The sequence below is a fragment of the Haladaptatus rarus genome (assembly GCF_054177585.1).
In genome coordinates, this window is the sequence record NZ_JBPEHG010000013.1 from 52,517 (window position 1) to 107,141 (window position 54,625).

Annotated in this window: 59 protein-coding genes and 1 pseudogene (2 of these 60 cut by a window edge); 32 read left to right on the forward strand and 28 right to left on the reverse strand. The window is 61.8% G+C overall.

What is annotated here, in order from left to right; genetic code table 11:
- Together ACR3FE_RS21265 and ACR3FE_RS21270 are read right to left on the reverse strand one after the other, a co-directional pair.
- On the reverse strand, positions 1–1,377 hold the 5' portion of the coding sequence (locus tag ACR3FE_RS21265) for a CTP synthase (protein WP_458209645.1). Its footprint begins 270 nt before the window's first position; the window shows 1,377 of its 1,647 coding nt (coding positions 1–1,377); the start codon lies at positions 1,375–1,377; the stop codon falls past the left edge of the window.
- Positions 1,378–1,454: 77 nt separating this feature from the next.
- Positions 1,455–2,054, reverse strand: coding sequence for an alpha/beta hydrolase (locus ACR3FE_RS21270; protein WP_458209646.1), 600 nt, complete (start codon positions 2,052–2,054; stop codon positions 1,455–1,457).
- A gap of 54 nt (positions 2,055–2,108) precedes the next feature.
- Here ACR3FE_RS21270 and ACR3FE_RS21275 point away from each other — a divergent pair, with 54 nt between their 5' ends.
- From ACR3FE_RS21275 to ACR3FE_RS21295, 5 genes are all read left to right on the forward strand, one after another.
- On the forward strand, positions 2,109–2,945 hold the full coding sequence (locus tag ACR3FE_RS21275) for a PspA/IM30 family protein (RefSeq protein WP_458209647.1): 837 nt from the start codon (positions 2,109–2,111) through the stop codon (positions 2,943–2,945).
- 45 nt (positions 2,946–2,990) lie between these two features.
- Positions 2,991–4,028, forward strand: coding sequence for a DUF7972 family membrane protein (locus tag ACR3FE_RS21280; protein WP_458209648.1), 1,038 nt, complete (start codon positions 2,991–2,993; stop codon positions 4,026–4,028).
- A 318-nt stretch (positions 4,029–4,346) separates the two neighbouring features.
- Entirely contained in the window at positions 4,347–5,411 is a 1,065-nt protein-coding gene (gene cofG, locus ACR3FE_RS21285; RefSeq protein WP_458209649.1) for a 7,8-didemethyl-8-hydroxy-5-deazariboflavin synthase subunit CofG, read from the forward strand.
- Positions 5,412–5,643: 232 nt separating this feature from the next.
- Entirely contained in the window at positions 5,644–6,495 is an 852-nt protein-coding gene (locus tag ACR3FE_RS21290; RefSeq protein WP_458209650.1) for a hypothetical protein, read from the forward strand.
- On the forward strand, positions 6,492–7,436 hold the full coding sequence (locus tag ACR3FE_RS21295) for a sensor histidine kinase (RefSeq protein ID WP_458209651.1): 945 nt from the start codon (positions 6,492–6,494) through the stop codon (positions 7,434–7,436). Before ACR3FE_RS21290 ends, ACR3FE_RS21295 begins: the two co-directional genes overlap by 4 nt.
- Positions 7,437–7,474: 38 nt before the next feature.
- Here the strand turns inward: ACR3FE_RS21295 and cofH are convergent, their stop codons facing one another.
- On the reverse strand, positions 7,475–8,824 hold the full coding sequence (gene cofH, locus ACR3FE_RS21300; protein WP_458209653.1) for a 7,8-didemethyl-8-hydroxy-5-deazariboflavin synthase subunit CofH: 1,350 nt from the start codon (positions 8,822–8,824) through the stop codon (positions 7,475–7,477).
- A 147-nt stretch (positions 8,825–8,971) separates the two neighbouring features.
- On the opposite strand from cofH, the gene ACR3FE_RS21305 reads away from it, so the two are divergent.
- The gene (locus tag ACR3FE_RS21305) at positions 8,972–9,991 is read left to right on the forward strand and encodes a phosphoribosylaminoimidazolesuccinocarboxamide synthase (protein WP_458209654.1); all 1,020 of its coding nucleotides are present in this window, start codon (positions 8,972–8,974) and stop codon (positions 9,989–9,991) included.
- Positions 9,992–10,414: 423 nt separating this feature from the next.
- Positions 10,415–13,594, forward strand: coding sequence for a carbamoyl-phosphate synthase large subunit (gene carB / locus ACR3FE_RS21310; RefSeq protein WP_458209655.1), 3,180 nt, complete (start codon positions 10,415–10,417; stop codon positions 13,592–13,594).
- A gap of 128 nt (positions 13,595–13,722) precedes the next feature.
- On the opposite strand, the gene ACR3FE_RS21315 is transcribed toward carB, so the two are convergent.
- The gene (locus tag ACR3FE_RS21315; RefSeq protein WP_458209656.1) at positions 13,723–13,869 is read right to left on the reverse strand and encodes a hypothetical protein; all 147 of its coding nucleotides are present in this window, start codon (positions 13,867–13,869) and stop codon (positions 13,723–13,725) included.
- Between ACR3FE_RS21315 and ACR3FE_RS21320 the strand changes: the two genes are divergently transcribed.
- A complete protein-coding gene (locus ACR3FE_RS21320) occupies positions 13,856–14,584 on the forward strand; it encodes an SDR family oxidoreductase (protein ID WP_458209658.1) in 729 nt (242 codons plus the stop codon). The two genes, ACR3FE_RS21315 and ACR3FE_RS21320, sit on opposite strands and share 14 nt — an antisense overlap.
- A gap of 32 nt (positions 14,585–14,616) precedes the next feature.
- Here ACR3FE_RS21320 and carA read toward each other — a convergent pair whose 3' ends face one another.
- Positions 14,617–15,681: a glutamine-hydrolyzing carbamoyl-phosphate synthase small subunit gene (gene carA / locus ACR3FE_RS21325; protein ID WP_458209660.1), complete on the reverse strand. Its 1,065-nt coding sequence runs from the start codon at positions 15,679–15,681 to the stop codon at positions 14,617–14,619.
- A 102-nt stretch (positions 15,682–15,783) separates the two neighbouring features.
- On the opposite strand from carA, the gene ACR3FE_RS21330 reads away from it, so the two are divergent.
- Positions 15,784–16,197: an Lrp/AsnC family transcriptional regulator gene (locus ACR3FE_RS21330; RefSeq protein WP_458209661.1), complete on the forward strand. Its 414-nt coding sequence runs from the start codon at positions 15,784–15,786 to the stop codon at positions 16,195–16,197.
- Positions 16,198–16,268: 71 nt separating this feature from the next.
- Here the strand turns inward: ACR3FE_RS21330 and ACR3FE_RS21335 are convergent, their stop codons facing one another.
- A complete protein-coding gene (locus ACR3FE_RS21335; RefSeq protein ID WP_458209662.1) occupies positions 16,269–16,973 on the reverse strand; it encodes a CehA/McbA family metallohydrolase in 705 nt (234 codons plus the stop codon).
- A gap of 54 nt (positions 16,974–17,027) precedes the next feature.
- On the opposite strand from ACR3FE_RS21335, the gene ACR3FE_RS21340 reads away from it, so the two are divergent.
- The 3 genes from ACR3FE_RS21340 (at position 17,028) to ACR3FE_RS21350 (ending at position 20,104) form a co-directional block, all read left to right on the forward strand.
- Positions 17,028–17,987: a diacylglycerol/lipid kinase family protein gene (locus ACR3FE_RS21340; RefSeq protein WP_458209663.1), complete on the forward strand. Its 960-nt coding sequence runs from the start codon at positions 17,028–17,030 to the stop codon at positions 17,985–17,987.
- A 72-nt stretch (positions 17,988–18,059) separates the two neighbouring features.
- Complete coding sequence (locus ACR3FE_RS21345) at positions 18,060–19,073, forward strand: N-acetyltransferase DgcN family protein (protein ID WP_458209664.1); 1,014 nt, start codon at positions 18,060–18,062, stop codon at positions 19,071–19,073.
- Positions 19,070–20,104 (forward strand): dipeptide epimerase, encoded by a 1,035-nt coding sequence (locus tag ACR3FE_RS21350; RefSeq protein WP_458209665.1) that lies wholly within the window; start codon positions 19,070–19,072, stop codon positions 20,102–20,104. The genes ACR3FE_RS21345 and ACR3FE_RS21350 overlap by 4 nt, the downstream gene beginning before the upstream one ends.
- A 26-nt stretch (positions 20,105–20,130) precedes the next feature.
- On the opposite strand, the gene ACR3FE_RS21355 is transcribed toward ACR3FE_RS21350, so the two are convergent.
- A complete protein-coding gene (locus ACR3FE_RS21355; RefSeq protein ID WP_458209666.1) occupies positions 20,131–20,895 on the reverse strand; it encodes a M14 family metallopeptidase in 765 nt (254 codons plus the stop codon).
- A gap of 176 nt (positions 20,896–21,071) precedes the next feature.
- Here ACR3FE_RS21355 and ACR3FE_RS21360 point away from each other — a divergent pair, with 176 nt between their 5' ends.
- Positions 21,072–21,758 carry a S24/S26 family peptidase gene (locus ACR3FE_RS21360; RefSeq protein ID WP_458209667.1) on the forward strand — a complete coding sequence of 229 codons (687 nt, stop codon included), beginning with the start codon at positions 21,072–21,074 and terminating at the stop codon, positions 21,756–21,758.
- A gap of 39 nt (positions 21,759–21,797) precedes the next feature.
- Here the strand turns inward: ACR3FE_RS21360 and cofC are convergent, their stop codons facing one another.
- The 4 genes from cofC to ACR3FE_RS21380 form a co-directional block, all read right to left on the reverse strand.
- Positions 21,798–22,409: a 2-phospho-L-lactate guanylyltransferase gene (cofC, locus tag ACR3FE_RS21365; protein WP_458209669.1), complete on the reverse strand. Its 612-nt coding sequence runs from the start codon at positions 22,407–22,409 to the stop codon at positions 21,798–21,800.
- A gap of 70 nt (positions 22,410–22,479) precedes the next feature.
- Complete coding sequence (locus ACR3FE_RS21370; RefSeq protein ID WP_458209671.1) at positions 22,480–23,277, reverse strand: hypothetical protein; 798 nt, start codon at positions 23,275–23,277, stop codon at positions 22,480–22,482.
- Positions 23,255–24,430, reverse strand: a complete 1,176-nt coding sequence (locus ACR3FE_RS21375; protein ID WP_458209672.1) for a tubulin/FtsZ family protein — start codon at positions 24,428–24,430, stop codon at positions 23,255–23,257. The genes ACR3FE_RS21370 and ACR3FE_RS21375 overlap by 23 nt, the downstream gene beginning before the upstream one ends.
- 201 nt (positions 24,431–24,631) lie before the next feature.
- Positions 24,632–25,528, reverse strand: coding sequence for a complex I NDUFA9 subunit family protein (locus ACR3FE_RS21380; RefSeq protein WP_458209673.1), 897 nt, complete (start codon positions 25,526–25,528; stop codon positions 24,632–24,634).
- Between the two features lie 84 nt (positions 25,529–25,612).
- On the opposite strand from ACR3FE_RS21380, the gene tmk reads away from it, so the two are divergent.
- Entirely contained in the window at positions 25,613–26,227 is a 615-nt protein-coding gene (gene tmk / locus ACR3FE_RS21385) for a dTMP kinase (RefSeq protein WP_458209674.1), read from the forward strand.
- A gap of 417 nt (positions 26,228–26,644) precedes the next feature.
- Here tmk and ACR3FE_RS27805 read toward each other — a convergent pair whose 3' ends face one another.
- Positions 26,645–27,145 carry a DUF7991 family protein gene (locus tag ACR3FE_RS27805; protein ID WP_472850190.1) on the reverse strand — a complete coding sequence of 167 codons (501 nt, stop codon included), beginning with the start codon at positions 27,143–27,145 and terminating at the stop codon, positions 26,645–26,647.
- Between the two features lie 203 nt (positions 27,146–27,348).
- Entirely contained in the window at positions 27,349–27,945 is a 597-nt protein-coding gene (locus ACR3FE_RS21395; protein WP_458209677.1) for an NUDIX hydrolase, read from the reverse strand.
- A gap of 142 nt (positions 27,946–28,087) precedes the next feature.
- Between ACR3FE_RS21395 and ACR3FE_RS21400 the strand changes: the two genes are divergently transcribed.
- The 6 genes from ACR3FE_RS21400 to ACR3FE_RS21425 all read left to right on the forward strand — a co-directional run bounded on the left by ACR3FE_RS21400 (position 28,088) and on the right by ACR3FE_RS21425 (position 32,472).
- Positions 28,088–28,606, forward strand: coding sequence for a DUF8056 family protein (locus tag ACR3FE_RS21400; protein WP_458209679.1), 519 nt, complete (start codon positions 28,088–28,090; stop codon positions 28,604–28,606).
- A 115-nt stretch (positions 28,607–28,721) separates the two neighbouring features.
- The gene (locus ACR3FE_RS21405) at positions 28,722–29,186 is read left to right on the forward strand and encodes a DUF5812 family protein (RefSeq protein WP_458209680.1); all 465 of its coding nucleotides are present in this window, start codon (positions 28,722–28,724) and stop codon (positions 29,184–29,186) included.
- Between the two features lie 272 nt (positions 29,187–29,458).
- A complete protein-coding gene (locus ACR3FE_RS21410; RefSeq protein ID WP_458209681.1) occupies positions 29,459–30,193 on the forward strand; it encodes a nucleoside phosphorylase in 735 nt (244 codons plus the stop codon).
- Positions 30,194–30,230: 37 nt separating this feature from the next.
- Complete coding sequence (locus ACR3FE_RS21415; RefSeq protein ID WP_458209683.1) at positions 30,231–31,754, forward strand: HPP family protein; 1,524 nt, start codon at positions 30,231–30,233, stop codon at positions 31,752–31,754.
- Between the two features lie 174 nt (positions 31,755–31,928).
- The gene (locus ACR3FE_RS21420) at positions 31,929–32,204 is read left to right on the forward strand and encodes a ubiquitin-like small modifier protein 1 (protein WP_458209685.1); all 276 of its coding nucleotides are present in this window, start codon (positions 31,929–31,931) and stop codon (positions 32,202–32,204) included.
- Positions 32,205–32,343: 139 nt separating this feature from the next.
- A complete protein-coding gene (locus tag ACR3FE_RS21425) occupies positions 32,344–32,472 on the forward strand; it encodes a hypothetical protein (protein ID WP_458209687.1) in 129 nt (42 codons plus the stop codon).
- Here ACR3FE_RS21425 and ACR3FE_RS21430 read toward each other — a convergent pair.
- A complete protein-coding gene (locus ACR3FE_RS21430; protein WP_458209689.1) occupies positions 32,469–33,383 on the reverse strand; it encodes a GNAT family N-acetyltransferase in 915 nt (304 codons plus the stop codon). The two genes, ACR3FE_RS21425 and ACR3FE_RS21430, sit on opposite strands and share 4 nt — an antisense overlap.
- The gene (gatD, locus tag ACR3FE_RS21435) at positions 33,374–34,615 is read right to left on the reverse strand and encodes a Glu-tRNA(Gln) amidotransferase subunit GatD (RefSeq protein WP_458209690.1); all 1,242 of its coding nucleotides are present in this window, start codon (positions 34,613–34,615) and stop codon (positions 33,374–33,376) included. The genes ACR3FE_RS21430 and gatD overlap by 10 nt, the downstream gene beginning before the upstream one ends.
- 81 nt (positions 34,616–34,696) lie before the next feature.
- Between gatD and ACR3FE_RS21440 the strand changes: the two genes are divergently transcribed.
- Complete coding sequence (locus ACR3FE_RS21440; protein WP_458209692.1) at positions 34,697–35,164, forward strand: hypothetical protein; 468 nt, start codon at positions 34,697–34,699, stop codon at positions 35,162–35,164.
- A gap of 49 nt (positions 35,165–35,213) precedes the next feature.
- On the opposite strand, the gene ACR3FE_RS21445 is transcribed toward ACR3FE_RS21440, so the two are convergent.
- The 3 genes from ACR3FE_RS21445 to ACR3FE_RS21455 all read right to left on the reverse strand — a co-directional run bounded on the left by ACR3FE_RS21445 (position 35,214) and on the right by ACR3FE_RS21455 (position 37,669).
- Positions 35,214–35,942 (reverse strand): metalloregulator ArsR/SmtB family transcription factor, encoded by a 729-nt coding sequence (locus tag ACR3FE_RS21445; RefSeq protein WP_458209693.1) that lies wholly within the window; start codon positions 35,940–35,942, stop codon positions 35,214–35,216.
- 66 nt (positions 35,943–36,008) lie between these two features.
- Positions 36,009–36,911, reverse strand: a complete 903-nt coding sequence (locus ACR3FE_RS21450) for a DUF7096 domain-containing protein (RefSeq protein WP_458209695.1) — start codon at positions 36,909–36,911, stop codon at positions 36,009–36,011.
- A gap of 104 nt (positions 36,912–37,015) precedes the next feature.
- Positions 37,016–37,669, reverse strand: coding sequence for a DUF1405 domain-containing protein (locus tag ACR3FE_RS21455; protein WP_458209697.1), 654 nt, complete (start codon positions 37,667–37,669; stop codon positions 37,016–37,018).
- 152 nt (positions 37,670–37,821) lie between these two features.
- On the opposite strand from ACR3FE_RS21455, the gene ACR3FE_RS21460 reads away from it, so the two are divergent.
- Positions 37,822–38,190 carry a DUF5802 family protein gene (locus tag ACR3FE_RS21460; protein ID WP_458209699.1) on the forward strand — a complete coding sequence of 123 codons (369 nt, stop codon included), beginning with the start codon at positions 37,822–37,824 and terminating at the stop codon, positions 38,188–38,190.
- Between the two features lie 139 nt (positions 38,191–38,329).
- Here the strand turns inward: ACR3FE_RS21460 and pdxS are convergent, their stop codons facing one another.
- Positions 38,330–39,238, reverse strand: a complete 909-nt coding sequence (pdxS, locus tag ACR3FE_RS21465; RefSeq protein ID WP_458209701.1) for a pyridoxal 5'-phosphate synthase lyase subunit PdxS — start codon at positions 39,236–39,238, stop codon at positions 38,330–38,332.
- Positions 39,239–39,353: 115 nt separating this feature from the next.
- Between pdxS and ACR3FE_RS21470 the strand changes: the two genes are divergently transcribed.
- Entirely contained in the window at positions 39,354–40,061 is a 708-nt protein-coding gene (locus ACR3FE_RS21470; protein WP_458209702.1) for a DUF1405 domain-containing protein, read from the forward strand.
- A gap of 139 nt (positions 40,062–40,200) precedes the next feature.
- Complete coding sequence (locus ACR3FE_RS21475) at positions 40,201–40,509, forward strand: MarR family transcriptional regulator (RefSeq protein ID WP_458209703.1); 309 nt, start codon at positions 40,201–40,203, stop codon at positions 40,507–40,509.
- Between the two features lie 25 nt (positions 40,510–40,534).
- Here ACR3FE_RS21475 and ACR3FE_RS21480 read toward each other — a convergent pair whose 3' ends face one another.
- The 3 genes from ACR3FE_RS21480 to ACR3FE_RS21490 form a co-directional block, all read right to left on the reverse strand.
- A complete protein-coding gene (locus tag ACR3FE_RS21480; RefSeq protein WP_458209704.1) occupies positions 40,535–41,425 on the reverse strand; it encodes an HFX_2341 family transcriptional regulator in 891 nt (296 codons plus the stop codon).
- 166 nt (positions 41,426–41,591) lie between these two features.
- Positions 41,592–43,061 carry a sodium:solute symporter family protein gene (locus ACR3FE_RS21485; protein ID WP_458209705.1) on the reverse strand — a complete coding sequence of 490 codons (1,470 nt, stop codon included), beginning with the start codon at positions 43,059–43,061 and terminating at the stop codon, positions 41,592–41,594.
- On the reverse strand, positions 43,058–43,270 hold the full coding sequence (locus ACR3FE_RS21490) for a DUF3311 domain-containing protein (protein ID WP_458209707.1): 213 nt from the start codon (positions 43,268–43,270) through the stop codon (positions 43,058–43,060). The genes ACR3FE_RS21485 and ACR3FE_RS21490 overlap by 4 nt, the downstream gene beginning before the upstream one ends.
- Before the next feature lie 388 nt (positions 43,271–43,658).
- Here ACR3FE_RS21490 and dnaG point away from each other — a divergent pair, with 388 nt between their 5' ends.
- Entirely contained in the window at positions 43,659–45,083 is a 1,425-nt protein-coding gene (gene dnaG / locus ACR3FE_RS21495; protein WP_458209709.1) for a DNA primase DnaG, read from the forward strand.
- An 8-nt stretch (positions 45,084–45,091) separates the two neighbouring features.
- On the opposite strand, the gene ACR3FE_RS21500 is transcribed toward dnaG, so the two are convergent.
- Both ACR3FE_RS21500 and ACR3FE_RS21505 read right to left on the reverse strand, forming a co-directional pair.
- On the reverse strand, positions 45,092–45,508 hold the full coding sequence (locus tag ACR3FE_RS21500) for a GNAT family N-acetyltransferase (RefSeq protein WP_458209711.1): 417 nt from the start codon (positions 45,506–45,508) through the stop codon (positions 45,092–45,094).
- The gene (locus tag ACR3FE_RS21505; RefSeq protein ID WP_458209712.1) at positions 45,505–46,821 is read right to left on the reverse strand and encodes a DUF92 domain-containing protein; all 1,317 of its coding nucleotides are present in this window, start codon (positions 46,819–46,821) and stop codon (positions 45,505–45,507) included. Before ACR3FE_RS21505 ends, ACR3FE_RS21500 begins: the two co-directional genes overlap by 4 nt.
- Positions 46,822–46,908: 87 nt before the next feature.
- On the opposite strand from ACR3FE_RS21505, the gene ACR3FE_RS21510 reads away from it, so the two are divergent.
- The gene (locus tag ACR3FE_RS21510) at positions 46,909–47,517 is read left to right on the forward strand and encodes an undecaprenyl diphosphate synthase family protein (RefSeq protein ID WP_458209713.1); all 609 of its coding nucleotides are present in this window, start codon (positions 46,909–46,911) and stop codon (positions 47,515–47,517) included.
- Between the two features lie 56 nt (positions 47,518–47,573).
- Here ACR3FE_RS21510 and uppS read toward each other — a convergent pair whose 3' ends face one another.
- The gene (gene uppS, locus ACR3FE_RS21515; RefSeq protein ID WP_458209759.1) at positions 47,574–48,491 is read right to left on the reverse strand and encodes a polyprenyl diphosphate synthase; all 918 of its coding nucleotides are present in this window, start codon (positions 48,489–48,491) and stop codon (positions 47,574–47,576) included.
- A gap of 250 nt (positions 48,492–48,741) precedes the next feature.
- On the opposite strand from uppS, the gene ACR3FE_RS21520 reads away from it, so the two are divergent.
- The 5 genes from ACR3FE_RS21520 (at position 48,742) to ACR3FE_RS21535 (ending at position 52,113) form a co-directional block, all read left to right on the forward strand.
- The gene (locus tag ACR3FE_RS21520; protein WP_458185675.1) at positions 48,742–48,936 is read left to right on the forward strand and encodes a cold-shock protein; all 195 of its coding nucleotides are present in this window, start codon (positions 48,742–48,744) and stop codon (positions 48,934–48,936) included.
- Between the two features lie 115 nt (positions 48,937–49,051).
- Entirely contained in the window at positions 49,052–49,453 is a 402-nt protein-coding gene (locus ACR3FE_RS21525) for a DUF5778 family protein (RefSeq protein ID WP_458209714.1), read from the forward strand.
- Positions 49,454–49,553: 100 nt separating this feature from the next.
- Positions 49,554–50,852 carry a glutamyl-tRNA reductase gene (gene hemA / locus ACR3FE_RS21530; RefSeq protein ID WP_458209716.1) on the forward strand — a complete coding sequence of 433 codons (1,299 nt, stop codon included), beginning with the start codon at positions 49,554–49,556 and terminating at the stop codon, positions 50,850–50,852.
- Between the two features lie 537 nt (positions 50,853–51,389).
- On the forward strand, positions 51,390–51,638 hold the full coding sequence (locus ACR3FE_RS27810) for a DUF8156 family protein (RefSeq protein WP_472850191.1): 249 nt from the start codon (positions 51,390–51,392) through the stop codon (positions 51,636–51,638).
- Positions 51,639–51,642: 4 nt separating this feature from the next.
- On the forward strand, positions 51,643–52,113 hold the full coding sequence (locus ACR3FE_RS21535) for a hypothetical protein (RefSeq protein ID WP_458209718.1): 471 nt from the start codon (positions 51,643–51,645) through the stop codon (positions 52,111–52,113).
- Here ACR3FE_RS21535 and ACR3FE_RS21540 read toward each other — a convergent pair.
- Positions 52,110–53,177 carry a methyl-accepting chemotaxis protein gene (locus tag ACR3FE_RS21540; protein WP_458209719.1) on the reverse strand — a complete coding sequence of 356 codons (1,068 nt, stop codon included), beginning with the start codon at positions 53,175–53,177 and terminating at the stop codon, positions 52,110–52,112. The genes ACR3FE_RS21535 and ACR3FE_RS21540 overlap by 4 nt on opposite strands.
- 134 nt (positions 53,178–53,311) lie before the next feature.
- Positions 53,312–53,586 (reverse strand): annotated as a pseudogene (locus tag ACR3FE_RS21545) (DsrE/DsrF/DrsH-like family protein); the annotation flags it as partial.
- A gap of 487 nt (positions 53,587–54,073) precedes the next feature.
- Between ACR3FE_RS21545 and ACR3FE_RS21550 the strand changes: the two are divergent.
- A complete protein-coding gene (locus ACR3FE_RS21550) occupies positions 54,074–54,310 on the forward strand; it encodes a hypothetical protein (protein WP_458209720.1) in 237 nt (78 codons plus the stop codon).
- On the opposite strand, the gene ACR3FE_RS21555 is transcribed toward ACR3FE_RS21550, so the two are convergent.
- Positions 54,288–54,625, reverse strand: partial view of an IS6 family transposase gene (locus ACR3FE_RS21555; RefSeq protein ID WP_458209721.1) — the 3' portion only. It continues 343 nt past the right edge of the window; 338 of the gene's 681 nt are visible here — the last part of the coding sequence; its start codon lies off the right edge, out of view; its stop codon occupies positions 54,288–54,290. The two genes, ACR3FE_RS21550 and ACR3FE_RS21555, sit on opposite strands and share 23 nt — an antisense overlap.

Below are 54,625 nucleotides of genomic sequence, written 5' to 3' on the forward strand. Positions count from 1 at the left end.
CACCTCGTGTGCGAGGGTGTTCGATTCGATCTGCGTCTCGTGGGCACCGAGGCGCATGGTGCCGCCCATGTTCTCGACTTCGTACTGTTCGGGAAGGATGTCGATGACGGGGTGGGGCGTATCGGCGTCCACCTCGGCGGAATTCGCGCCCTCCAATCCGAGGACGTTACGGGCGAACTCCACGACGGCCATCTGGAAGCCGAGACACAGTCCGAGGAACGGAACGTCGTGTTCGCGGGCGTAGCGGATGGCTTCGATCTTGCCTTGCGTGCCGCGACTGCCGAACCCGCCGGGAACGACGATTCCGTCCGCCTCCTTCAGTCGCTCTTCGTGGTCGTCGTCCATCTCGTCGGAGTCGACCCAGAGGACGTTCACGTCGACGTTCTTCTCCAGTCCGGCGTGTTTCAGCGCCTCGTGGATGGACATGTAAGCGTCTTCGAGGGCGTACTTTCCGACCAGTGCGATGTCGACCTCGCCCTCCGTCTCCTGCGTGACGAGGTCGCGCCACCTGCTGTCTCGCTCCGCCTTCGGGATGGCATCGTCTGCCAGTTCGAGTCGTTTCATGACGTACTCGTCGAGGCCTTCTTCCTCGACGACCAGCGGCACGTGGTAGATGTCTTTGACGTCGGGATTCGAGAAGACGGCATCGGTCGGCACGTCGCAGAAGAGCGCGATCTTCTCTTTCGTCTCGGGGTCGAGTTCGTCGTCACAGCGTCCGACCAGCACGTCGGGTTGCAGGCCGATACTCCGCAGTTCCTTGACGCTGTGCTGGGTCGGCTTCGTCTTCTGCTCGCCGTTCTTCGAGTACGGGACGAGCGTGACGTGGGTCAGCAGGAAGTCTTCTTCGTCCTGTTCGGTGGCGAACTGACGGAGGGCTTCGAGGAAAGGCATGCTCTCGATGTCGCCCACCGTGCCACCGACTTCGACGATACACACGTCGTGGCCCTCGGCAGCCTCGCGGATTCGGCGCTTGATCTCGTCCGTGATGTGCGGGATGATCTGGACGGTCTTGCCGAGGTAGTCGCCCGCCCGCTCCTTCTCGATGACGTTCTTGTACGCTTTCCCGGTCGTGACGTTATGGTCGAACGTCATGTCGATGTCGAGGAAGCGTTCGTAATTACCAAGGTCTAGGTCCACTTCGCCGCCGTCTTTCAGCACGTATACCTCGCCGTGCTGGTAGGGATTCATCGTTCCCGCGTCTACGTTGAGGTAGGGATCGATCTTCACGGCAGTCACGTCGAACCCGGCATTTGCGAGCAGTCGGCCAGTGCTCGCGGCGGTGATGCCTTTGCCAAGTCCGGACATGACGCCCCCTGTGACGAAAATGAACTTCTCCCCCATCGTGGGGTCGTAGTCTGTCTCGGGGTTAGTCGGCATACTGAGTGTCAGCAATCGTTCGTCAAAACGATTTCGGAGGGAGATTGCTTCGGCAGGATGTAGCACGCCCGAACCGGTCAACCGAGGTGTTTGACCAGAAAATCGCCGACTCGCGTCGCCACCTTCTGTTCCTGTCCGACGAAGAAGTGGTCGGCGCTAAACGCCTCCGTCTCGAATCCCAACTCCTCCGCACGCTCCACGAGTGGCTCCCAGTTTGCCGTGTCGTCGCGCGTCGCGTAGAGAATGGTCAGTGGTACCTCGATCTCGTCCAGCACGGCCACCGCATCCAGATCCGTCGTGAGCCGGGAGGCGGGAGCCAACAGGCCGATCGCGTCCGCGCCCTCGTCTGCACCGGCGAGCGTTGCGATTCCGCCGCCGAAACTGAAGCCGAAGATGCCGACCGAATCGTAGCGTTCTCTCGCCCAGCGGAGCGCGTTGCGGGCGTCCTCGCGCTCGCCGTATCCCTCGTCCCACTCGCCGTAGTCGAAGCGGAGACAGGCGATCTCGTGCTCCGTGAGGTACTCGCCGAGCGCGACGAGTCGGTTGTCGTTTCGGTTCCCGCCGAACTGGGGGTGGGGCGGGCACGCAATCACGACCGCTTCCGCCTCGCCCTCAGGAAGGTCGATTATCCCGCGAACGTCCCGCACGCCGGGGACGACGACTTTGTTCGACTCCATGCTGGCGTGTTAGTGTGGTGAGGATTTTAAGGGTCGGGTTCTGAATGTAGAGGTATGGGAGTACTCTCACGCATGTCGTACGTCGTCCGGTCGAAGATAAACGCCCTCCTGAACCGGGCAGAAGACCCAACCGAGACGCTCGATTACTCGTACGAACAGATGCGCGACGAACTCCAGGACGTGAAACAGGGTATCGCAGACCTCACGACCCAGAAAAAGCGCCTGGAGATTCAAAAACGCAGGCTCGAAGAGAACGTCGACAAGCACAACTCACAGGCACGCGAGGCGATCAACCAGGGCCGTGAGGACTTGGCGCGGCAAGCACTGGAGAAGAAAAAGCAGAAGATGACCCAGATCGAGGACCTGGAGGGTCAGATCGCCCAACTCCAGAACACGCAGGACAACCTCGTCCAGAAGAAAGACGAACTCCAGAACCGCATCGAGGAGTTCCGCACCAAGAAAGAGAGCATGAAAGCTCGCTACGAGGCCGCCGAAGCGAACACCCGCGTCTCCGAGGCGATGACGGGCGTCGGCGACGAGATGGAGAACGTCGGCATGGCCATCGAGCGCGCAGAGGAGAAGACCGACGAGATGGAAGCGCGCGCCGAGGCGATGGACGAACTGCAGGAGACGGGCGCGTTCGACGACGTACTCTCGGACAAAGACCAACTCGACCGCGAACTCGAAGAGATGCGTTCCTCCGGCGAAGTGGATGCCGAGTTGGAGACGCTGAAAGCTGAGATGGGCGTCGAAGACGAATCCGAAGCAGAGACGGAGGTGGAGACGGAGACCGAATCGGACGAGGAGGAGGTCGACCTCGCCGACCTCGAAGCGGAGGTCGCCGCAGAGGATGCCGATACCGAACCGGCCACCGAGGACGAACAGTCCTAACTGTTTGGCAACGACTATTTTACTCTACCACCCATCGTGTTCGATATGGGTGAGTCAGACGGGAGTGCCCAGCCCGGCGACACGATGCGCGAGCGGGTCGACGAGAGTCGTGTGAAACTCTGGGTGTTGATGGAAGCGAATCGATGGGTCGTCGCTGGCGGTGTGCTGGTCGCGTTCTTTCTCACACTGCTCGTTCTCGGGATCGCAGACCCATCTCCTCTCGAACAGTATATCGGGCCGAGCGACCCCGTCGACACGCTCTTTCAGGGGTTCGTCGGCGCGATCATCACGGGTGTGACGCTCGTCGTGACGCTCAATCAACTCGTCCTCTCGCAGGAACTCGGGCCGGTCGGTGATCAGCGAAGTCGAATGGAGGGTGCGATGGAGTTCCGGCGAGACGTCGAAGACGTGCTCGACCTCCAGACCGCGCCCCCGGAACCGGCGTCGTTCATGCAGGCGCTCATCGAAGAGACCAAAGAACGAGGACACGACCTCGCCGACGCGGTCGAAGAGAGCAGGGACGAGGAACTTAAAGAACAGATTCGAAGCTACGTCGATGGGCTGACCGAGAACGCAGACGAGGTGAGCGGGACGCTCGAAAACACGCAGTTCGGGACGTTCGACGTTCTTTCAGCCATCCTCAACTTCAACTACTCGTGGAAGATATTCCTCGCGCGGAAGATCCGGAACGGACATCAGGACGCGCTGACCGACGAGGTGGACGAGGCGTTCGACGACATCATCGAATCGCTCAACTTCTTCGGGCCGTCGCGCGAGCATTTCAAGACGCTGTACTTCCAGTGGGAACTCGTCAACCTCTCGCGGGCGATGCTGTACACGTCGGTTCCGGCGCTCGTCGTCACCGTAGCGATGATACTCTACTTCGACGCAAAGGCGATTCCCGGCACGACCCTCGGCATCAGCAACGACGTGCTGGTCGTGAGTCTGGCAACGACCATCGCAGTCGTCCCCTTCGTCATCCTGCTCTCGTACATCCTCCGCATCGCTACCGTCGCAAAGCGAACGCTCTCCATCGGGCCGTTCATCCTGCGCGAGACGAAGCGGAGCGACGATCTGGATTAGGGTGGTGAGACGGTCTCCGAAACTCTCGTCGCACCGGCGCCGAAAGGGGAGTGACGGTGTATTCGAAAATTCCGAGGCGTTCGCCCCTCGAATCCCTCCGGGCCGCCGGAGTCATCGACAGATGTACTGAGTTGTACTGAAATGTACTGGCAAACGCCTCGGTAGCGACACCGAAAGTCAGCGACGAAAACGTCCGAGACTCGATCTACGGTGCCTCGCCACCGATTCGCGGCACTGCTTTTCGCCACCGATTCGCGCATCGGCCACCCAGTCCGAGTTCCAAACCGACTTTTACCTACGACCACCAACCATCAGCCAATGATTCCGGGGGCCGACGACTACGACATCGACATCGCTATCGACGACGCCGAGATTGACCGCCTCCTCGCAGTCACCCCCGAAGACGTGTCATCTGCCGACGCGCTCACTTACGCGAAGAACGTCTTCGTCCCGCTTACGACGGCCTGCCGATACACCTGCACCTACTGCACGTACTTCGACCCACCGGGGGAGGCATCGCTACTCTCTCCCGAGGAGGTCAGAGAGATCGTTCGTACGGGCGCAGACGCGGGCTGCACGGAGGCGCTGTTCACCTTCGGCGACGACCCTGACGACCGCTACACGCAGGTCAACGAGCAGTTGGCCGAGTGGGGCCACGACTCGATCCACTCCTACCTCCGCGAGGTGTGTAAACTCGCACTGGACGAAGGCCTGCTTCCCCACTCGAATCCGGGCGACCAGACGCCCGAGCAGATGGAACTCGTCGCGGACGTGAACGCCAGCATGGGCGTCATGCTGGAGACGACTGCGGACGTGGCGGCCCACGCTGGCCCGCGACGGAAGAATCCGGGGCAGCGACTCGCCACGATTCGAACCGCAGGCAAGTTGGGCGTTCCGTTCACGACGGGCATCCTCGTCGGTATCGGCGAGGACTGGCGCGACAGAGCCGAGAGCCTGCTCGCCATCCGCACACTGCACGAGCGATACGGCCACGTCCAGGAGGTCATCGTCCAGAACGTCGTCCCGAACGAACGGTCGGAGTTCGACCGCCCCTCGGTCGAGACGCTGCGTCGGGTGGTGGCGATGGCACGGGTCGCGCTTCCCGACGAGGTGTCGGTGCAGGTTCCGCCGAACCTCTCACCGACGCGCGAACTGCTGGATTGTGGCGTCGACGACCTCGGCGGCGTCTCGCCCGTGACAGACGATCACATCAATCCTGACTACGCGTGGCCAGCGTTGCGCGAACTGGAGGATATCGCCGAGGAGGCGGGCGTCCCACTCCACGAACGATTGCCGGTCTACGACCGGTTCGTCGATGACGAATGGCTCTCCAACCGAATGCGAACCGCTATCGAAGACGGCTTCGATAAACGACATCGATAGACGATTCCGACGAACCGGCCACGGCGAACCGGTTCCGCCCCGTGTTTAGTAGTTATTAATACAAGAACTAAAACCTATATTTATACTAATAATTTTACCTATTAGACAGTATTTTTTATGTTTTTTCTATCCTGGCTTTACTCGGGGTGACAGATGTCTGAACGATTCACGAGATGTACTGAAAACGACCGGTGCGGCAGTTGCGGGCGTGATCGGTGCGTCCGGTGTCGGTATGGGTGCGAGTCTGAACGGTTGGGAGACCGCAGAGGTACCCACGTCGAACACCCTCTACGGTGTTTCTCATACGGTAAATGGGCCATACGCCGTCGGCGGCGGTGGCGACGTGATAACCCGTGACGCGGTCGGCAACTGGACGTTCGCCCTCGAATACGGCCCCTCCGGCGAGAGCAATCCGCTCCGGGCGGTGGACGTGACGAGCGAAAGAGAGCGCATCTGGTTCGCTGGTGGCAGCGGTATCGTCGGCGAGTACGATGTGGTGACCGGAACGCTCACCGACTACTCCGCGCCGAAGGGCAAGACGAGCACGTGGGAAGACGTCGCTGTCGAAGGGAAGTCGGGATCAAACGAGCACGTCTATCTCGTCAACGGTTCTGGCGAGGAACTGTCGGACCAACGTGACAGTTCCGGGCAGATCGTCTGGGACGACGTGACCAAGCCCGGTGGCGGGTCGACCATCCCAGCGGTCGACTTCTACGAGCAGTCGCACGGCCACTGCTGTGACACGAGTGGCGGTGTCTACAAAGCGAAAAGCAGCGGAAACAAGTGGGAAAAGATAGGGATCGACGGTACCGAGGTCAACTTCTACGACATCGCCAGCGTCGAGAAAAAAGATGTGAACGTTGCGGGCGCGAGCGGAACCATCTACCGCTACGACGGATCGCGCTGGTCGCCGACCATCGTCGGCCAGAGTTCGGTGCGTGGTATCGACCGAGACCTCGAACTCGCGGAACTACTCGTCACGCATATCACACAAGCGCTGAAGCGAGTCCAGTTCGAAGAGGAGCTTCGAAACGAGATCGACCGGTTCGCAGCCCTCTTCGACAACGTTCCATCGCGACCGTGAGTTACGTCTTCGAGGACGGCGAACCCATCGTCCGCGACGTGAATCCCGCGTTCGAAGACATGTTCGGCTGGGACGCCGACACCATCGTCGACGAGGAACTGGACGATTTCCTCGTCCCGTCGGGCAAAGAAGACGAAGCTCGGTCGTTAAACGAGCGAGTGAAGCAGGGAATCCGGATCGAAGGCGAGGAGATCGGCAGGAAAACCGAGGACGGGGTTCGGGATTTCCTGCTCCACACTGCACCGGTTCGGGTAGACGAGAACAACGAAGGGTTCACCATCTACGCCGACATCACGGTGCAAAAACAGCGCGAACGCAAACTCGAACGACAGAACGAACAGCTGGACGAGTTCGCGAGCGTCATCTCACACGACCTTCGTAACCCACTGAACGTCGCCACCGGTCGCCTCAAACTGCTGGACGAGGAGTACGATAGCCCCCACATTCCGCCGATTCTACGGGCGCTCGACCGCATGGAATCGCTCATCGAAGACGTTCTCAAACTGGCCCAGCAGGGGAAAGTGGTGAGTGAGACGGGGCCGGTTTCGCTGGCGCAAGTCGTCCACGATGCGTGGTCGATGGTCTCGACCGAGACAGCCGATCTCGAAGCGGACGATTCACTGGCCGTCGTGGACGCCGACGAGGGGCGACTACGCGAGCTGCTGGAGAATATCTTCCGAAACGCTATCGAACACGCCGGCCAGGACGTGACCGTCAGGGTCGGCCCGCTGGAAGACGAGGACGGCTTCTTCGTGGAAGACGATGGGCCGGGGATTCCCGAAACAAAACGGAAAGCCGTGTTCGAACACGGCTACTCGACGAACGAGGGTGGAACCGGTTTCGGACTCGCTATCGTCCAGAGCATCACCGAAGCGCACGGTTGGGAGATCACGGCACTCGAGTCGGAAACCGGCGGCGCACGCTTCGAGATCCTCACTTGAGGAGGAGAATCACGCTCACCTGAAGCGGGACGTTACGTTCACTCGAGGAGAGGCGTCCCGTCGGCACACGGGCCGAGGGTCGGCCCGAACGGGGCGTCGTCGGGGTCGATCTCGCGAATCTGTCGGTAGTCGGTCGACCGCTCGGCGGGCGTCCGACCGATGGCACTCACCATCTCGACGTACTCTTCGAACGAGCGGAACTCGCCGAACTCGCCGCCCGCACGCTTCGTGATCTCTTCCGAGAGGATGGTTCCCATGAAGTCGTTCGCACCACAGGAGAGCATCTTCAGCCCCTGTTCGTCGCCGTATTTCACCCACGAGGATTGGACGTTCTCGACGTTGTCGAGGAAGAGCCGCGACACCGCGATCATCAGTTCGTCCTCGTGTGTGGTCGCGCCGCTATCGACCATGCCGCGTTCGTAGAGAGGCGTGTTCTGGTGGACGAACGAGAGGGGGACAAACTCGGTTATCGCGCCGGTTCGATCTTGAAGATCGCGGACACGCTCGAGGTGGAGCACACGGTGCATCTCGTTTTCGACGTGGCCGTACATGATGGTCGCGGTGGTGTCGAGTCCGACCGTCGCTGCGGCCTCCATCGATTCGAGCCACTCGTCCGTGCGGATCTTTCCAGGACAGATGACGCCGCGGACCTCGTCGACGAGGATCTCTGCGGCGGTGCCTGGCACACTGTCCAGTCCGGCGGCTTTGAGTCGGCTGAACACCTCCTCGTAGCTCCACTCCGTCCCACGGCGTGCGTGGTAGGCCTCCTCGGGCGTCATCGAGTGGACGTGGATTCCGGGGAGGCTCATGGCTCGAAGATGGTCGGTGTACGTGGCAGGGTCGGTCTCGTAGGCGTCGGGGGACTTGTAGTTCAAGTCCCCCCTGTCGCTCGCTTCAAGGAGTTCGCGGTGTTCGTCGTCCAGCGTGAGTCCGGGGTGGAGACCGCTGACCGACGTGACTTCGTAGATGCCACGTTCGCGGGCGTCGGCGACGATCTCGCGAGACTCCGCCGGCGTTTTCGTGAAGCCGTCGTGGTCGGCTCCTCCCTTCTCGAAGTTCTGTGCCGTGTTCTTGAAGTTGCAGAACAGACAGCCGGTGTTGCAGGCGGTCGTGACGTTGTTGTTCAGGTTGGCGACGAACGTCACGCGGTCGCCGACGACGGCCTCGCGTCTGCGGTCTGCGGCCTCCAGCACGCGCTCCTTTCGGACGAGGTCGATGCCGGGCCGGTCGGTGCCGGTCGTCAGCAGTTCGACGCCGTCGGCGACCCTCAATCGCTCCCCGTTTCGTGCCTTTTCGAGCGCGTTCTCGAACGACTGATCGGTTTCGGGGACGTGCTCGAACCCGAACTCCCCCCGAGGGACGTTGCTCTCCGTACGCACGGTGTTCATCACTCGCATCAACCAGACCGACCCTCAAAAAGCGGTTGGTCACGGCAGCCGAGTGTCGCACGAGCGTGCATACTTTTCGTCCTCCTGAGGGGTCAGTTCAGCACGGAGATGGAAACTTCTTAGTCCGGGCGCGGTAGACCCCACACCATGACGAGTGTGAAGGAGTTCCGGGTCGAACGAGAACCGACGCCGGGCTCACTCGGACGGGGGTCATTCGTCTTCACCGACGACTACTCCGTGTTCGACTGGGGCAAGATGCCCGACGAGATTCCTGACAAAGGTGCGAGCCTCTGTACGATGGGGGCGTTCAACTTCGAACTGCTGGAAGATGCCGGGATTCCGACGCATTACCGCGGCGTCGTCTCGGATGGCGAAGTCGTCTCGCTCTCCGACGCGACCCAACCACCGACGGAGATGGCGATCGACCTCACGCAGGTACCGAATCTGCCGCGAGAGGGCCGCAACTACGATTACGACCTCTTCCACAGCGGGGCCGACGACAACTACCTCGTTCCACTCGAAATCGTCTTCCGCAACAGCGTTCCGGTCGGGTCGAGTCTTCGGCGGCGAACCGACCCCGCCGACCACGGACTCGACTTTCCGGAGTGGCCCGACGGGGCGGTGCAACTCGAAGAACCCGTCGTCGAGTTCTCCACCAAGTTCGAGGAGAGCGACCGCTACCTCTCGCGGTCGGAAGCCAACGAGATCGCTGGCAAGGCCAGCATCGAGGAACTGGAACGAATCGCCCGCGAGGTGAACGACCTGCTCACCCAGCGTGCTGCCGAGGCCGACCTGATCCACGAGGACGGGAAGATCGAGTGTCTCTACTACGATGGCGAGATTCGCGTCGCCGACGTGGTCGGAACGTTCGACGAGAACCGCTTCACGTTCCACGGCCAGCAGGTGAGCAAGGAGGTGCTGCGCCAGTATCACAAGCGCGAACAGGTCGCGTGGGTCGATGCGGTTCAGGACGCGAAGGTCGAGGCGAAAGAGCGCGACATCGCGGAGTGGAAATCGCTGTGCGTCGTGGAACCGGAACCGCTTCCGGACGAGGTTCTCACCGTGGCCCGCGACCTCTACACCGCCGGAACGAACGCCTACGTCGACCGCGAGTTCTTCGACGCCCCCGCACTCGAAGACGCCATCATGGCGGTCAAGGATATCTGAAACGCGCTCCGGGAAACGATCGAGATTTTGTACTGGAATCCACTGATTTGTACTGAAATGTACTGTTTATAAGTTGGTTAACTGTGCGACGGCTGTAACTGCCTCGTGAAAGGTCGAACTGGTGATTCGGCAGCGTCGGAACGCCTGTGGAGTAGCGATCGAATGCCGTGGAGTCGAGTTCGTTAGGGATGCTCGAGCAGCAGGAACAACTCGACGCCACCATTCATCCCATTCGCTTGAGGTGAATCGAGCCATCGTCACCGAACTTCCGTTTCGACCCCCTCCTTCCGCTATTTCCGCCTCGACCGAACCCCTCGACTCACGATAACGACTCGCACTTCCGAAATTCGAAATTCGATTTCGTACCTCGTAATGATTCGTGGCGCTTATTACGATGTACGAACTTCACCATGATAACCAGCAATGAGTGAGGACACCGAGGACAGAACGATTTTGCTGATCGGAAGCGGCCCCATCCAGATCGGACAGGCCGCGGAGTTCGACTACTCCGGCGCACAGGCCTGCCGCGCGCTACAGGAGGAGGGGGCGCGAGTCGTCCTCGTCAACTCCAATCCAGCGACCATCATGACCGATCCGGAGATGGCCGACGAGGTGTACATCGAACCCATCAACACCGAAGCCATCGCCGAGATCATCCGGAAAGAGCGCCCGGACGGGGTCATCGCCGGACTCGGAGGACAGACGGGACTGAACGTCACCGCGGAACTCAGCGAACAGGGCGTCCTGGAGGAGTACGACGTCGAGATCATGGGCACGCCGCTCGATACCATCTACGCCACCGAAGACCGGGATCTGTTCCGCCAGCGGATGCGCGACCTCGGTCAGCCGGTGCCGCGCTCGACGACCATCTCTCTCGGCGAGGGCAAGTCGGTCGCCGAGATGGACGAACACGCCCTCGGGGAACGAGTCGAAGCCGCCGTCGAGGAAGTCGGTGGCCTGCCCGTCATCGCCCGCACGACCTACACCCTCGGCGGGTCGGGGTCGGGCGTCGTCCACGAGATGGACGAGTTGAAAGAGCGCGTTCGGAAGGGACTTCGCCTCTCGCGTAACGGCGAGGTGCTCATCACCGAATCCATCTCCGGTTGGGTCGAGTTGGAGTACGAGGTGATGCGCGACGCCGACGATTCGTGTCTCATCATCTGTAACATGGAGAACCTCGACCCGATGGGCATCCACACCGGAGAGTCCACCGTCGTCACGCCCTCGCAGGTCATCCCCGACGACGGCCATCAGGAGATGCGCGACGCCGCACTCGAAGTCATCCGCGACCTCGGTATCCAGGGCGGCTGTAACATCCAGTTCGCATGGCGCGACGACGGCACCCCCGGCGGCGAGTACCGCGTCGTGGAAGTGAACCCCCGCGTCTCGCGCTCCTCGGCGCTCGCTTCGAAAGCGACCGGCTACCCCATCGCCCGCGTCACGGCGAAGGTCGCACTCGGCAAGCGCCTTCACGAGATCGAAAACGAGATCACGGGCGAGACGACCGCCGCGTTCGAACCGGCCATCGACTACGTGGTGACGAAGGTGCCGCGCTGGCCCAAGGACAAGTTCTCCGACGTGGAGTTCGAACTCGGCACCGCGATGAAATCGACGGGCGAGGCGATGGCGATCGGCCGGACGTTCGAAGAGAGCCTGCTGAAAGCCCTCCGCAGTTCGGAGTACGAACCCGACGTGGACTGGGCGGACGTGGCCGATACGGAACTCGAAACCGAATACTTAGAAAAACCCACCCCGGACCGCCCCTACGCCATGTTCGAGGCGTTCGACCGTGGCTACACCGCTGAGCAGGTCGCTGACCTGACCGGCATCGAGAGCTGGTACGTCGAACGCTACGAGCGCATCGCCGACGCGGCGGAGGCCGCCGAGGAAGGCCAGTTCGACCGCGCCGCCGAGAAAGGCTTCACGAATCAGGAGGTCGCGGCGATGGCAGGTGCCGACGTCGGTGCAGTCGAAACCACTGCGCCAGATCGCGCGTTCAAGCAGGTCGACACCTGCGCGGGCGAGTTCGCCGCCTCGACGCCGTACTACTACTCCGCCCGCACCGCCCGCGAGACGAACGTCCCGAGCCGCGACGAACTGCAAGTGAACCACGACGTCGAGAGCGTCGTCGTGGTCGGTGGCGGCCCCATCCGTATCGGACAGGGTGTCGAGTTCGACTACTGCTCGGTGCACGCGGTGCGCGCCCTGCGCGAACTGGGCATCGAAGCCCACGTCGTTAACAACAACCCGGAGACCGTCTCGACCGACTACGACACCTCCGACGGCCTGTTCTTCGAACCCATCACCGCCGAGGAGGTCGCGGACGTCATCGAAGCGACGAACGCCGACGGCGTGATGGTGCAGTTCGGCGGGCAGACCTCTGTGGACATCGGCCACCCCCTCGAAGCGGAGATCGAGCGCCGCGGCCTCGACTGCACGGTGCTCGGGACGACGGTGGACGCGATGGATCTCGCCGAAGACCGCGACCGCTTCAACCGTCTGATGGACGACCTCGGCATCGCACAGCCGACCGGCGGAAGCGCGACGAGCGAGGAAGAGGCCCTCGAACTCGCACACGACATCGGCTACCCCGTGCTCGTGCGCCCCTCCTACGTCCTCGGTGGGCGCGCGATGGATATCGTCAACGACGACGACGAACTCATCGAGTACATCGAGGAAGCCGTGCGCGTCTCGCCGGACAAACCCATCCTCGTGGACGAGTTCCTCGAGGATGCCGTCGAACTCGACGTCGACGCCGTCTCGGACGGCGAGCGCATCGTCATCGGCGGCGTGATGGAACACGTCGAGACCGCAGGCGTCCACTCGGGCGACTCGGCCTGCATGATTCCTCCACGGTCGCTCGACGACGAGACGCTGGGCCGCGTGCGCGAAGTCACGGAGGACATCGCCCGCGCCCTCGATACGGTCGGACTGATGAACGTTCAGTTGGCAGTGCGCGAGGAAAGCGAGGCGCAAAGCGCCTCGGATGGGAGCGGTGAAACCGCGAGCGAAGTCTACGTCCTCGAAGCCAACCCGCGCTCGTCGCGCACGGTACCCTTCGTCTCGAAGGCGACGGGCGTGCCGATCGCCAAACTCGCCGCGCAGGTGATGGCCGGGAACACCCTGGACGAACTGGATGCGAAAGAACGGATTCCCGAGCAGACGAGCGTCAAGGAGGTCGTCCTTCCCTTCGACCGCCTGCCCGGTTCCGACCCCCGTCTCGGCCCGGAGATGAAATCGACGGGCGAGGTGATGGGCACCGCAGACTCGTTCGGCAAAGCCTACGAGAAAGCGCAGGCGGCGGCCTACAACGCACTTCCGAACGAGGGCACCGCAGTCGTGGAGCTTCCGGTCGACGGCTTCGGCGACTACTACGACCTCGCCGAGTTCGACAACACCGCCGACGCGATCCGTGCTGGCGAGGTCGACCTGCTCGTAACCGACGACCGCGCGGCACTGGAGATGGCCGTCGAAGAAGACATCCCCTACTTCACGACCGAGGCGAGTGCGAGAGCCGCGCTCGAAGCACTCGACGCGCGCGACGAGCCGATGTGCGTCCAGTCCGTCGGTGACAGGCCGAAACGCGAAGCGAACTGGGGATAGCGAGAAGAAGTCGGTGTGAAAGCCATCGGGACTCGATGTTCGAGAGGTTGTACGCTCTTTCCGTAGGACGGCTGTCTGGCGATTACGTCGTTAGATAGTTTTCGGACGCTCTCGATTTGATAAGTAAGCTACCGTAGCCACGGCGTCTTCGAAAGCCCCCGGTCGCTCGGTTGTGGTGCTTCCTTCGCCGAGCGAACGGCCCCTTTCGATCCCCACACGGCCATGAGATCTTTGCTCACGCCTGCCGATAGCTGTACCCCTATGTCGACCGACATCGACCGACTCCTCGTCGCAGGCGCGAGTGGCGGGACGGGAAACGAGATACTGGCACGACTGCGCGAAACCGACCACCACGTCAGGGCGATGACGCGCTCCGCCGAGATGGAACGCGAACTCGCCTCGCGTGGCGCAGACGAGGTGTTCGTCGGCGATCTTCTCGACCCTGCCGACGCCGCCCGAGCTGTCTCCGACTGCGACGCCGTTCTCTGTGCGGTCGGGTCGAAACCCGGACTGCGCGTCGTCCTCGGAGGTGACCTCGTGGACGGAGCCGGTGTCGAGAACCTCGTCAACGCCGCCGTCGCCGCCGACGTCGACCACTTCGTCCTGGAGAGTTCCATCGGTGTCGGTGACTCCCGCGAGAAGATACCCACACCTTTTCGCGTACTCATCTGGCCCATCTTGAACGCGAAGAACCACGCCGAAGCAGTGCTTCGCACGTCCGGGGTGACGTACACCATCTTCCGCCCCGGTGGGTTGACGAACGCACCCGCGACTGGCGACGTGCTAGTCGGCGAAGGTGGTGCGACCGTCGGGGGACGGATTCCACGCGCCGACGTCGCCCGGTTGATGGTCGCTGCGCCGTTCACACCCGAAGCGGAGAATCGAACATTCGAAGTCGTCAGTCGGGAGGGTCTGCGTGGGACTGCTCGGGGTGTGGTCGAACTCGACTGGCAGGTCCCGGGCGAAGAGGAGATAGCGCTGGAAGAATAGGTTACTGCGGGTAGCCGGAGTCGTGCGCGACGTCAGTCGGCGGCGACGAGTCGCTTTCGGGGTGCCATCGAAAGCACGTCGTCGAAGAAACCGAGGGTGTCGTTCGGGCCGGGGTTGGCTTCGGGATGGTACTGGCGGGTGATGACGTCCAGTTCGTCGCTTTCTAAGCCTTCTGGGGTGCCGTCGTTGACGTTGATCTGCGTGACTTCGAGATCGCCATGGTCGGCCACGGTGTAGCCGTGGTTCTGGGTGGTCATGACGACCTGTCCCGAACGGCAATCACGAACTGGCTGGTTGACGCCGCGGTGACCGAAGTCCATCTTCTTCGTCGTGCCACCGAGCGCGCGGGCGATGATCTGCTGGCCGAGGCAGATGCCCGCGAGCGGGAGTTCGCCGACGTAGGTTTCGACCAGTTCCTGTGCCGCTTCGAAGTTCGCAGGGTCGCCTGGGCCGTTCGAAACGAAGAGCACGTCGGGGTCGACGTGGTCGACGTCGCTGGGTGTCGCGTCGTAGGGGAGCACGTGAACGTCCGCCCCGCGCTCGACGAGCGCGTCGATGATGCTTCCCTTCGCGCCACAATCGACGAGTGCGACGGTCTTGTCGTCGCCTTCACCGAGGTGGATCTCACGCTCGTGAACGCTGACCTGTGCGCCGATGTCGTGGTGGTCGCTCATACCCGGACAGCGTTCGAGTTCGGCGAGCGCGTCTTCCGGCGTCACGTCGTCGCCGACGGCGATACCGCATTTCATCGCGCCCTCTTCTCGAATCCCGCTAACGAGGTCGCGCGTGTCGAGATGGTCGACCGCAGGAACGCCCTCGGCTTCGAGCCACTCCGCGACGTCGTCGGTCAGCTCGCGCGCGACGACGGCGCGCGGGTGGACTCGGTCACTCTCGAAGCGTTCCTCGCGGACGCCGTAGTTTCCGATGAGGGGATACGAGAACGTGAGCACCTGTTCCTCGTAGGATGGATCGGTGAGACTCTCTTCGTATCCTGTGTACGCTGTTGTAAAGACCAGTTCTCCGTTCGACGTGCCTGGAGCACGACCACGTGCTTCTACCACATGGCCGCCCTCCAGTGCGACGTAGGCACCCGGCATTACGAGATTCATATGCAACCGGGCACTATAAACCTTGCTTTCGTAGCATTGTTACGAAATTCGTAATCATCAAGTAGCGGGCCCCACTAGGTGCAAACCTCCATGGACGCACTCGACCGACAGATACTGAATCTCCTGCGACGAGACGCCCGCACACCGTACACTGAGATCGCAGAGAAGGTCGGCACGTCCGAAGGCACGGTTCGAAACCGGGTCGAACGGATGACCGATGACGGCGTCATCGAACGGTTCACGGTCGCAACCCGCACAGGGAACGTGAAGGCGATGATCGAGATCGGCGTGGACGTCGCCGTCGACACCACGCGGATGTCGGACACGCTCGCGGAGTGGGAACAGGTCGACTTCGTCTGGCAAGTGAGTGGCGAAGACGACATCGTCCTCGTCGTGGACGCCGCCGACACGCAGGGCGTGAACCAACTCATCACCCGCGCGCGCGAGTTGGAAGAAGTCGTGAGCACGAAGACTCGACTCATCTTAGACGAGCGTCTCGGATGAGGCACGTCGGTCGAATCCGGACGTACCCTGCGGAGAGTCGAAGATCGATTCTGGACGACCGCTTCGTTCGATCAGTCCTCCGGTTTCGGCGGTTCTCCCACGCCCGGTGACTCCGCTTCCGGCCGATGCAGGTTGTCCTTCCCTTCGTGGACTTTTCGGTAGAGACGCCGGACGCCCTGGTCGAAGGTGTCCCGTCGAACTCGCGGTTCGACGCGTCCGTCTCGGATCGCTTCGACGACGCTCTCGGGCGTGAGCACGTCCGCGTCGATGGCCGTGTACGCGCGACCCACCTCGACAGGGTAGTGGGCGTCGCTCCCGCCGACCAGTGGGAGGTCGTGGCGCTCGGCCAGCGTCCGTACCCACTCCTCGGTTCGGGGGTGCTTGCCGTTCACCTCGATGGCGTCGAAGTTCGCGTCCACCTCGCGCACCGTACTGTTGCGGTACGGGTGGGCGATGATGGCCGCACAATCCCTTTCGTGGGCGAGTTCGACCGTCTCCTTCGGCGTGAACGTCCCCGGTTCGGTTCGTGTCGGTGGGTCGGGACCGACGACGAGGACGTGGCCTTTCGTCGTCGAGACCTCGATACCGGGGATGGTTCGCACGGCGCTGGTGGCGAACGAGCGATAGTAGTCGTGGTTCGTCAGCGCGATGCCGTCCAGCCCCCGGTAGCGAGCAGTCAGTGCGAGAAGACGGACGCCGACCGGGTCGAACAGTTCTGCGGCACGGTCACGTCCGTGGAAGAATCGAGTGTGCGTATGCAGGTCGAGCGTGAACACGGTCGTAGATATAAAGCCGACAGAACTTTGGTTTTTCCGCCGAAAAAAACCGGCATGGATGCCGACGAGGCCGGAGTTTCTGGCGACCTCGCGGCGACGGACGACATCGAATACGAGCGTGTCGTCGTGTTGAACCCCGTCAGCGGGAACGGAGACCACGCCCAACGGGTTCGTACGCTCGCCGCCGAACACGATTTTACGGTCCTCGAATCACGCGAAGAGGGTCACGCCATCGACCTCGCTCGACACGCCGCCGAGAGCGGAGTTTCGACGGTGGCCGCGGCGGGTGGCGACGGGACGATAAACGAAGTCGTCCGCGGACTCGTCGATGCGGACGCACTGGACGCCGTGACGTTCGGTGTCGTCCCGACCGGGACGGGCAACAACTTCGCCGGGAACGTCGGTGTGACGGGTATCGAACAGGCCTTCGAGGTGCTCGAAAACGGCGAACGACGGCGAATCGACCTCGGGACGACGAACGAGCAGGTGTTCATCAACTCCTGTGTCGGTGGGCTGACCGCGGACGCGAGCAGCGAAACTGACTCCGAACAGAAAGAACGCCTCGGTGTGTTCGCCTACGTCGTGAACACGCTCCGCCTGATGGCGGATTTCGAGGGACTTCCGCTCTCGATCGAGGCTTCGACGGAGGGCGAAGTGTCTTGGTCTGGCGAGGCCATCTTCATCCTCGTCGGAAACGGGCGGCGATTTCCGGCGGAAGGACGCACGCAGGCGAACATGGAAGACGGCCTCCTCGACGTGACCATCATCGAGCAGATGCCCGCCACGAACCTCGTCGGCGAGGCCGCGGTTCGACGGTTGTTCGGGACGGAGACCGAGAACGTGACCAGTCTGCAGACGCCGACGCTCGACGTCGAGGTGGAGCGTGACGACCCCGTACAGTTCAGCCTCGACGGCGAGATGGCCGGGTGGGAAGAACAGACGCTCGGCGTCTGGCCGCGTGCGCTGGAACTCTGTGTCGGTTCCGACTACGAACCACGTCCGGCCGACGAGTGATTGTTCACGCGCGAGACAGCTCCCGTTACCGCGAAAGACGGTTTTAAGCCACCGTGCCACCACCGCACACGCATGCAGGTGGCTATACTCGCCCACGAGAAGTTCCCCGACCGCGCGAAGACGGCAGTCGGCATCCTGCGCTACGCCGACTACGACGTGGTCTCGGTTCTCGACCGCGACAGGGCCGGTGAGCGCGTCAACGACTCGCTGCCGGACGTCCAAGACGCTCCTATCGTCGCCGGGATGGACGACGTGCCGGACGTAGACGCACTCGTCGTCGGTATCGCACCCATCGGCGGCGGCTTCGACGAATCGTGGCGCTCGGACGTTCGAACCGCGCTCGAACGCGGCCACGACGTGATATCAGGGCTTCACTACTTCCTCGAAGACGACGAGGAGTTCGCCCGACTCGCCGCGGAAAACGACTGCGACATCTGGGACGTTCGCAAGCCACACGACGACCTCACCGTCAGCCAGGGCGTAGCGAAGGACGTCGATGCCGAGGTCGTGCTCACGGTCGGCACCGACTGCTCGGTCGGGAAGATGACTGCGACACTCGAACTGGTGGAGGCGGCCCACGACCGGGGTGTGGACGCCGGATTCATTCCGACCGGCCAGACGGGGATCATGATCGACGGGTGGGGCAACCCTATCGACCGCGTGGTGAGCGACTTCACCGCCGGGGCGGTCGAGGAGATGATCCTGGAGCGTGGTGACGACTACGACTACCTCTTCGTCGAGGGGCAGGGAAGCATCGTCCATCCCGCCTACTCCGCCGTGACATGTGGCATCCTCCACGGGTCGATGGCCGACAAACTCGTCCTCTGTCACGTCGTCGGGAAGGAGGTCATCCACGGCTACGAGTCGTTCGAACTGCCGTCGATTCCGGAGTACGTCTCGCTCTACGAAGACCTCGCCCGACCGGTTCACGAGACCGAGATCGTCGCTGGAGCCATCAATACCTCGGAGATCGGTGACGACGACGCGGCCCACGAAGCAGTTCAGTCGTACGAATCGTCGCTCGGTGCGCCTGCGACCGACCCCGTGCGCTTCGACGCCGACGACGTACTGGAGGCGATACTATGAGCCTCTCGACGGAGTTCGAACGAGTCTCGCTGCCGCTCGAGCACGCATTCACCATCTCGCGGGGCACCCAGACCACCGCCGAGAACGTCGTCGTCAGGATCGAAGACGACGCGGGGAACGTCGGCATCGGTGGGGCCGCTCCTTCTTCGCACTACGGGGAGACGGCGGCGACGGTCGAAGCGGTCATGCCCAACCTCCTCGACGTGGTCGAATCGGTCGACGACCCGCACGCACTCGACCGAATCGAGCGCGAGATGCGTGAGGCGGTGAACCGAAATCCTGCCGCCCGCTGTGCCGTGAGTATCGCGCTCCACGACCTCGTGGCGAAGCGCGCCGACCTGCCACTCTATCGCTACTGGGGTCACGACCCCGCAGACAGCGTCGAAACGTCGTTCACCATCGGTATCGATACGACCGAGACGATGCGCGAGAAGACCGCCGAGGCGGTCGAAGCCGGATACGGCACGTTGAAAGTGAAGGTCGGCACCGACCGCGACGAAGAGATCGTCGGAACCGTGCGCGATGCGGCCCCCGATGCGACGATCCGCGTGGACGCCAACGAGGCGTGGAGTCCCCGCGAGGCGGTTCGGAAGATCGACGTGCTCGAAGGGTACGGCGTAGAGTTCGTCGAACAACCAGTTCCCGCCGAGAATCCCGAAGGGATGCGATTCGTCCGGGAGCGGGCCGCCCTCCCTATCGCTGCCGACGAATCCTGCGTCACGCTCGAAGACGTGCCACAGATCGCCGGACGGGCCGACATCGCCAACCTGAAACTGATGAAATGTGGTGGTCTCCGCGAAGCGATGCGGATGGTTCACACGGCGAAGGCACACGGATTGGAGGTCATGCTCGGCTGTATGATCGAGAGCAACGCTAGCATCGCCGCCGCCTGCCACATCGCGCCCCTGCTCGACTACGCCGACCTCGACGGGTCGCTGTTGCTCGCCGAAGACGAGTACGAGGGCGTTCCGATGCCGGACGGACGTATCGACCTCGAAACCGGGCGACCGGGTACAGGTGCACGTCGGTGATCGGTTTTAGACCTTTCCGACCACGCTCAAAGCTTCCCAACCCTCTCCGCTCGAAAGCCGATCATGTCGCCGTATCCCTCGGTGGACATCAACACCGGGTAGAACGGACGGTCGGCGCGTAACTCCTCACCGTCCTTTCGAGCGAACACCGTCTCTTCATCGACGCGGACGAAGTTTTCGCCGACGAACTTGTAGCCCTCGCCCTGCACCGAGTCGAAAATGCGATACAGCTCCGGGGTTCCTTCCTCTCGGAACGTATCGAGTGCCCCCGTCGCACCGAGGACGTTCCGCAGGACGCGTTCCGCGTTTCGCGCTGCTCGGTCGGTTCCGTGCAGGCCGCACTCGACCGCGACGCCATCCACGTGGTCGATGAGACCGCCAGCGACGTAGCTGATGTCCACCACGCGCCCGACCCCGGTCGCCCGCGCCAGTTCTTTCGTCCGGTCGTTCAGTTGCGACACGAGCGCGAACGGCTCGGGGTGAGAGTGCGTCGAGTGGAGATCGACGACGCCGCAGCCGCGCAGCTCCGGGAGGAGTTCCGCCGCGAGTCTGGATTCGTGCGTCGTTCCGTCGGGGTCTCCCGGAAACGCACGATTCAGATCTTCGTCGATGAAGCGTTTGTTCGCCGCGACTGCTTCCTCGTTGGCGATGATGAATCGAACGGGGCGCTCGAACGAGGGATCCTCGGCCAGCACGCGCTCGATAGCCGTCTTCCCACAGACTTCGTCGCCGTGGATACAGGCGACGACCGCGAGTTCCGGCGTCCCATCGCCGACGGTCTGGACGTGCATCGATGGTCGGACAACGGGAGCATCCGACTTGATACTGTGCCCTCTGACAGACTCGTGTCAGGTGGTGTCCGTCACGACAGAAACGTCGAACTCACGAAGCAACCATCCACCACACTCGGCGCCAATTTCACGAATCCGAACATTCAAACAAGCCGAATACCCAACTGAAGACACGAATGTCTCCGCCGACCGATGGCAGTCCCAGAGAATGGCTCCACTGGCTCAGAACCACCGACGACGAACCCGTCGCCCTCCTCCGCGATCTTCTGAGCACAGCGATGTGGGCGGTCGGTATCGGTCTCCTCCTCTTTGCCGTCAGCGGTGTCTGGCCGCCGATGGTCGCCGTCGAAAGCGGGAGCATGGAACCCCAGATGGAGCGCGGTGACCTCATCCTCGTGATGGACGAAGACCGGCTCGCGGGCGACGGCTCCCACGCCGACACGGGCGTCGTCACCTACCGCGCCGGGGAGCAGTCGGGATATCGCGAGTTCAACAACCCCGGCGACGTGATAATCTTCCAGCCGGACGGAAACAGCCGAGAGACGCCGATCATCCACCGCGCCATGTTCTGGGTCGAGGCGGGTGAAGACTGGTACGACGAAGCGAATCCCGACTATCTCGATGGCGCAGGAAGCTGCCGTGAACTCCCGAACTGTCCCGCCCCGAACGCCGGATTCGTCACGAAGGGCGACAACAACGGTGCCTACGACCAGGCGGATAGCTTCCAGCCAAACAGTAGCCCCGTCAAACCCTCGTGGATCGTCGGCAAGGCGAAACTCCGAATCCCGTGGCTCGGGTGGGTTCGGCTCTCGTTCGCCACGACGACACCAGTTCCGACGATGACCGCATCGATTCCGGCGTAGACACCACAGCAAAGAGACTGCGTTACCGACTCACATCGACTACTGTTCTCGACTCGCTTCTACTCGCCCGTCGGTCACCGTCAGAGAGAACCCTGTGTCTCGAAGCCAATCACGAGCCGTGCCGTCGCTGTGTACGAGTACTTCCGCGAGATCTGCGGTCTCGTCTACGTCCGTCGCCAATCGGTGCGAATCGACCTCCGCGACCGAGGCGCCCACACCCCGTGCGATGCGAAGGTGGTCGAGATACGACGTTCCGTGGTAATCGACCCGAAACTCGGGGTGGCGCGCGACGAGGGCGTTCGTCCCACCGCTCCGACCGGGTGCGATGACGACGTCGCCCGCAGCAGAAAAGAGTCGTTCCAATACGGATGGTGTCACCAGTGCGAGGTCGGCCATCACGATCGCAGTAGTTCCCTCCTCGGCCAGCACGGCGTTCACGGCGGGGGTCAGCGGTCGGGAATCGACCAGCTGAGGTGCGTCCACGTCGATCCGACGAGTGGTGAGAAGTGTGGGTTCCCGACCGGTCGCGCGAATCGCCGCGAGCACGTCTTCGAGCATCGCACGCGCGAACTCGCGGCGCTCGTCGCGCGCGAGCACGTCGGCGAGTCGGGTCTTCGGTTCGCCTGCCGCGAACGGAACCACCACCTGCATGAGCGGTGCTACTCGGGAGGTGGGTTAATGGGTTGCGAAAATCGAGTCGGTACGATATCGAATCGTCGAGTCAGCGCAGTCGGTAGTTGTTCTGCTGTTGGGAACGGTACCAGTAGGCTGCGCCACCGATGACGATCAGTGCGAGGAGGGCTGTGCCACCGTACATGAGCAACTTGCTCGTCTGAGCCGACTTCTCGGCCTGCTTCGTGGCCGAGTTGGCGTTCTCTTTCGCCTTGTCCGCGAGGTTACCCGCGAGTTCGAAGTTCTCGCCGTTGTAGGCGGTGATGGCATCGTCGAGCGTGCCTTCCGCATCTGACGTATCGGCACCCTTCGGTGCGCTATCGATGGATTGCTGTGCGGCGACGATGGTTGCACGAGCATCCTTGCTCTCGTCGGTGTGGTGGTTCGCCGTCCACGTTTCGATCACGTCGCTGTTGCCGCCCTCACGGGACTGGCTCAGTTCGGCGACCGTGAACGCCTGCTGGTTCTCGTAGCTGAAGTTCTCGACCTCGGGGACCTTTCCGGTCACCTCGACCGACACCTTGCTCGCGTCACTGTCGAGGCTGAGCGAGTGGTTGAACGATTGGCCGTCGTAGGACTGCTTGTCCTTCTGGTTCCCCGCCTGGTCGTACGTCGTGACGGTCCACGTCACGTCGGTCAGTTGGGTTGCACCGTCGAGCATCCACTGTTCGTACTCTCCGTAGAGGTCGGTCAGCGTGACGGTCGCCGTCACCTTCTCCCCCACCGTCGCGTCGTTCGGAACGCCCTGCTGGTCAGTCGAGACCGCCGCTGCGGGCACGACTGCCGAGAGGGCGAGCGCGAGGACGAGGAAGAGTGCTGTCAGGTTAGAACAGCGGATCGAGCTCATCCTCTTCATCCTCGACCAGACTTTCGAGGTTCGTCTCGCTCTCCTGGCGAATCTCCTCGATGTTGTCCTGTGCCTCGATAGCGACCTGCTGGAGTTCCTTGATCCGCGGAACGTTCGTCACGCCCGACAGCAAGACGACGCTTGCGACGTGCGGTTCGTTGACCGGGTAGTCGCCACCGCGAACTTCCATGCTTCCCGTCTGCTCTTCGAGCCACTTGCGACCACGCTCGATACCTTTCCGGTTGAGGTGCCCCGATGGGCCACTCAAGACGAGCAGGGCGCGCTCGGTGCCCTGGATCTCACAGGGGAGCGTCAGCCGACCGAGCGCCGCCTTCCGGACGAGGCTCGGGAAACGGTTCGTCGTGTGGGCAGTGTCTTCGTTGTGACCGCTACCGTTCCCGGTGAACCGGGAGAGGAGGCCGCCAGCGTCACGCATCTCGACCTCTTCTGCGGCGTATCCGATGGTCGAGACGCCACCGCCAGCGAGCGTGTTGATGATCTCGCTGGAGTCGACGACGCTCTCTGCGACGTCGTCGCTCCCATCGACTTCACCTGCGCCGAAGAGGATACCGAATCGCGTGACGATCTCCTCGTTGATCTCGGAGTAGCCACTCTCGACAATCTCACCCGACTGGCGCCACGAATCGTTGTCGAACACCATCATGTTGTCCACTTCGCGGACGAACGTCTGGAACGAGCGTGCCGCGTTCAGCGTGTAGATTCCACCTTCGTCGCTTCCGGGGAGGATACCCAACCCGTAGACGGGTTCGGTGTAGATGCGTTTCAGGTGTTTCGCCACGACTGGCGCGCCACCGCTTCCCGAACCGCCGCCCATTCCGGCGATTATGAGGAAGGCATCCACTTCGTGGACAGGGATGTTGTCGATCGCACCCTGCACTTCGTCGATATCCTCTTCGGCGATCTCCGCGCCGAGTTCGTTGTCTGCACCCACGCCGTGTCCTTTGACGCGGGACTGTCCGATGAGCACACGGTTTTCTTCCGGGACGTGCTTCAGGCCCATGAGGTCAGCGCGAGCGGTGTTGACCGCAACTGCGGCACGAACGATGCCGCTATGTGTTCGCTGGTCGTATTCCAGGAACTTGTCAACGATCTTCCCGCCTGCCTGACCGAATCCGATCATCGCGATTTTCATTTTTCGATACCGTTCTCCGTTGGGAGAACACCAATATGAATAAGAATATAAACTTTGTGGTACGGGCTGTTTCAGACGATAGACAGCCCCCACTGAAAACCGCAGTACTGCGACGTATTACACCCCTTTTTGTGCTCGATCAGGCAGCTTTCATACACCCCCTCTTTAAGTCTATATATATCCACACTTGCGTTCTTTCTGTCAATACCCCTCGTCGCATTCAACCCCGAGATACTCACTGAGCGTCGTCAATTCTTTCGGTTCGACGCCGAATTCAGTCACGTCGCTGTCATGCGTCGTGTTATTAAACTTCAATGAACGGTACTGGTCGGCACCCATCGGGAAGCCCGGAATCGACCCCGCGACTTTCAGCCCCGCACCGGCGACCGACATCGGGATGGGGACGACGGTGACCGGCTGGCCCGCTGCACCGCGAGCGAGTTTCGCCACCTCCGCGAGGGTGAGGATCTCGGGGCCGCCGATGTCGTACACCTCGCCGTCGTGAGCCTCGTCCAGTCCGTCGGCGACCATCGGGACGAAGTCACCGACCCAGATGGGCTGGAAACGGGTCTTTCCCCCGCCGGGAAGCGGGGCGAGATACGGCGGCGTGAGCTTCGTCGTGAACGAGACGAACTCGCCACCCTCTCCGAAGACGACTGACGGGCGGAAGATCGTCCATCCCAGGTCGGAACGCTTCACGAGTTCTTCCGCCTGTCCTTTCGCCCGGATGAACTCGGTCGGTCCGGTCGGATCTGCGCCGAGACCACTCATCTGGACGATCTTCTCGACGCCGTGCTCCTCTGCGGCCTGCACGACGTTCTGCGTCCCGCCGAGGTGGACGCTCATGTGGTTCAGGCCGCGCGGCGGCCTGAACAGCGGGGAGAGCGAGACGAGGTTGACCACCGCGTCCTGCCCCTCGAACGCCCCTTCGATGGAGGGGAGCGCGGTCACGTCACCCATCGCTCGCTCGACGCCCTCGGGCAAGTCGGACTCGTCCGGATTTCGAGCGAGAACCGTCACCTCGTGGCCTCGCTCGTGGAGTTCACGGACGAGGTTTCGACCGATGAACCCGGTTCCGCCGGTCACGAGAACTCTCATAGTGTAGATATGTGTTTCAAAGTAGGTAAATCTACTTGCTGTGAAAACCCGGAAGGTTTTACCACCCACCCCGAACGTCCGGGTATGCTGATAACGCTGGAGGGACTGGACGGGAGCGGAAAGACGACCGTCTGGGAAGTGCTTCACGAGGAGTATCCCGACGCGGTGTTCACCCGCGAACCGACCGACACGTGGTACGGCGAGGCCGTCGACCGCTCGATCGAGGACGACGACGCAGACCCCATCGCCGAGCTGTTCCTCTACACCGCCGACCACGCCGCCCACCTCGCAAACACCGTCCGGCCCGCGCTGGACGACGGCAAGCTCGTCATCTCCGACCGCTACTCCGACTCGCGCTACGCCTATCAGGCAGTCGCGCTGGACGGCCACGTTACACGACCCATGGAGTACATCGTCGGCGTCCACAAACCGTGGACGCGACCGCCGGACTGCACCATCTACCTCGACGTCGACCCCGAAACCGGCGCGGCGCGAAGCGGCGCGACGAACAAGTTCGAACAGGCCGGATTCCTCGCACGAGTCCAGTCGAACTACGAGCGCATGATGGACGCCGAACCGGGCCGATTCGTCCGCGTGGACGCCACGCAATCGCCCGAACAGGTCATCGAGAGCGTCGTCTCGATCATCGAGCGTGTGACCAGCGACGCGGATGAGGAACAGTCTCGTACCGACACGTGACAGACGAGTAGACCGGCGACGCGAACGAGCAGTTTTCACGGTCGGGGTCGTAGTTCGACCATGGCAGAGGAGGACGACGACTCGGGACTCGGATTCACACTCCCTCCGATGCATCTTCCGCCCCTCACGCTCCCCGACCGGATTCGTCTCATCGTCCCCGTGTTCGACCGACCGGAGCGTCCGGGTCGGAAAGAGCGTTCGAGCCGACTCCGCGTGAGCGTACGCAGCGTTCTCGTCGCGTTGCTCGTCCTCGACGTGTTCGATGCAGTGCTCGCCCTCGGTGAACCGTCAGCACCGTGGCTTCGGGTTGTCGTCGGTGCGATCGTCGTGGGGTGGGTCGTCGGACCGGTAGGGGTCGCCTACCTCTGGGAAGCGGTCGCGGTCGTGGCAGGAGTCGGGTGGCTGGCGGTCGTCCCCTCAGCGACTCTGCTGTTTTTCGCGCGATTTGTCCGGGAGATCGATCTCCTCGGGCGGCGGCATCCAGAACAGGTCGATGGACACGCCGAGGGTGAACGGGAGCACCCACACGAGGATGAGCGCGGTACCCCTGTCTCGGACGCCACTGCCGCCGAAGCCGACCACGCCGCTCAACACGAGCGTCGTGGCGATGTAGACGAGCGGGACGAGTAGCATAGTGTACACCACCGCACCCCACCGCGTCGCGAGTCGCAGCCGGAAGAAACGAATGACGACCGCCGTGATGACGGTGTTGACGAGGATGATGACCAGAAAGCCGAGTGTCGTGGCGGCCGAGACCATAGCTGGGACTATGGTGTCATCGTTCTTTTGCGTACCGGATGACGACGAAGCGAGGTTGGCGACGAATTCGGCGACGAGAGGGCTGGTATCGTCACCATACGTCATGTACTGATTTGTACTATTTTGTACCGAAATGTACTGATTTAGTTTTCCTGCCATCGCAGCTTAGTTACGAGAACACCGAGTGATCGAGACGTTCGATGGCGGCGTGACGCTAGCCACTGCTTGAACCAAGTCACGCCTTCATCGGTCTACAGCGGTTGCATCATCGATCCTTGGTAGATCTGACTTTGCGCTACCACCAAGAATCACATCGGCTCAGAAGATCGCGACATCGAACTGGTAGAGAAGATTTACTCGTGCTACTCGAAGTCGCGCCGCATGGCGATCTCGAACCACGGGCAGAGTCGCAGTTGGCGGTACCACCTGGGATTCTCGTACAGGCGCTCGTAGGGCACCCACATCAGGCCCGCGACCTCCTCTTCGTCCGGGTCGAGCGTGGTGTCGTGCAGGGTGAGTTTCAGCACGGCACAGACCTCGTGTTCGACGCCTTCACGGGCGTAGTAGCGTTTGTACTCGAATCGGTCTGTCACGCGCAGGTCGTCGTACTGGTCGGGCGAGACGCCGAGTTCGTCGTCGAGTCGCTGGCGGGTCGCCTCCTCCTGCGACTGGCCGGGGTCGGGGTGGGATGCGACGGTGCCATCCCAGTAGGTATCCCAGAGGCGCTTGGTCGGCGCGCGCTGCGCGAGGAGGATGTTGTCGTCCTCGTCGAAGACAAGTGACGTGAACGCTCGGTGGCGAGTGCCGTCGCCCATGTGCGCGTCGAGACGGTTGACGATGTCGACTTCGTTGTCGTCGGCGTCCACGGCGACGACGGACTGTCGAGCATTCTTGTGGACTTCCCCGGAGTCGTCGGACAGGGAGTCACCGGACGAATCGGTGGCGTTGTCAGTGCTCATACTGATACAGAGAACCAACCATTTCAAACGTTCTTCGAAAATCGTCTGTGAACCGAGACCGAGAAGCGAGCCGAAAATTCGAGTCGAAGAAGCGAGCCGTGAGTCGCGTCATTTACCTTCGCGCGAGTTCGACGTTCGGACGATGACCGACGCCGCCACCGCAGGGGAGGACGACTACTCCGGACTGTTCGGAGCGTTTCGCTACAGTTTCCGCGCTTCCGACTCGGTGATCTTCCGACTGTACGTCTTCGTCAGTTTCCTCCTCGGCGTCGTGCTCGGGGGCATCCTCCTGCTGGCGCTGATCAGCTGGTTCGTCCGGACGCTCGGCCAGTCGGCGCTGGTGACCACCTCGAACGCGCTCCTCGGCGTCGTCGCTATCTTCGTCCTCGGGCCACTGTTCGCCCCCGTGCTGTTCGTCGCGCGCCGCCACCGACGCGGCGAGGCCACCATCTCCGCCTACGACAGCCTCCTCGCGCTCGCCGGATTCGTCTTCGTCGTCTCGCTGTACGCCGGACTCATCATCTCCGTCCCGCCGGAGTTCCAGTCCGTAAATGCGGGCGCGGTCGGTAACTACCTCTACTCGCTCCCGCAGATGTACGGTCTCGTTCCGCCGCTCCTCGCCGCGCTCCTCATCTACGTCATCCATCGTCTCGCTCGGTGACGAAATCCGAGGAGCGAGCGACACGGGAAGAACGCAAGCGAGTGAGAGCCGCACTCGGAAGGACCCAATCCGGAAGAACGCAATCGGGAAAAGGCGTGCATCCCTATCCCCGTTCATGACCGAGAAGACGAGTACGTTCCTCGTCACCCACGCCGAGGAGGAGTCTGCGGTGCTGAAAGACGTTCACGGCGGACAGGTGCATACCCTCTCGACCAATCCCGGCGTCGAAACCCACGACGCCATCGACGCCACGGTCGCCGCCGAACCCCCCATGGAGGTGACGTGGGAGGTCGTGGACATCGACGAGCAACGACCACTCGCCGTCGAGAAGAGCGAGGAACCACCGACGGTTCAAGAACGTGAAATCGCAGATGAGCAGGAGGTCGGCGACCTCGACCGAACCGAACGCGCCGGAATCGGCGAGATTCACGTCCTCTCCGTCCCGCCGGAGGAGACCGAAGATGCCGTAAACGACGTGCTGGACGACGAAGGAACCCTCTCGCGCGCGGCCCGACTCGGGGTGAACCGCGTGGAAGTCCGATTCGAGGATGGCGTCGTGAGCGTTCGCTACTTACCTTGACCACCGATCGACTGCCACCGAAAATAGAACCGAGGTGACGGTCACGTGTGGCCTGTGACGCCGAGGATCGCGCCACAGTGTGGGCAATCCCAGACGTTTCTCGCACTCAGGAATCCGCCAGCAGAAGCATCACCTTTTCACCAGTTTATCGACGTCTTCGCTGCACTCAGGGCAGTGGGACATATTCTGTCGTCCTCCTCTGATGACAAAACCGTTCGGGAGCACGCTCGAACCCGGACGCTTTTTCCCGTATTCCCGAGAAACACCCGACCATGGCAATGCAACCGCACCTGCTCGTAGACGAGGGTGACCTGAACGACATCGCGCTGATTCCGGGCGATCCGGGGCGCGTCGACCGGATCGCGGCACAGTGTGACTCGTCGGAAGTCGTCTCCGAGAACCGCGAGTACAAGGTCGTCAACGCCGAGTACGAGGGCGTTCCCCTGACGATCTGCTCGACGGGAATCGGCTGTCCCTCCGCGACCATCGCCATCGAGGAGATGGAAGCGGTGGGCGTCGAGACGGTCATCCGGGTCGGAACGACCGGCGCACTGCAAGCGAACATCGAGATCGGTGACATGGTCGTCGCCACGGGCGCGGCGAAAGACGAGGGAACGACCAGACGCTACGAGAAGGACACCTACCCGGCAGTGCCGGACTACGACGTGCTCTCGGCACTGGTCGATTCCGCGGAATCGAACGACGAAGATGTCCACATCGGCCCGATTGCAAGCGACGACGCCTTCTACGCCGAAACCGACGAGTACGTCGAGGATTGGGAAGCAGCGAACATCCTCTCGGTCGAGATGGAGGCCGCCGCCGTCTTCTCCATCGCCCGACGGAAAGGGATGCGCTCGGGTGCCATCTGCACCGTGGACGGGAATCTCGTCAAGGGCACCCAGAAGGGTACCGACACCGAGGACGACGAACTCCCCGAGAAGGCGAAGAACAACGTCGAGCGCGCGATCCGCATCTCGCTCGATGCGGTCGTCGCACTCTCCCGGTAACAGAACGCATTTATTCTGGAATCACGCAGTTTTCCCTATGTTCGACGACCTTCGGATGCGGTATCACGCAACGTTACGCCGCATCCGTCGGTTCGAGCGACGTGAGATACAGCAGTTCGCACGGTGGGTAGAGCACACGCAGAATCTGACTCGGCTGACGATACTGGTGTTCGCACCCCTCCTCATCGCCACCATCACGTGGCTCTCGAACACGCTGAATCCCGTGTCGTTCCTGCTCTTTCCCCCACTCGCGTCCGGGACGTACACTCTCTTCGCCGACCCGGAGGGAAAGTATGCGTCTCCCACGAAGTTCGTCGGGGGGATGACCGCGGGTGCGCTCTGTGGGTGGGTCGCACTGGAGTTCTCCGCGAGATACCTCTACAACGTACCGCCGGACTCGATGAAGGTTCACGCGGGTGCCGCGGCACTTGGCATCTTTCTGACGGTGCTCGCGACGTGGTCGCTCGATCTGGAACAGCCGACGGCGTTCTCGACGGCCCTGCTCGTCCTCATGTTCCGATTCTCCAACACGGGCGGCTTCGCATTCGCCGGTTCGGATCGATGGCTCACCGGATTCCTGTACGTCCTCGGCATCGCGATCTCCAGCAGCATCATCGCTGGCGTGTTCGTCGTCTGGCGACGGGAGTTCTACGAACGAAGGGCGCGCTACCTCTATCGCTCGACGAAGGGCGACGACCACGTGCTCGTGCCCATGCGTGGGCGAAACGCAGAGCAGGCGGCGATGTTCGGCGCGAAACTTGCGGCAGCACACGATGCAGGGAAGGTCGTGTTGTTGGATATCGTGGACGAAACCGCCATCGAGGAGGCCGGGGAGACGACCCAGGAGGCTAGTCCGAACGAGCCGAAGCTCGTCAATGCCGAGGCGGCAGAGCTCGAAACCGGGGGAAAAGCCGCCGAGGCACAGGCTGCCGACGAAGCCGCAGACCGACTCGAAACGCAGGCACATCGCATCCGAACCCGGATGGGCGTCCCCTGCGAAGTCGTCGTCGCGGGAGACGGGAAGACGTCCGCCAAGACGGTGTTGAAGACCGCCCGCGAGGTGAACTGCGACCTCATCGTCGCGCCGTACGAGGAGAAACACGGGGGGCTCTCGCCGTTCGTCAGGGGCCTCTTCCGGGGTCGGATAGACGCCATCGCGTACCGATCCGCACCCGATAGCGAACCGCGTCGGCGCTGGAAGCGCGTTCTGGTCCCCGTCAGACGGGCAGGCAACACGGCCCACACGATGATCGACTTCGCACGGCGACTCGTCGGGCGGTCGGGGTCGGTGAGCGTCTGCACCTGCATCGACCGCGAGGCAGAACGCCGGGACACCGAATCGACCCTCGCCGACCTCGTCGAAGCCTTCTCCGGGTCGTTCGAGACGCGCGTCTCGCGGAGCAACATCGAGGACTTCCTCGCGGCGAATGACGACCACTACGACCTCATCATCATCGGTGCGAGCACCGACCGGAGCGCCGCCTCACGATTCATCTCGCCGCCGACGTTCGAGCGAATGCACGAGATCGACTGCGACGTGGCGGTCGTCCACCGAGGGTAGCAACTCACTGGGAGCGCCCCATCACCGTCCCGAGACGGTTGATTCGCACGTATCGAGCATCGCCATCGGTGCGTAGTTTTAAATACGATTCCGTGACCAGATCTGCACACTGTAAGCCAGAAAGACCTCGAGCGGAAAGAAAGCCACTTCCCGCCCCCGACCGTCACGTCACGTATGCAGTGGAAACTCTTCGCGGATCTCGCCGAACTCGGCGGGAACAAGACGGTGTCCGTGGACACGGAACCGGGCGACACCGTGGGTGACGCGCTGAACGCGCTCCTCGAACCGCATCCGGAACTCGAAGCCCGCGTGCTCGACGACGAGGGGCAGCTCCGTGACCACATCAACGTCCTGCGAAACGGAACGAATGTCTTCACCGAAGACGGTCTGCAGACGGAACTCGAATCGGGCGACGAACTCGCACTCTTCCCGCCCGTGAGCGGCGGCTAAACCGTGCGCGTCCTCCTGGCGAACGACGACGGCGTGGACGCGCCCGACACGTGATGTCGACGGTCGAGTCGAGGAGGACGGTGACGAACTCGAACTGGTAGAGTTCTACGACCCACTCAGACGGAACCGACCCGAGACGTTGGACGACCCGGTAGGAACAGACCGGCGAGCACTGGCGGATGGAGAGATAAGCGTCCCACCACTCACGATCGGACACGCTGTGAGAAACGACGACGAACTCTCGCAACTCGTCGCGGCGTTTCGTTAGCGATACTTTCGTGTCAGATCTGCACCGAGCACGAAGTCCGGTTCGTCGGAGATCCTGACGCGACAGTAGGCTGCATCGCTGACGTGCTGAACGGTCTCCGGAATCAGTACGCGAGTCTGGTCTGCGCCACGGGCGGCGGCATCCCGGGCGATCGCTGTGAACAGCGACCGGGCCGCGTCGGTATCCTCCCACGCACCGACCGCATATTCGGCCCATGCCTGTTCCTCGCCCTCCTCGTTCTCGCGTTCGTACTCGCGAACCACACAGGAGAATCCGCGAGTTCCGTCGGCCTGCACGACGATAAGATCACCGTCGGCAGCGCTGCTGTGAAGGTCGTCACGGGTGAGTTCAGAGAGCGCCCACGACTCGTCGAAATCGAGCGCGAGACCGCGAAGGTGGGTGCGGGCGTCGCTGCCCGTCCAGTACCGCCACGCGGCGTCCGCGTCGTCGGTCAGCGTCATCGTCGAGGTGACGTCGGCGTCGGGTTCGGGATGTGCCCACCGAAACTCGGTTATGGGTTCGTAGCCCGATGCGCGGGACTGCCCCAGTCCGGCGGCGTTCCACGAGAACACCATGTTCCGCAGGACGGTCGCCCCCTGGTCGCGCGCCCAGTCGAACAGGTCGTCGGTCATCCGGGTACTGACGCCACGTCCCTGGAAGTCGGGGTTGACGCGCATCCCCTGACCCCACGCCTCCCACTCCGAGAGCATGACACCCTGCGCGATACCGGCGATGTCGTCGCCAGCGTCGGCGACGACCGTGCGTGTTCCATCCCGATCTATCCAGTCGTGGTAGATGTGCGGGATGTAGTCGCCGCCATCGCGGTTTGGCCACGTGTTCTCGGTGAACGCAGCGACGGCTTCGTAGTCGTCGTGGGTGGCTTCCCGAAGTTCGAGCTTGGTCACTCCCATGGCGCCGACCGCTCCGATATCTCGCCCGCGAGCGGTTCTTGCATCGTCGCCGCGGGGTCGTCGCTGTTCGCTAGCACCCACATCAGTTTCACTTTGGCAGTACCGGGGAGCATATCTTCGCCCTCGACGACACCAGCGTCGAGCAGGTCGCGCCCGGTGTCGTACACGCGGTCACAGACCCGCCCTTCGAGACACTGGCTGGTCATGACGACGGTGGTTCCGGCATCGACCAACTCCGCGATGCGGTCGGCCCAGTCGGAGTGGACGTGGCCCAGACCCGTCCCTTCGAGCACGAGACCGGCCTTCCCTTTCGCGAAGTCGAGCGCCTCGACACCCATTCCGGGCGTGAACTTCAGCAGTTCGACCTCGCTTTCGAGGTCGTCCGCGAGCGCGAGTTTTTGTGCGCCACGGTCGCTGTGCTCGCGGTGGAAGGTTACTTCGCTGGTATCGTAGTTCACTTCGCCGAGTGGCTCGGCACCGATGGTCTCGAAAGCGTCCCGGCGAGACGTGTGATTCTTGCGGACGCGCGTACCGCGGTGGAGCGCGCAGGTGTCGTCACTCTCGGAGCCGTGCATACAGACTAGCACTTCCGAACAGTCGGATTTCGCGGCTTCGACGGCACAGACCGCGTTCATCACGTTGTCGGAGGATGGACGGTCTGCCGACCGCTGGCTCCCCGTGAAGACGATGGGAACGGGCGTGTCGAGCATGAACGAGAGCGCGGCGGCGGTGAACTGCATCGTGTCCGTCCCGTGCATGACGACGACGCCGTCGGCTCCGTTCTCGATCTCGTCGTAGACGGCGCGGGCCAGGTCCTGCCACACGTCGGGAGTCATGTTCTCCGAGAGGATGTTGGCGACGACTCGCCCTCGGTAGTTCGCCCGTCCTGCGAGGTCGGGAACCGCGCGGAGTACGTCTTCGGCGTCGAACTGCGCGGTCACCGCGCCGGTTCGGTAGTCAACGGTCGAAGCGATGGTTCCCCCCGTGCTGATGAGCGAGATGGTCGGCAGGTCAGGGTCGAATTCGACGATCGAGGAATCGCTCGTTTCACCCTCCTCGATGTCGTAGACGGACGATTCGAGTACGTCGACGTCGGTGTCGTCGCGGTCGATACCGACGTTGTACCCGCCATCGAGTTTGACGACGAGATGGTTCGCCGTCGTGGAGGGCAACAACACCCCCTCGTAGCGTTGATCTGCCCGCTCGACGCGGACGCGGTCTCCGGGATTCATGCTTCGAGGTTACGCGGCGTTCGACTTGAATCCACTCGTTTCGGGGAAAGGCCCATTATCGCAGGGACACAACCCCAGACCATGACCCAGCGCACGCAGACGCGCGAGGCGAGCGACGATATTGCCGACGTGCTCGGTGACACCGAGAGCGCGGAGCAGTCGAATGGAAGCGGGGGGTTTCGCAGTCGCGCAAAGCGGCGAGCAGTCGGAATCTTCTCCCCGCGCTTCTTCCTGCTTTCCGTCGTGATACTGACTATAGCGACGTTTTTCGGGGGAGTGGTGCCGTTCGTTGGCAGTCTCGGTGGACTCGTCGCGCTGTTCGCCGCGTCGTTCGTCCTCGGTGCGCTGACGAGCGATTCCCGAATCCTCGAAACCGCGACCGGTGGGGCGGTCGCGTCCGGACTCACCCTCCTGCTGGGGAACCTCGCCCTGCTGGCTATCGGTGGGAAGACCGCTGCTGTAGTCGGACTCGGGGCCGGATTCCTCGTGGCTGGCCTCGGTGCGTACCTCGGCGGTGACCTCCGCGACGGACTGACCCGCGACCTCTGATGGCTCTGCAGTACGTAGTCTAGAATCCCAGTTCCCAGCGATGCTGTAACTACCGGGAGAGCGTCCAGCGGTCGTCCTCTCGTTCGACGACACCGCGTTCTGCCATACTCGCTAGATGACTTTCGACGACGTGCTCGGGTGCTCTGGCTTCTCGACTCACTTCCTGAACCGTCTCCGCTCCCGCCGCGAGCGCTGCCAGGATCTCGGCGCGGATGCGGTTCTCACCGTTTCCGTCTACGGCATCGCTCAGCGAATCGAGGACGTCCGTTATCTGGCCATGAACCCATCGTTGGGCGAGCGACAGTTCGCTTTTCAGTTCCTCTAAGCAGTTGAGTTCCTCAGCGAGGTCGGCGATCTCCGCCGCTTCGGAGTCGCTTACCTGCGCTTCGGTCGCTTGCTCGTCTGCCGTGTCTCCGCCCGCCTTCTGCTCGATGTTCGTGCGTTTGTACTGCATGTCGAGAGAGAGATACTGACACGCACTCACGTCGAGGTTGGTACTCGCCGGATAGGCACTTTTCATGCCGAACTCGTAAGGAGAGACGTCGACTTCCAGTCGGAGATTCCGCGAGATATGGAAATACTTGCGGCGCTGGTCGTCGGTTCGGCTCTCGACCAGCCCCGCTTCTTCCAGCTTCCGAAGGTGGTCGATGACCGCCTTCGGACTGACACCGAGATACTCGCTTATCTCCGTGACGTAGCAGGGTTTGTGCGAGAGGAGCCGCAGAATACGTCTGCGATTTTCATTCCCGAGGATATCGAGCAACGCGGCGGAGTCCATTCACGTCAGTAACTTGGTAACGCGAACGGAAAAGCGTGTCTCTCGCCGTCAGACGATGACGCGGGTTCAATCCGACCGCACGACCGGCACGTCGCTAATGGATGGGAAACTACTGTCGTTTTCCGCACCGTCGGTTCCGGTGCCGTTTCCGAGGGTGGAGCCGTTCTTCCCCTGGATATCGTTCGAGTCGTTTCCGACGCCGGCGCTGATGGTGGAGTTGTTGCCAACGCCAGGAAGTCCGGAACTGCCGTTTCCGGTACCATTGCCCACGGTGGAGTCGTTCCCGGTTCCGACCGTGGTGTTGTTGCCGACTCCAGGGACACCGCCGTTGTTACCGTTTCCGTTGCCGATGCCCTGTCCGGCGCCGGGCGTCTGTGTCGAGTTGCGTTTTCCGGGCGCCTTGACGCTGTTGAGCGAACGAGCGACGGCTGCCACTTCAGGACCACCGACATCGCTCGCCTGTTTGTCGAGCTCCTGAAGTTTCTGGACGTCCGTCCCGACTTCGGCTGCGCGTGGCTTCGTCGTGTTGATGGCGTGTTCGAGCGAGCGGATCTGCCCGATGAGTTCGCTCATCTCGGCCTGATAGCGAAGCGTGCTGATCTCGCCGTTCTTTCGGGCCTCGACGAGAGATTGCTTGCGCTGGCGAAGGTCCGTGATTCTCGTCTGGAGGCTCTTGACCCGATGTTCGACGAGTTCTTTTTTGGCGGACTTGTTTTTCGTGTTGTTGAACCGGGCGGTCCAGAGACCGGCATCGATGGTGCCTTGCGTCTGTGACGTGCTGACCTGCATGAACGACGATATTTCAGCGCCGAGCGTACCGTTTGGGGCGGAGGCGTTTCCCTCGTTCTGGAACGCATTCGGGGACACGTCCACCGGGGTCGTCGGTGTCGGTGCGGCAGCGGTCGGCACTGCGACGGCGAATCCACAGAAGACAAGCGTCGCCAACAGGACGGCTCGAAGGGAATGCATCAGTTTCTCTTAACCACCCCTTCCTTAAAAAGACGGCAATTCGTTCGTTTTGTTCACAGGTCAAAACGAGAGAGCGAGAGGTAAAGAGAGAGTTCAAAAGACAATCAGGCGCTTCCTAAGCGCTCAAATAAACGGGCGGCTGCAAAAACTGACATGAACGATAGAAGAACTGTTGCAAGGGGCAAAACGAGTCCCGGTTCGTATCGGAGTGGCGGGTGAAAGGCGAATCCGAGGTCGAGAACGTATCCGTAATCGAGTACGTCGCTCAGGAGCGCCACCCCGAGTGCCGCGACCAGCGCACCACGAGTCGTCCGCCCGTAGTGTGGGATGAGGTACGCCTCGGCGACGAATGCGAGGTGCGTGACGATGATACCCCAGTAGTCCCAGACCGCGTTCGGTTCCCACGGCGGGCCGAAATAGGCGGAGAACCCGAGGTTGAGCGCGACGAACGTCCAGATGCCGAACTTCACCAACCAGACGAAGGCGAAGGTGTGGAGATAGGCGAGTGGGAGGTTCTGTGGCGCGTCAGAGAGACGGTTACCGAGATTCGGCAGGAGTGTCACGAGAGAGGCGGTGACGAGTGCCAGTGCGGTCGGCGAATCGGCGTACAGTGGCCAGAGGAAGGTCGGTACCTCAGGCATCGTCTCGACGTAGAATCGGATGCCGACGAGGATGGCGGCGGTGTTGACGACGAGCAACCAGACCAGACTCGGCGTGTTTTCGAGATAGTAGCGGGCGTATCGCTCCGGTATACCCATATTCGTTCTCGCGCAGGGGACGAGTAAAAGGACTGCTGTCGCCGCCTCCGTTCGGGACGGATAGAACGAATTATATAGTGGTTTTGCGCTTCCATATAATGGTTTTGCATAACAGCTATATACTTATTACTCTGTGAGTGATATTGGCACACATGTTCGAGACGTTTTCAAGCGGCTACTATCTCGGACGGCTGTACGTCGAACCGCACGAAGGAGACTACGCCGTCATGTCCCAGGACGACCACGAACGAGTCAATCAGGCATTGTATTCTACCGGGGAGGGGGTAGAGCGGCTCGACTGGCCGCTCGTGATGAAGATCGACCAGCAACATTTCTCGGTGCACGCGGGCGAGAGCCTCCCGGACCGTACGCTCGCGGTTCCCGACTCCCTGCTCGAAAACACGCGAATCGAGAATCCACCCGAACTGAAGGAGGTGCTGTTGGCCAAAGCGGATCGCGTCGAACAGCTCATCGGATTCCAACGCGAACATCCGGGATACGGGATGGACGGGGCGGTGTGAGAGGGACGGCCTCTCGATAGCGAAAGAACCGTTTTCGACGATTAATAGGACGTTAAGGGGGTGTTAGTTTTACGAGTGAACGGGAGAGTCGGAGCGATGCGTGGGAAAATGAAAACGAAATTCGAGAGCGACCGCCGACTCAGTTTCCGCGACCTTGCATCTTCTCTTCGTCGGGCAGGTCGACGTTGGCTTCGCCTTTCATGCCCGCACCGATGTCCTTGCTGATGTCGGCCAGTCGCTCGGGGTCGTCCCAGTTGTTCGTCGCCTCGACGATCGCGTTCGCCATCACCTTCGGACTCTCTGCGCCGAAGATACCGGAGCCGACGAAGATGCCGTCACAGCCGTGGTGCATCATGAGCGCGGCATCGGCGGGTGTTGCGATGCCACCTGCCGCGAAGTTCACAACGGGAAGACGACCGGCTTCGGCGGTCTCGTGGACGAGTTCGGCGGGGGCTTCGAGTTCCCGGGCGAGCATCTCGCGTTCCTCGTGGGTCTTGCCCGCGAGTTCTCGGATCGCACCCTTGATGGTTCGCTGGTGGTGGACGGCCTGGTTCACGTCACCCGTGCCAGCCTCGCCCTTCGTGCGGATCATCGCTGCGCCCTCGTTGATCCGGCGCAGGGCCTCGCCGAGGTCGCGCGCACCGCAGACGAACGGCGAGGTGAACTCGCGCTTGTCGATGTGGTACTTGTCGTCCGCCGGGGTAAGCACCTCGGACTCGTCGATCATGTCCACGCCAATGGATTCGAGGATCTGGGCTTCCGTCGTGTGCCCGATCCGCGCCTTCCCCATCACCGGGATGGAGACTTCGTCGATTATCTCCTCCACGTCGGCGGGGTCGGCCATCCGTGCCACGCCGCCGCGCTTTCGGATGTCTGCCGGGACGGCTTCGAGGGCCATGACGGCCACCGCGCCTGCGTCCTCCGCGATGCGCGCCTGCTCGGGATCAACGACGTCCATGATGACGCCGCCTTTCTGCATGCGGGCGAAGCCGCGCTTGACCAGTTCCGTACCGCGCTTCAGTTCCTCTATGTTCGTCGGTTCAGCCATGGTTGTCTCTACCGAACCCGAGACTTAAGGCGTACCGATTGCGGCACGCCGCCGAACGACCTGCGACACACGATCAATCGAAGCCTCTTTGCCCCGACAATTCCTCGCCGTGAGTATGACCGGCCTCCCGCCCCGCGAAGACCTTCCGTGGTACGTCGCGCCGCTTCCGCAGTGGCTGGAGGACTTCGGCTTGCGACTGGCGTGGGTCATCGTCGCCATCAATCTTCTCGGCACCGCGTTCGGATTCTGGTACTACGGATTTCATCCGTACCCCTTCTCCGACCCACTGATAACGTGGCAGTTTGCAAGCGAACCCCTCGTGATGTGGGCCTTCGTTCCCGATAGCCCGGTTGCGACGCTGTTCATCGCGCTCTCGCTCGGGTTGTGGAAGCTTGGGCGGAACAGCGAATGGGTGAACGCACTTGCCTTCTTCGGCTGTATCAAACTCGGCGCGTGGACGCCCTACGTGCTGGCGGCGTTCTTCTCCGGATTCATCGGTGTCGGTTGGCCGATGTACTCATTCCTCTTCGTTAGCCACCTCGCCATGGTCGTGGAGGCGTTTCTCATCCACCGCTACAGCGACTTTCCGGTCGGTGCGGTGTTCGTCGCCGTCTTCTGGTACGGCCTGAACGATCTCGTCGACTACTTCGTCCCGCTCGTCGGGACGCCCCACCACACACTTCTCCCCGGTCAGGAGGCGCTGACGCTCGGATTCAGCCATCCCTCACCAGCCCACGAGATCGCGGCGGCAGGCGCAGTGACGCTCACCCTCGTCGCGACGTTCCTGGCGCTCTCGACGCGAGTGAAGAAGTTAGAGAGGTAAGTGGGTGACACCCCCGAGAGCCGGGATATCTGTGTATCGAGTCGGGACGTCCGTGCCTTTCGATCCGATACCGAGACGTGTCCAGTACATTCCAGTACCTAGCAGTACATTTTAGTAGATTCCAGTACAAGTGGTGGCCATGCCGATAGACAGAGACGAATTCGAGGGGCTCTCGACCGCCGCGCTCGATCTCAAGAAAGGAACCAACGCCCACCGTGTCGTGGCGTTCCTCGCCGCGAACGACGATCAGGCGTTCAGTCGGGGTGAGATACGCGACGGTGCAGGAATCCCGGACGGCAGCGTCGGCCCGGTACTGAGCCGACTGGACGAGGACGACCTCGTCGAACACCGTGGCCAGTACTGGACGCTCGATTCCGACCAGTTGGCGGCGATGGACGAAGGTGGACTCCTCGAACAGCTCCGCGAGGAGTGGGAAGAATACCTGTAACTGGCTGACTGTCCCGCTTCAGCACTTATTCTCCGTTCGCGTGCGCCCGAACCCACAGTTCGCCGATCCGTGAGAGACGCGTCCGGTAGGATTTCCCGTGTTCTTCTTGCTCGATGTACCCCTTTCCGCCCGGCCCGAGCCGGTCGACGTTGTAGATGACCTTCGACCGGAAGCTGTCGGTGTACTCCTCGTTCAGGTCGCGAGCCAGCGCCTGCGCGAGTTCGCTCACGCTCTCGAACTCGCCGTGTTCGCCCAGCGTGAAGAGGATGAGTTCCTCGAACGGCTTGACGTTCGAGAAGGAGGCGACGGGGAGTTCGACGATGTGACCGCCGCCGACGCGCTTCGCGCCGATGGTCGTCCCGCGCTCGTCGAACTCCGAGAGCAGGTCGCTCGCGCTTTCGAGGTGGGCTTCGATCCGTTCTTCGTCTACGTCGCCGTCGAGCACGGCGGCGAGCAGATCCATCTGCTCGCGCAGTTCCTCGGCGAGTTCGGTTTCGAGGTACTTCTCCGGGGCGGTGTAGTAGGTGTGGATCTTCTCGCGGTCGGCCTGTCGCTCGACCATGATGGAGTGGGCGGCGGTGGCGAAGGCGAAACTCACCGTCCGGGGCATCGCGCTGACGTTCACCCACACCTCGCCGCCAGCGTCGAGTTCGGCGTTGATCCGGTCGTAGGCCTGCTCGAACGCGGCGTCGTAGTCGTACACATCCTCGATGACGACGCGCTCCGTCTCGGCACCCAGCAGATTTTCGAAGTCCTTGCCGAGTTTGCGAGAGAGATTGCGAGAATACTCGACGTTCGCCTCACTACCGACCGCGCCCTCCAACAGGATGACGCGGTCGACATCGAGTTGGTCGCGCACGAGTGGCGCGATGAGCCGGTCGTAGTCGAAGCCGACCGGGACGATGTGCGTTTGCATGGGCGTTGGTTCTCGTGAAACCGTTTTAAAGTCGTCGTCGACGGGTTTGGCGAGTCCGAAGGGTTTCAGGTCATTCAGGCTCTTCTAGCTTGCGAACAGAGCCGCGATATGAACGAGTTACCGGAGCAGTGATGTCTTCGAAAGTCCACCCAAACGGAATCCCCTCCTAGTCGGCCTGAAGATCGAAGTACAGATTCGTCTCCTCGTCAGCCGCAGGCGACGTGATGACGGAAACCGAGACCGTCAGCATCAGTCCGAGGAGCATCCCGGCGATGGCGGCAGTCCACCCGGCGTAGGTGTCCGGCACGAACGACAGGAAGACGCTAGCGAGGTAGAACGTCTGACTGCCGATGATACCGACGTACATCCCGGCTCGCGTCACCCGCGACCAGTAGAGGGCGACGATGACGGGGAGTGCGAGTTGGGCGAAGCCACCGAAGGCGGTCGAGCCGATCTCGACGATGGCTTTGGGCGTGTAGAGGCTGGCGACGAACGCGGCGATTGCGAAGACCGCCACGCCGATTCGCCCGAGGGTGTCCTCCCAACTGTCGCTCGCGTCGGGGTTCAAAAACGGTCGGTAGAGGTCACGGGTGAAGTAGGACGACCCCGAAAGGAGCATGGAGTCGGACGAGGACATCATCGCCGCCATCGCTCCGGCGATGACCAGCGCGGCGAACCATGCCGGGGCGTACTCCGCGAGGAGGATGGAGAGGACGTTGCCGTTTTGCGGCACGTCGATGGGAAGCCCACGCGCCCACGCGCCGAGCATGAACGCCGGGACGAACAGCAGGACGACGAGGATCGGCCACAGCGTGAAGGTGCGCTTCAGCACCTTCTTCGACCCCGCAACGAAAAATCTCTGGTTGACCTGCGGGAACATCGCCACGCCGAACGCGATGCCGATGGCCTGTGAGAGCATCCACTGCGGGGAGTACACGCCACCGCCGAGCGAGAGGAACTCCGGATTCGACTCGGCGAGTGTCGTGGTCGCCGCGCCCATCCCGCCCAGTTCGGCGAGCACCCAGAGCACGGCGATCCAGACCATCACGAGCATGAACGCGCCCTGCAAGGTGTCCGTCCAGGCGATACCGCGCATCCCCGCGAGGACGACGTAGGCGATCATGAAGACCGTGACGAGACCCGCACCTGCGGCATAGGAGAGCTCACCACCCGTCAGTGCTTCCAGTGCGGTTCCGGCCCCGACCTGCTGGAGCATCACGTAAGGAAAGAGCCAGAAGAGGCTGATTCCGGCGACGAGACCCCGGAGCAGGGGCGAGCCGAATCGGTCGCCGAGCATCTCGCCGAGCGTGACGTAGCCGTGTTCCCGCCCGAGAAGCCACTGTTTGTAGCCGACGACGTACCACAGGATGGCGAAGAGCACGCCGTCCATCAGCCCCATCACCAGAATCCACTCCGGCCCCGCCCCGTAGGAGATGTTCGGCCCGCCGAAGAATGTGAACGCCGATAGCAGGGTTGCAAAGGTCGTGAACAGCAGAACGACGGTGCCGAACGTCCGGCTGGCGAGATAGTAATCCTCCGCGTTCCGGTCGGTCAGTCGATACGCGAGCAGACCGACGAGGAGCGATAACACGAGGTAGCCACCGACGATACCCAGTTGTAGACCGGTCTGGCTCATGCTCCCTCCTCGATACCGAGTCCCCACGCTCGGCGTGCGAACGTCCGAAAGACGAGCGCCACGACCACCATCCAGCCGACGTGCCACCAGAGCCACAGCGGCAGGCCGTACGCCACCTGTCCGTCACCCCAGAGGAACCATGGGATCGTGAACACGATGAGCACCGCGAACACGACCGTCCAGCCGAATCGTTCGACGTCGTTCGTCATCGTCATAATGTTCGACCACAGGCAGATAAGAGTTGCTAACCACATCCAAAGACGGCTTTTGAAGAGTAATAGTCTTCAAAGGTCATTTCTGCTCATGGATTCTCACTGTGGGTCGTTTCTGAACCTCTTCACAGAGGCCGTTCTGGGATACGGTATCTGGTCGATACCTCTCTGAGATGTCTCACAGAGACGATCACAGGCACGAAAACACGTCATCGAACATTCGTCTACTATCACTTAATTTACGTAATCCAAGATGCCAAAATCGCGGGAGAGAACGCCAGTGACGACAGCTATTTGGGTATTCGAGCGCCAAGAAGACACGTATCCATGACGAGGCTCATGGACACATCACAATCACGCCCCGTGCAGGGGCAGTTCATCACTCATGGACGATACAGCGAAATATCTCATTCACGCAGACATCACCGCCGACGGGGTGGTAGAAAGAAGTGACGTCGTCGGTGCGATCTTCGGTCAGACCGAAGGACTTCTCGGTGACGATCTCGACCTGCGAGATCTCCAGCAGTCCTCGAAGGTCGGTCGCATCGACGTTCACGTCGAAAGCAAGCGCGGCCAGTCGTTCGGCACCATCACCATCGCCAGCAGCCTCGACAAGGTCGAGACGGCGATCCTGGCCGCATCGCTCGAAACCATCGAACGTGTCGGCCCGTGTCGTGCGACCGTCAGCGTCGCCAATATCGAGGACGTGCGGGCCGCGAAACGCCGAGAAGTCGTCGAGCGCGCGAAGGAACTCCTCTCGTCATCGTTCGACGAGAGCGTCATGACCAGTCGGGAGATTCTGGAGGAGGTTCGCCAGAGTATCCGCGTCGAAGACATCACGGAGTACGAAGGCTTTCCCGCAGGGCCGAACGTCACCGATAGCAACGCGATCATCGTCGTCGAAGGACGGTCAGACGTGCTGACCCTGCTCCGATACGGCGTGAAAAACGCCATCGCGGTGGAGGGGACGAACGTCCCGGACGCCGTCGCCAAGCTCACGCAAGACCGCACGACTACGGCGTTTCTCGACGCCGACAGAGGCGGCGACCTCATCCTCCGCGAACTCGAACAGGTCGGCGACATCGACTACGTCGCCATCGCACCGGCTGGCAGGTCGGTCGAAGACCTCTCGCGCGACGAGGTGATGTCGGCCCTGCGTCAGAAACGACCTTTCGACCGGTTCGAAACCGACGATACGGTCGTGGCCGCCGCAACCGATGGGAGCACCCTCCCGGCACCCGAAACCGACGAGCAGGCGACCGAGAGTCCGACGAAACCGTCCATCGAAGTGGACGAGACGACATCCGAGAAGCCCGACGTCGGAGCCGAGGAGACACCCGAAGAGAGCGGTAGCGGTGTCGAAGCAGAAGAATCAACCGAGGAGGGCGGTGTCGAGACTGAACAACCCGTCCCAGAGGAGTCGGACGACGAATCCGTCGAATCCGAAGAGGAACCAGTGGAGGGCGAATCAGAAGCCGAACGGGAGGCCGAAACTTCGGGCGACTCCCCGGAACGAGAACTGGAGACGCTCCGCGGTCACGCTCGCGTGGTCATCGACGGCGACGCCGAAACCGTGCGGCTTCTGGACGAGGATTTCGGCGTCATCAGCGAAGAACCGGTCGCCGAGACGTTCGACGCCATCGAAAGTGCGGCGTCCGTCCCCCACGCAGTCGTGTTCGACGGGACGCTCGATCAGCGAATCCTCGATGTCGCTTCGCAGCGCGGGGTCGAACAGATCGTCGCCCGCGACGAGGGCGAGTTCGTCAAGAAGCCGACGACAGTACGCATCTTGACCGCAGACCGCCTGTAGGCGGGCTATCAACACTCTTTTCCGAACACGATCCCGGTCGCACCGTCGGCGTAGTAGTCCGGCGTCTCGCTGCACAGTTCGAAGCCAAGCGATTCGTAGAGAGCCTGCGCCGACTCGTTTTCCTCGTGAACCGTGAGCCGCACACACCCACAATCTCGCTCGCAAGCCGCTGTAAGAGTAACCTGAAGCAATCCGGTCGCCCGACTCTCTCGACGAAACGGTGGCTCGACGACGAGTTCGGCGATGTACGCATCGTCTCCGAGCATCGAGAGGACGTAGCCGACCGGTCGCCCCTCGGCGGTCGAGACGAAGACGAGGCCGGTACCGGAGAGTGCCGTTTCGAGCAGACCCGGCGACGGCTCTGGGAGCCACGTCCGAATCTCCCGAAGTCGAGACAGGTCGTCGGGCGTCGCCGCACGAATCACGCTGGAAGTCCCACCAGCAGTGCGAGACCGGCACCCAGAAGCGCCCCCGAAAGTGTCGCCAGGAAGTTGACGGTCTGGTTGCCGATCTGCTCGCCTTCGACGGTCGCACCGAGCAGGCTATCGACCGTCATGCCGCCGACGCCCGCTAGCGCGATGACGACGCCGCCGACTACGTCGACCGACCCGAACAACACGACGGCGATGAGTGCGGCGACGCTCGCACCGAGTATCCCGGCCAGTTCGCCCTGCCACGTAATGCCTCCGTCGGTACCGGGTTCGACGCGTTCGAGCGTAGTGATGAGTCTGGGCTGGTCGAAGACGCCGCCGATCTCGCTGGCGAGCGTGTCGCTCATGGCAGTGGCGATACTCCCCGCGAAGGCGAAGAGGAACACGGTGCTGGCGACCGGCAGGCGGTCACTGGCGGCAAACGCCAACACCGCGACCAGCGCGACGGCGGCGTTTCCGAGGACGTTGCCGCCACCGCGTGCGCCTTCGTTCGCCTCCGCGACACCGTTCTGGCGTTTCTCCTCGTATCGGAACTTCGTCGAGAGCGCACCGAGCGCGAAAAACGAGATGAGGACGGCGAACCACGGATAGCCGCCGAGGACGATAGTCAGGAGCGCGAGGAGGACACCCGTGAGCATTCCGGTGACGGACGCCGCGTCCAGTGCCCACGAGAGATAGCCGAACCCGGCGGTGATGGCGATCGCCAGTGCGATCTCGAGTGGTGTCACCTGCACCGTGAGGTCGATGAAAAGCCAGAGGAGGAACGCGACCGAGAACATCACCAGTGGGTCGTCGCGCTCGAAGAGAACGGAACGGAGCAACCCGGCCAGCAGCGCGCCGCTCGCCGCGAGGAAGATGAGTTCCGGTGCCACGGGTTCGATGGGGTCGCCCGCGACGCTGAGGACGATGACTTGAGCAGTGACGGCTGCGAGAAAACCGCCGGACGTGAAACCAGCCGTCGCGATGATGGCCGCATCGCTTCGCGTCCGAGCGACCTGTTCGGCGAGATTTCCGTAGGCGAGCAGACAGACTGCAGCGGCGAAGACGCTCGTCGGAAGATCGACGAGCATGACGAGCATGGCGAGTCCAGCAGTGGCGAACGCGAACGCGGCGAGACCGCGAAGTCGCCCTTCACGGCGGTCGCTCGGTCGCGCGAAGAGTTCGAACACAGTCCCGTCGTCCACGACGAGTGCAAGCGCACCGACTGCGGCGAAGAGCGCAGCCACCCCTGCAACCAACACCGACGCGGCGAGCGCAAGCGTCCCCACCCCTGCGAATGCTGCCGCACGCCGAATGCTCGTAGTCACGATGGGAATTTTCGGGGACGAACACTTAATCTTCCCGAACGGCGCGGGACGTGACGTTTAAGACTCGATGGTGGTAACGTCGGGCCAGTGGGACTCTACGACCGGTACCTCTCCACGCGCGTCCGCCGCCACGGAGCCGACCCGCCGAGCCACATCGCCGTCGTCATCACGGAACGCGATCTGCTGGAACAAGGCGCGTACCAGACGCTCGAAGCCTTCTTCGGGTGGGCCTTCGATTACGGCGCAGAGCGCATCACCGTCTACGTCAGCGTGCTCGACTCGGGTGCGGTGCCGACCCTCCAGCGCGAGTTGGAGAACGTACAGGCACCTCGAACCGTCGCCGTCCGAGGTCCCGACGACCTCACACCCGCCGACGCCCCGATCCAGGTGAGTATCGGTCTCGGCGGGAAACACGAGTTCGCCGAGGCGGTGCGAGCAGTCGCGGAGGACGTGGAATCGGGCACTGTCTCGGCGGACGACGTAGACGAGACAGAGATAGAGTCCAGGTTGGTCTTCCCGACCGACCCTGACCTCGTCATCAAGACCGGTGCGGAGCGACTGTCGGATTTCATGATCTGGCAATCGGTGTACTCGGAACTGTACTTCACCGACGTGAACTGGCGGGATTTCCGCCGACGGGACTACCTGCGGGCGATACTGGATTACAAGAATCGGCAACGGCGGTTCGGGCGGTAGGACTGCAAATCGACTCACCCGCTGTCAGAAACTGCTCTCCGTGAACCCTTCGAATCTCAGTCTACAGTTTCGCCCTCGGCTTCCAACTCCTCCACAGACGCGCTATCGGGGACGTACTCGCGGAATTTTTGAATGATCGAACGCGCTTCGTCCAACTCCACACCACCGATGGCTCGCACGAGCGCGAGCGCGCGCTGGACTTTCGCCTGGTGGAACGACTGTTCGCGGGATTCATAGGTTCGTACCGCACGGAGGAAGTCGATCTTCGAAAACTCGGGCCAGTAGGGGGTGCAGAAGAAGACGGCGGCCTCGTTACCGTTGGCGTGCCACGGGAGGAAGTTGCTGGTTCGCTCGTCGCCGCCGGTCCGGATGATGAGATCCACGTCGCGGAGCGGGCGGTCGTAGAGCCGCGATTCGATGGTCTCGACGGAGATGTCGTCGGGGGAGAGGTCGTTCGCTTCGACTTCGCGCGCGACATCGCGGGCAGCACCGAGGAGTTCGTTCCTGCCGCCGTAGGCCAGCGCGATGTTGAGAACGAATTCGTCGTAGTCGTGGGTTCGGTTTTCAGCGTACTCGGTCGCTTCGCGCACACGCTTGGGGAGCTGTGGTACGTCGCCGATGACGCGGATGCAGACGCCGCTCTCGTGGACGCGCTCGGCGTCCGCGAACTCGTACAGTTTCGACTCCAGGAGGTCGAAGAGAGCTTCTCGCTCGTTTTCGGGTCGCTCGAAGTTCTCTGTGGAGAAGGCATACAGCGTCAGTTCCTCGACGCCGATGTCTTCACACCAGTCCAGCACGCGCTCGGTCGTCTTCGCACCTGCGCGGTGGCCATCCGGGGCATCCTCACCCTGCTTCGTGGCGTAACGCCGGTTGCCGTCCTGGATGACCGCGACGTGAGTGGGTGCGCCCGAGATACTCCGTCGCAGGTGTCGCTCGTAGGCCGTCTCCAGCTGTCGCCGAACCCGCGTCAACATCGTCTTGTTCTCTCTCACTCACCCGACCAGTATCAGCCTTGTCCTCCGGTTCTTGTGTAGATTGGTCACAACCATCTCTGTGTGGGATAGGCTGAGATAACCACGTGGGATAGACAGAGATGTCCATGTGGGATAGCCACAGGGATGTTTGCGTGAGAGGAGATGCCCGTGGGAGATGGTCACAAATATGTTGGTCTCGTGGGGACAGTTGCATACCTTTTTAAGCATGGGATTACTCTGGTAGAATGCAATGGCGAAAGGTACGGTTGACTTCTTCAACGAGACTGGTGGTTACGGATTTATCGACACAGAGGACGCGGACGAAGACGTATTCTTCCACATGGAAGACGTCGGCGGTCCCGACCTCGAGGAAGGACAAGAAGTCGAATTCGACATAGAGCAGGCCGACAAAGGTCCCCGAGCGACTAACGTTCAGCGTCTGTAAGCGAATCGGTAGCGACTAATTCTCGCGGGAGTTCACGCTGCCGCGCGAAAATCACGAATTTCTGAGTGACGGCTACAATCGTAGGTCGTATAACGACAGGTACGTAACCTCGGTTATGGACAGTGCCATCGACGACGACCTCTACCGACGAACGAAACAACTCCTCGAACCCGGTGAAATCGAACTCAACGGCGCGATCGTCCACACCGACCTCGGAAGCGACGAAGATATCGAGATGCATCAGGCGTCGGTGGACATCGGCGAAATCATCGCGGAACACGCCGGTCACGATCCGCGCGATACCTACGTCTACTCCGGGACGAACGACCCGGATTTCGCTTCGAATCAGCACCAGGGACTCACACTGGACGGGGAGGAGTTCGTCTGGGAATGCCAGCAGTTGCTTCGTGACGGAACGTTCGACGTCGTGTTCTACTACGAGGCGAGCGCCGACCAGCAGGGGATCGAAGACGACATCCGCGAACTCGGATTCGAGGTCACGGGCGTCGAAGGCTAAGTTAGAAGGGTTTACATGCAGGCCATTCTAACGACCTGATACGAACAGCCGGAGTGTATGGTATGAACAGCATATTCTATCTTCACCGGGGGCAGTACCGATGACGCCGAGCACTGGTGTCATCTCTGGCGTGCGCGTCTCTCACGACCGGGCGAGCCTCGACGACGTTGCGACGGCCTGTCACGTAGACAGGGAGGATGTCATCGCTCGCCTCATCCAGGAGTCCGGCGTCTCGGAGGCGTACGCGCTCCAGACGTGCAACCGATTCGAGGCGTACGTGGTCACGGACGCACCCGCGACGGGGCGGGCCGTCCTCGCCGACTTCGCGCCCGACGTCGGTTCTCATTCAGTCGTCGAGATGAGCCACGAAGAGAGCCTTCGACACCTCCTTCGCGTCGCCGCGGGACTGGAATCTATCGTCCTCGGCGAAGACCAGATCATCGGACAGGTGCGCGATGCATACAAATCGGCACAGGAAGTCGGCGCAGTCGGCCCGATGCTCGAAGCCGCGCTGACGAAGGCGCTACACGTCGGCGAGCGCGCCCGCACGGAGACGGCCATCAACGAGGGTGTCGTCTCCATCGGCAGCGCCGCGGTGACCCTCGCCGACGAGCAGAACGAACTCGACGGCGCGACGGCACTCGTCGTCGGCGTGGGGGAGATGGGAACCATCGCGGCCCACGCATTCGCCGACGCGGGAGTCGAGACGCTCATCGTCGCCAATCGGTCGGTCGAACGTGCGGAGACGGTCGCGGAATCGGTCGATATCGCGGACGTTCGGGCGGTCGGACTGGACGCGCTTCCGGCCTGCCTCCCGCGCGCGGACGTGGTGGTCACCGCGACGGGAAGCGACGGGCACGTTCTCGACACCGAGGTGCTCTCGGACTGCGGCGACACGTTGGTCGTAGACATCGCTCAACCGAGAGACGTCTCACCGGCAGTCGGAGCACTCGACGGCGTAACCGTCCACGACATGGCGACGCTGGAGTCGGTGACCGACGAAACTCGCGCACGCAGACGGGCCGCCGCCGAGTCGGTCGAGGCGATGGTCGACCGCGAGTTCGAGAACCTGCTCGAACAGTACAAACGACGGCGGGCCGACGAGGTCATCGCCGCGATGTACGAGGGAGCAGAACGGGTGAAAGAGCGCGAACTACAGACCGCGCTCTCACGACTCGACGCTCGCGGGTTGGACGACGAACAGCAGGCGATCGTGGAATCGATGGCCGATTCGCTGGTCTCGCAACTGCTCGCACCGCCGACGAAGAGCCTGCGAGACGCCGCCGCCGAGGACGACTGGACGACCATCAACACCGCCCTGCAACTGTTCGACCCTGAGTTCGGCGACGAACCGCCAGCCTTCGTCGCGGAGCAACTCGAATCGGCAGCAGACGACTGACGGTTTCGTTTTCGATGCGAATATTCACGACTGCCCGATAGCTGCCGGTGACACAACCGCCGGGGGGTCTGCCGGTGACACGACTAGTAGAAATCGGCCCTGTTGAAACCCTCAGAGCGTGATAGGAATTGCGTGCTGAATACAGAGGATGAATTCAGCAGTCCGAATAAGTATATCTTCGTGAACAATCTCGGTATGAATGGTCGAACGACCATCGTCCCTCGTCATTACGGGGCGGAATTACCATCTCGAACGACTCCGAGACAGCAGTGTTGAATCGGTGTAGATATGCCTCTCACATCGCGTGAACGTGCTTCCGGTGAACGTGGCCCAGTAGCGTCCGCTCTCGTCTGTCGATTCCCGATATGAGTTTATTACAGATCGAGTTTTTGCTGTTCTTCTGAACCTGGCGGGTATGGTTTCGTCGAACGTTTGAATCAGTGGTGTCTCTCTGTAGTGCAACGTTTGCATGGGTGGTGTGGCGGTCGTCCTACGATTATATACTACAATATCGCTTGGTAGTCGTGTTTACCTGGAATGACTCACACTAGCCACATTGAAGCCGGATGGGACGAGTATCGACGAGCGCTTCGACCGACTGATCAAACAGTCTTTGATCGCCTCTTCGAGTATGCCCAGCTGCATACCGATCCCAGCACGGTTCACAAGCCTTTGTTCGTTGAGACACCGATACTGATCTCGATGTTCATCGAACAGCAGATCCAGATCGACGACTTGGTAGATCGGCTTGATCATGTAGAGGACGATTTGAACAATCGGGGATGAGGCGATGGTGTACAAAATCGACTACGTCGATGACGACGTGCTTAGATGGTCGGTTACTGAGACGGGGGTGGAGTGTAAAGTCGATGAGTCGTATACACCGACAATCTACGTCTCCGTTCATGATGACGGTGATTTTTCCACGGCACGTGCTGTCCTTCGTGATCATCCTGCTGTTGCTCGGGTTGCTACGGTTGATGAACACGTGAGTTTTCGCCACGACCCGGAGCAAGTACTCCGGGTGGACGTGGTCGACCTCAACGCGGTGAATTCGGTGGCACGACTGGTGAGTAAGTGGGGTTCTCCCGGTGAGTATCGCTGTTACAACGTCGACTTCTCGCGGGAGTTCCGCTACTGTCTCGAAGAGGGAATTGACCCACTTCCAAACCACGAACTCTCGCAGATGCAGATTGCCGTCTCGGAGACGCAACTTGCGAGTGAGAGGGTTTCCGTCGACGGAAGACCGTGTGGCTGCTAGTCCTCGTCCATGGCTGGGCCTGATCCCTCTTCAGATGGCGACCCGGGTCCGATGGGGTAGTAGAACTCGTGTTCCGACTCGGTCTTGAAGCGTTCGATTACATCCCGAAGCGGGCGGGCGTATCGGGCCAGGTCCTCGGCACGCTGAGAGACCTCGCTGAGTTCGGCGGCCTGTTCTTCGGCGGCGCCAGCGATGGTCTTGGACGCGGAGAGCGTCTGTTCGCTTAACTCGACGACCTCGTCAAGCGTGGTAGCGACCTCGTCGATCCTGTCCAGCGAGTCGTCGAAGTCGACATCGGGGTTCTCGCTGGCGAATGCCTCGAGGTCAGCGGCGATCCGGTCCATCGTCTCGGATATCGACTGGAGGCGTTCCTTCTGGTCGTAGGTGTCGTCGGAAATATTCTGGATGGACTCGGCGCACTGTTCGGACGCATACCGGATGTTCTGGGAGGACGTCTGGACCATCTGACCCGAAGATTCGACCTCGTCGGCGAAGCTCTTGAGCTGGCCGAAGGTCCGCTCCAGTTCGTCGATCGTCTCGTTGTATTCGGTTGCGATCTGATCTATCGCGTCGACCACCCCGTCGGGTTCCATCCGCCCGGTGAGGTCTCCGGACGCGCACTGCTGCATGATCGCGGCGTACTCGTCGGCCTTCGCCTGGAGGTACTCGTTCATTCCGACAGCTTCGGATCGGGACGCCTCCGCCTCTTTCCGGGCCTTCTCGGCTTCGCGATGCGCTTCCTGTGCTTCCTGCATTTTATCCTGCAGGTCGGTGACCGTCACGAGTCCGGTGTTCACGACGAAGAACACGAACACTGCTCCAAACAAGAACACCAGTCCAGTGAACATCTGGAACGCGACTTCGTTACCGGCGAACGTGACCGCGAGGGCCGCGACGTAGCCCAGCAAAAAGAACACCATCAGGCCGAACAGCCCCTGCCAACGCAGCTGATAGGTATTCTCGTCGAGTCGGTCGAACAGGCGGCGGGTATAGAGGATCGAACCCAACATCACGACCGCGCCGAGGGTGATGAACAACTGTACAACTGTCGAGATTGGAGCCATGCTAGGTCACCCCACGTACTCATCGACTGGTGTCGGACCGCGGGTCGTTCTCGTGTCGTTGCACCACGCCGCGAGACTGAAATTGCGATTGTATTCTGACATATTGTATTGTCGTATTGGAAGCTACCCGCATACTATATCAACAACTGGATGTCCGCTCGCCCATGTGCTGAAGGGCGGTGGCGGCGCCGACGCCAGTGGTGACGCCCTCGTAGAAGTCGGCCTCGTCGTAGTCCATGAGGTCCTGGGTCGTCTGACAGGCCTGGAGGTCGACGCCCATCTCGACGCAGGCGTCGATGAGTTCCTCGATGGTGGCGGTGTCGTTGTCCTCGATGCGGCGGTACATCATCCAGCTCGTCATCCAATCCATCTCCGGTAGTGTCGCCAGCACATTCGTAATCGGCATGTGCTGGTCGTCATCTCTTGTAACTGCTGGTTTCCGTGTATCTCCGATTTCGTTGCTCTGGTAGTTCGCTCGGTTGGTCCGTAGTCATCGTTCTCACTCGAATTGAATCTAGAACAAACGATGTTTGATTTGTATCTACTCGATCTCTGCACCCTTGACTCTCTGCAAAGCAAACACTACAATCTCTTCGTTGCATTGTTTAGCTGACTCGATGGGAAAGTCTGCTACCTTAGCCAGGTGACGGCCAAGCATGGGGCACTCGAGACCGAGCTCTATTCGGCGTCCACGAACGCGCGACGTTGACGGGTCCAGGGCGAAGGAAGCCGAGAGTGGGGCGTTCCAGCCCGGCTGGTGCTCACGGCGCCAGCCGAGAAAGCCCGAATACGTGAATCTCTTTCCACGCACTGGTGCCCCGGAGTGAGAACTGTTCTTAGGAATCGACATCCACAAGCGGGAGGCTCAACTGGCCGTCCGCAACGAAGACGGAGACGTGATCGAACAGGTCCGTGTTCTTGACACGGACCTTCAAGAAATTGCCCAGCGATACGCTGGCGGCAAAGCCCTGCTGGAAGCCACGACGAATTATTTCTACATCTACGATCTGCTGTCCAAGTACCTGGACGTGGTTGTCGGGCATCCGCCGAAGTTGAAAGTGATCGCTCAGATGGACAAGAAAACAGACAAGATTGATGCCAAGGCACTGTCTAGTTTAGCTCCTCCTCGATAGGCGTTCGGTTGGTGAGCGATTGATGCGGTCGTTGGTGGTTATAGTAATGTACAAATTGTTCAAGCCACCGCTGGACGCTCGGCCGACTGCCCACCCATGATGTATGGAAGCGGTCGATGCGCATTTTGAGCGTGTGAAACCATTTTTCGATCAGGTTTCGCTCTGTATAGTCGAGCTGACCGCTCAACCCAATTCGAAAGAGGGCAGTCCGATATCCGTAGCCATCAACAAGAAACATCGCATCCGAGAGATCGTGTTTCTCGGCGAGTTCAGATAGAAACACAGCCGCTTGATCAGTGCCATGCCGATCAAACA

Excerpts from the sequence above, each read along its gene's own strand:
- ACR3FE_RS21270 (WP_458209646.1), bottom strand. The coding sequence starts at position 2,054 with ATGGAGTCGAACAAAGTCGTCGTCCCCGGCGTGCGGGACGTTCGCGGG.
- ACR3FE_RS21275 (WP_458209647.1), top strand. The coding sequence starts at position 2,109 with ATGGGAGTACTCTCACGCATGTCGTACGTCGTCCGGTCGAAGATAAAC.
- ACR3FE_RS21280 (WP_458209648.1), top strand. The coding sequence starts at position 2,991 with ATGGGTGAGTCAGACGGGAGTGCCCAGCCCGGCGACACGATGCGCGAG.
- cofG (WP_458209649.1), top strand. The coding sequence starts at position 4,347 with ATGATTCCGGGGGCCGACGACTACGACATCGACATCGCTATCGACGAC.
- ACR3FE_RS21290 (WP_458209650.1), top strand. The coding sequence starts at position 5,644 with ATGGGTGCGAGTCTGAACGGTTGGGAGACCGCAGAGGTACCCACGTCG.
- cofH (WP_458209653.1), bottom strand. The coding sequence starts at position 8,824 with ATGAACACCGTGCGTACGGAGAGCAACGTCCCTCGGGGGGAGTTCGGG.
- ACR3FE_RS21305 (WP_458209654.1), top strand. The coding sequence starts at position 8,972 with ATGACGAGTGTGAAGGAGTTCCGGGTCGAACGAGAACCGACGCCGGGC.
- carB (WP_458209655.1), top strand. The coding sequence starts at position 10,415 with ATGAGTGAGGACACCGAGGACAGAACGATTTTGCTGATCGGAAGCGGC.
- ACR3FE_RS21320 (WP_458209658.1), top strand. The coding sequence starts at position 13,856 with ATGTCGACCGACATCGACCGACTCCTCGTCGCAGGCGCGAGTGGCGGG.
- ACR3FE_RS21315 (WP_458209656.1), bottom strand. The coding sequence starts at position 13,869 with ATGTCGGTCGACATAGGGGTACAGCTATCGGCAGGCGTGAGCAAAGAT.
- carA (WP_458209660.1), bottom strand. The coding sequence starts at position 15,681 with ATGCCGGGTGCCTACGTCGCACTGGAGGGCGGCCATGTGGTAGAAGCA.
- ACR3FE_RS21330 (WP_458209661.1), top strand. The coding sequence starts at position 15,784 with ATGGACGCACTCGACCGACAGATACTGAATCTCCTGCGACGAGACGCC.
- ACR3FE_RS21340 (WP_458209663.1), top strand. The coding sequence starts at position 17,028 with ATGGATGCCGACGAGGCCGGAGTTTCTGGCGACCTCGCGGCGACGGAC.
- ACR3FE_RS21345 (WP_458209664.1), top strand. The coding sequence starts at position 18,060 with ATGCAGGTGGCTATACTCGCCCACGAGAAGTTCCCCGACCGCGCGAAG.
- ACR3FE_RS21350 (WP_458209665.1), top strand. The coding sequence starts at position 19,070 with ATGAGCCTCTCGACGGAGTTCGAACGAGTCTCGCTGCCGCTCGAGCAC.
- ACR3FE_RS21355 (WP_458209666.1), bottom strand. The coding sequence starts at position 20,895 with ATGCACGTCCAGACCGTCGGCGATGGGACGCCGGAACTCGCGGTCGTC.
- ACR3FE_RS21360 (WP_458209667.1), top strand. The coding sequence starts at position 21,072 with ATGTCTCCGCCGACCGATGGCAGTCCCAGAGAATGGCTCCACTGGCTC.
- cofC (WP_458209669.1), bottom strand. The coding sequence starts at position 22,409 with ATGCAGGTGGTGGTTCCGTTCGCGGCAGGCGAACCGAAGACCCGACTC.
- ACR3FE_RS21370 (WP_458209671.1), bottom strand. The coding sequence starts at position 23,277 with ATGAGCTCGATCCGCTGTTCTAACCTGACAGCACTCTTCCTCGTCCTC.
- ACR3FE_RS21375 (WP_458209672.1), bottom strand. The coding sequence starts at position 24,430 with ATGAAAATCGCGATGATCGGATTCGGTCAGGCAGGCGGGAAGATCGTT.
- ACR3FE_RS21380 (WP_458209673.1), bottom strand. The coding sequence starts at position 25,528 with ATGAGAGTTCTCGTGACCGGCGGAACCGGGTTCATCGGTCGAAACCTC.
- tmk (WP_458209674.1), top strand. The coding sequence starts at position 25,613 with ATGCTGATAACGCTGGAGGGACTGGACGGGAGCGGAAAGACGACCGTC.
- ACR3FE_RS27805 (WP_472850190.1), bottom strand. The coding sequence starts at position 27,145 with ATGGCAGGAAAACTAAATCAGTACATTTCGGTACAAAATAGTACAAAT.
- ACR3FE_RS21395 (WP_458209677.1), bottom strand. The coding sequence starts at position 27,945 with ATGAGCACTGACAACGCCACCGATTCGTCCGGTGACTCCCTGTCCGAC.
- ACR3FE_RS21400 (WP_458209679.1), top strand. The coding sequence starts at position 28,088 with ATGACCGACGCCGCCACCGCAGGGGAGGACGACTACTCCGGACTGTTC.
- ACR3FE_RS21405 (WP_458209680.1), top strand. The coding sequence starts at position 28,722 with ATGACCGAGAAGACGAGTACGTTCCTCGTCACCCACGCCGAGGAGGAG.
- ACR3FE_RS21410 (WP_458209681.1), top strand. The coding sequence starts at position 29,459 with ATGGCAATGCAACCGCACCTGCTCGTAGACGAGGGTGACCTGAACGAC.
- ACR3FE_RS21415 (WP_458209683.1), top strand. The coding sequence starts at position 30,231 with ATGTTCGACGACCTTCGGATGCGGTATCACGCAACGTTACGCCGCATC.
- ACR3FE_RS21420 (WP_458209685.1), top strand. The coding sequence starts at position 31,929 with ATGCAGTGGAAACTCTTCGCGGATCTCGCCGAACTCGGCGGGAACAAG.
- ACR3FE_RS21430 (WP_458209689.1), bottom strand. The coding sequence starts at position 33,383 with ATGGGAGTGACCAAGCTCGAACTTCGGGAAGCCACCCACGACGACTAC.
- gatD (WP_458209690.1), bottom strand. The coding sequence starts at position 34,615 with ATGAATCCCGGAGACCGCGTCCGCGTCGAGCGGGCAGATCAACGCTAC.
- ACR3FE_RS21440 (WP_458209692.1), top strand. The coding sequence starts at position 34,697 with ATGACCCAGCGCACGCAGACGCGCGAGGCGAGCGACGATATTGCCGAC.
- ACR3FE_RS21445 (WP_458209693.1), bottom strand. The coding sequence starts at position 35,942 with ATGGACTCCGCCGCGTTGCTCGATATCCTCGGGAATGAAAATCGCAGA.
- ACR3FE_RS21450 (WP_458209695.1), bottom strand. The coding sequence starts at position 36,911 with ATGCATTCCCTTCGAGCCGTCCTGTTGGCGACGCTTGTCTTCTGTGGA.
- ACR3FE_RS21455 (WP_458209697.1), bottom strand. The coding sequence starts at position 37,669 with ATGGGTATACCGGAGCGATACGCCCGCTACTATCTCGAAAACACGCCG.
- ACR3FE_RS21460 (WP_458209699.1), top strand. The coding sequence starts at position 37,822 with ATGTTCGAGACGTTTTCAAGCGGCTACTATCTCGGACGGCTGTACGTC.
- pdxS (WP_458209701.1), bottom strand. The coding sequence starts at position 39,238 with ATGGCTGAACCGACGAACATAGAGGAACTGAAGCGCGGTACGGAACTG.
- ACR3FE_RS21470 (WP_458209702.1), top strand. The coding sequence starts at position 39,354 with ATGACCGGCCTCCCGCCCCGCGAAGACCTTCCGTGGTACGTCGCGCCG.
- ACR3FE_RS21475 (WP_458209703.1), top strand. The coding sequence starts at position 40,201 with ATGCCGATAGACAGAGACGAATTCGAGGGGCTCTCGACCGCCGCGCTC.
- ACR3FE_RS21480 (WP_458209704.1), bottom strand. The coding sequence starts at position 41,425 with ATGCAAACGCACATCGTCCCGGTCGGCTTCGACTACGACCGGCTCATC.
- ACR3FE_RS21485 (WP_458209705.1), bottom strand. The coding sequence starts at position 43,061 with ATGAGCCAGACCGGTCTACAACTGGGTATCGTCGGTGGCTACCTCGTG.
- ACR3FE_RS21490 (WP_458209707.1), bottom strand. The coding sequence starts at position 43,270 with ATGACGAACGACGTCGAACGATTCGGCTGGACGGTCGTGTTCGCGGTG.
- dnaG (WP_458209709.1), top strand. The coding sequence starts at position 43,659 with ATGGACGATACAGCGAAATATCTCATTCACGCAGACATCACCGCCGAC.
- uppS (WP_458209759.1), bottom strand. The coding sequence starts at position 48,491 with ATGTTGACGCGGGTTCGGCGACAGCTGGAGACGGCCTACGAGCGACAC.
- ACR3FE_RS21520 (WP_458185675.1), top strand. The coding sequence starts at position 48,742 with ATGGCGAAAGGTACGGTTGACTTCTTCAACGAGACTGGTGGTTACGGA.
- ACR3FE_RS21525 (WP_458209714.1), top strand. The coding sequence starts at position 49,052 with ATGGACAGTGCCATCGACGACGACCTCTACCGACGAACGAAACAACTC.
- hemA (WP_458209716.1), top strand. The coding sequence starts at position 49,554 with ATGACGCCGAGCACTGGTGTCATCTCTGGCGTGCGCGTCTCTCACGAC.
- ACR3FE_RS27810 (WP_472850191.1), top strand. The coding sequence starts at position 51,390 with ATGACTCACACTAGCCACATTGAAGCCGGATGGGACGAGTATCGACGA.
- ACR3FE_RS21535 (WP_458209718.1), top strand. The coding sequence starts at position 51,643 with ATGGTGTACAAAATCGACTACGTCGATGACGACGTGCTTAGATGGTCG.
- ACR3FE_RS21540 (WP_458209719.1), bottom strand. The coding sequence starts at position 53,177 with ATGGCTCCAATCTCGACAGTTGTACAGTTGTTCATCACCCTCGGCGCG.